Origin of the sequence: Paenibacillus camerounensis, assembly GCF_000723885.1 — a bacterium.
GTDB lineage: Bacteria > Bacillota > Bacilli > Paenibacillales > Paenibacillaceae > Paenibacillus_AQ > Paenibacillus_AQ camerounensis.
In genome coordinates this window covers 57,672-115,342 of the sequence record NZ_CCDG010000006.1, presented here as the reverse complement: position 1 = coordinate 115,342, position 57,671 = coordinate 57,672, and the positions used below count along the sequence as shown (strand labels likewise).

The 57,671-nt window shown below is 53.5% G+C and carries 53 protein-coding genes (2 of these 53 cut by a window edge); 31 read left to right on the top strand and 22 right to left on the bottom strand.

From position 1 onward, the window contains the following. From BN3772_RS02325 to BN3772_RS02305, 5 genes are all read right to left on the bottom strand, one after another. Positions 1–145, bottom strand: partial view of a EutN/CcmL family microcompartment protein gene (locus BN3772_RS02325; RefSeq protein WP_042196232.1) — the 5' portion only. Its footprint begins 137 nt before the window's first position; 145 of the gene's 282 nt are visible here — the first part of the coding sequence; it begins with the start codon at positions 143–145; its stop codon lies beyond the left edge, outside the window. 71 nt (positions 146–216) lie between these two features. Beyond that, positions 217–957 (bottom strand): hypothetical protein, encoded by a 741-nt coding sequence (locus BN3772_RS02320; protein WP_042196230.1) that lies wholly within the window; start codon positions 955–957, stop codon positions 217–219. Between the two features lie 8 nt (positions 958–965). Further along, positions 966–1,247 carry a BMC domain-containing protein gene (locus BN3772_RS02315; RefSeq protein WP_019908484.1) on the bottom strand — a complete coding sequence of 94 codons (282 nt, stop codon included), beginning with the start codon at positions 1,245–1,247 and terminating at the stop codon, positions 966–968. Between the two features lie 54 nt (positions 1,248–1,301). Continuing rightward, on the bottom strand, positions 1,302–1,736 hold the full coding sequence (locus tag BN3772_RS31675; RefSeq protein WP_086074356.1) for a BMC domain-containing protein: 435 nt from the start codon (positions 1,734–1,736) through the stop codon (positions 1,302–1,304). Positions 1,737–1,784: 48 nt separating this feature from the next. Further along, positions 1,785–2,768 carry a hypothetical protein gene (locus tag BN3772_RS02305; RefSeq protein WP_042196227.1) on the bottom strand — a complete coding sequence of 328 codons (984 nt, stop codon included), beginning with the start codon at positions 2,766–2,768 and terminating at the stop codon, positions 1,785–1,787. Here BN3772_RS02305 and BN3772_RS30490 point away from each other — a divergent pair. Beyond that, on the top strand, positions 2,767–2,997 hold the full coding sequence (locus BN3772_RS30490) for a hypothetical protein (RefSeq protein WP_052380340.1): 231 nt from the start codon (positions 2,767–2,769) through the stop codon (positions 2,995–2,997). The two genes, BN3772_RS02305 and BN3772_RS30490, sit on opposite strands and share 2 nt — an antisense overlap. A 105-nt stretch (positions 2,998–3,102) precedes the next feature. On the opposite strand, the gene BN3772_RS02300 is transcribed toward BN3772_RS30490, so the two are convergent. The 5 genes from BN3772_RS02300 to BN3772_RS02280 form a co-directional block, all read right to left on the bottom strand. Then, entirely contained in the window at positions 3,103–3,372 is a 270-nt protein-coding gene (locus tag BN3772_RS02300) for a BMC domain-containing protein (protein ID WP_197071538.1), read from the bottom strand. 1,205 nt (positions 3,373–4,577) lie between these two features. Next, the gene (locus BN3772_RS02295) at positions 4,578–5,921 is read right to left on the bottom strand and encodes a UbiD family decarboxylase (protein ID WP_042196226.1); all 1,344 of its coding nucleotides are present in this window, start codon (positions 5,919–5,921) and stop codon (positions 4,578–4,580) included. Further along, on the bottom strand, positions 5,921–6,475 hold the full coding sequence (locus BN3772_RS02290) for a UbiX family flavin prenyltransferase (protein ID WP_042196223.1): 555 nt from the start codon (positions 6,473–6,475) through the stop codon (positions 5,921–5,923). Before BN3772_RS02290 ends, BN3772_RS02295 begins: the two co-directional genes overlap by 1 nt. A 248-nt stretch (positions 6,476–6,723) precedes the next feature. Further along, positions 6,724–7,089: a Na-translocating system protein MpsC family protein gene (locus tag BN3772_RS02285; RefSeq protein WP_052380339.1), complete on the bottom strand. Its 366-nt coding sequence runs from the start codon at positions 7,087–7,089 to the stop codon at positions 6,724–6,726. A gap of 125 nt (positions 7,090–7,214) precedes the next feature. After that, positions 7,215–7,970: an AraC family transcriptional regulator gene (locus tag BN3772_RS02280; protein ID WP_042196218.1), complete on the bottom strand. Its 756-nt coding sequence runs from the start codon at positions 7,968–7,970 to the stop codon at positions 7,215–7,217. Between the two features lie 327 nt (positions 7,971–8,297). Between BN3772_RS02280 and BN3772_RS02275 the strand changes: the two genes are divergently transcribed. From BN3772_RS02275 to BN3772_RS02195, 17 genes are all read left to right on the top strand, one after another. Continuing rightward, positions 8,298–9,437, top strand: coding sequence for a BMP family ABC transporter substrate-binding protein (locus BN3772_RS02275; RefSeq protein ID WP_042196216.1), 1,140 nt, complete (start codon positions 8,298–8,300; stop codon positions 9,435–9,437). Positions 9,438–9,556: 119 nt separating this feature from the next. Continuing rightward, positions 9,557–11,119, top strand: coding sequence for an ABC transporter ATP-binding protein (locus tag BN3772_RS02270; RefSeq protein ID WP_086074354.1), 1,563 nt, complete (start codon positions 9,557–9,559; stop codon positions 11,117–11,119). After that, complete coding sequence (locus BN3772_RS02265) at positions 11,112–12,161, top strand: ABC transporter permease (RefSeq protein ID WP_042196214.1); 1,050 nt, start codon at positions 11,112–11,114, stop codon at positions 12,159–12,161. Before BN3772_RS02270 ends, BN3772_RS02265 begins: the two co-directional genes overlap by 8 nt. Then, entirely contained in the window at positions 12,158–13,096 is a 939-nt protein-coding gene (locus BN3772_RS02260; RefSeq protein WP_042180737.1) for an ABC transporter permease, read from the top strand. The genes BN3772_RS02265 and BN3772_RS02260 overlap by 4 nt, the downstream gene beginning before the upstream one ends. Before the next feature lie 59 nt (positions 13,097–13,155). After that, positions 13,156–14,115, top strand: a complete 960-nt coding sequence (locus tag BN3772_RS02255; RefSeq protein WP_042196212.1) for a nucleoside hydrolase — start codon at positions 13,156–13,158, stop codon at positions 14,113–14,115. Next, on the top strand, positions 14,115–15,509 hold the full coding sequence (locus BN3772_RS02250; RefSeq protein WP_042196210.1) for an ADP-ribosylglycohydrolase family protein: 1,395 nt from the start codon (positions 14,115–14,117) through the stop codon (positions 15,507–15,509). Before BN3772_RS02255 ends, BN3772_RS02250 begins: the two co-directional genes overlap by 1 nt. A gap of 234 nt (positions 15,510–15,743) precedes the next feature. After that, the gene (locus BN3772_RS02245; RefSeq protein ID WP_042196208.1) at positions 15,744–17,285 is read left to right on the top strand and encodes a response regulator; all 1,542 of its coding nucleotides are present in this window, start codon (positions 15,744–15,746) and stop codon (positions 17,283–17,285) included. A 20-nt stretch (positions 17,286–17,305) separates the two neighbouring features. Continuing rightward, a complete protein-coding gene (locus tag BN3772_RS02240) occupies positions 17,306–19,111 on the top strand; it encodes a sensor histidine kinase (protein WP_042196206.1) in 1,806 nt (601 codons plus the stop codon). A 5-nt stretch (positions 19,112–19,116) separates the two neighbouring features. Continuing rightward, on the top strand, positions 19,117–20,658 hold the full coding sequence (locus tag BN3772_RS02235; protein WP_052380338.1) for a response regulator transcription factor: 1,542 nt from the start codon (positions 19,117–19,119) through the stop codon (positions 20,656–20,658). Positions 20,659–20,771: 113 nt separating this feature from the next. Further along, positions 20,772–22,475, top strand: coding sequence for a type 2 periplasmic-binding domain-containing protein (locus BN3772_RS02230; protein ID WP_042196204.1), 1,704 nt, complete (start codon positions 20,772–20,774; stop codon positions 22,473–22,475). An 83-nt stretch (positions 22,476–22,558) separates the two neighbouring features. Beyond that, a complete protein-coding gene (locus BN3772_RS02225) occupies positions 22,559–23,533 on the top strand; it encodes an ABC transporter permease (RefSeq protein WP_042196202.1) in 975 nt (324 codons plus the stop codon). Between the two features lie 2 nt (positions 23,534–23,535). Next, entirely contained in the window at positions 23,536–24,495 is a 960-nt protein-coding gene (locus BN3772_RS02220; protein ID WP_086074364.1) for a carbohydrate ABC transporter permease, read from the top strand. A gap of 341 nt (positions 24,496–24,836) precedes the next feature. After that, complete coding sequence (locus tag BN3772_RS02215; RefSeq protein WP_042196200.1) at positions 24,837–26,492, top strand: glycoside hydrolase family 43 protein; 1,656 nt, start codon at positions 24,837–24,839, stop codon at positions 26,490–26,492. A gap of 82 nt (positions 26,493–26,574) precedes the next feature. Further along, positions 26,575–27,585, top strand: a complete 1,011-nt coding sequence (locus BN3772_RS02210) for an endo-1,4-beta-xylanase (RefSeq protein WP_042196198.1) — start codon at positions 26,575–26,577, stop codon at positions 27,583–27,585. 739 nt (positions 27,586–28,324) lie between these two features. Continuing rightward, positions 28,325–29,080 (top strand): methionine ABC transporter ATP-binding protein, encoded by a 756-nt coding sequence (locus BN3772_RS02205; RefSeq protein ID WP_086074353.1) that lies wholly within the window; start codon positions 28,325–28,327, stop codon positions 29,078–29,080. Next, a complete protein-coding gene (locus BN3772_RS02200) occupies positions 29,080–29,742 on the top strand; it encodes a methionine ABC transporter permease (RefSeq protein WP_042196195.1) in 663 nt (220 codons plus the stop codon). The genes BN3772_RS02205 and BN3772_RS02200 overlap by 1 nt, the downstream gene beginning before the upstream one ends. A gap of 82 nt (positions 29,743–29,824) precedes the next feature. Further along, on the top strand, positions 29,825–30,679 hold the full coding sequence (locus BN3772_RS02195) for a MetQ/NlpA family ABC transporter substrate-binding protein (RefSeq protein WP_042196193.1): 855 nt from the start codon (positions 29,825–29,827) through the stop codon (positions 30,677–30,679). Positions 30,680–30,731: 52 nt separating this feature from the next. Here the strand turns inward: BN3772_RS02195 and BN3772_RS02190 are convergent, their stop codons facing one another. After that, the gene (locus BN3772_RS02190) at positions 30,732–31,325 is read right to left on the bottom strand and encodes a TetR/AcrR family transcriptional regulator (protein WP_042196190.1); all 594 of its coding nucleotides are present in this window, start codon (positions 31,323–31,325) and stop codon (positions 30,732–30,734) included. Positions 31,326–31,569: 244 nt separating this feature from the next. Here BN3772_RS02190 and BN3772_RS02185 point away from each other — a divergent pair, with 244 nt between their 5' ends. Then, positions 31,570–32,661 (top strand): NADH:flavin oxidoreductase, encoded by a 1,092-nt coding sequence (locus BN3772_RS02185; RefSeq protein ID WP_425280406.1) that lies wholly within the window; start codon positions 31,570–31,572, stop codon positions 32,659–32,661. Positions 32,662–32,785: 124 nt separating this feature from the next. Here the strand turns inward: BN3772_RS02185 and BN3772_RS02180 are convergent, their stop codons facing one another. From BN3772_RS02180 to BN3772_RS02160, 5 genes are all read right to left on the bottom strand, one after another. Further along, positions 32,786–33,706: a metallophosphoesterase family protein gene (locus tag BN3772_RS02180; RefSeq protein ID WP_042196400.1), complete on the bottom strand. Its 921-nt coding sequence runs from the start codon at positions 33,704–33,706 to the stop codon at positions 32,786–32,788. A gap of 44 nt (positions 33,707–33,750) precedes the next feature. Next, entirely contained in the window at positions 33,751–34,554 is an 804-nt protein-coding gene (locus tag BN3772_RS02175) for an HAD family hydrolase (protein ID WP_042196187.1), read from the bottom strand. A gap of 103 nt (positions 34,555–34,657) precedes the next feature. Further along, positions 34,658–36,007, bottom strand: a complete 1,350-nt coding sequence (locus tag BN3772_RS02170) for an ABC transporter substrate-binding protein (protein WP_042196184.1) — start codon at positions 36,005–36,007, stop codon at positions 34,658–34,660. Positions 36,008–36,039: 32 nt separating this feature from the next. Next, on the bottom strand, positions 36,040–36,876 hold the full coding sequence (locus BN3772_RS02165; protein ID WP_042183272.1) for a carbohydrate ABC transporter permease: 837 nt from the start codon (positions 36,874–36,876) through the stop codon (positions 36,040–36,042). Between the two features lie 40 nt (positions 36,877–36,916). After that, positions 36,917–37,798 carry a carbohydrate ABC transporter permease gene (locus BN3772_RS02160; protein WP_042196398.1) on the bottom strand — a complete coding sequence of 294 codons (882 nt, stop codon included), beginning with the start codon at positions 37,796–37,798 and terminating at the stop codon, positions 36,917–36,919. A 222-nt stretch (positions 37,799–38,020) separates the two neighbouring features. On the opposite strand from BN3772_RS02160, the gene BN3772_RS02155 reads away from it, so the two are divergent. Beyond that, on the top strand, positions 38,021–38,584 hold the full coding sequence (locus BN3772_RS02155) for a GbsR/MarR family transcriptional regulator (protein WP_042196182.1): 564 nt from the start codon (positions 38,021–38,023) through the stop codon (positions 38,582–38,584). Positions 38,585–38,948: 364 nt separating this feature from the next. Continuing rightward, complete coding sequence (locus BN3772_RS02150; RefSeq protein WP_042196180.1) at positions 38,949–39,182, top strand: helix-turn-helix domain-containing protein; 234 nt, start codon at positions 38,949–38,951, stop codon at positions 39,180–39,182. Positions 39,183–39,283: 101 nt separating this feature from the next. Here the strand turns inward: BN3772_RS02150 and BN3772_RS02145 are convergent, their stop codons facing one another. The 6 genes from BN3772_RS02145 to BN3772_RS02120 all read right to left on the bottom strand — a co-directional run bounded on the left by BN3772_RS02145 (position 39,284) and on the right by BN3772_RS02120 (position 48,736). After that, positions 39,284–41,815, bottom strand: coding sequence for an ABC transporter permease (locus BN3772_RS02145; protein ID WP_042196178.1), 2,532 nt, complete (start codon positions 41,813–41,815; stop codon positions 39,284–39,286). Further along, a complete protein-coding gene (locus BN3772_RS02140; protein WP_042196175.1) occupies positions 41,812–42,513 on the bottom strand; it encodes an ABC transporter ATP-binding protein in 702 nt (233 codons plus the stop codon). Before BN3772_RS02140 ends, BN3772_RS02145 begins: the two co-directional genes overlap by 4 nt. A 91-nt stretch (positions 42,514–42,604) precedes the next feature. Then, on the bottom strand, positions 42,605–43,636 hold the full coding sequence (locus BN3772_RS02135; protein ID WP_052380336.1) for a sensor histidine kinase: 1,032 nt from the start codon (positions 43,634–43,636) through the stop codon (positions 42,605–42,607). Next, positions 43,633–44,319 carry a response regulator transcription factor gene (locus tag BN3772_RS02130; protein ID WP_042196173.1) on the bottom strand — a complete coding sequence of 229 codons (687 nt, stop codon included), beginning with the start codon at positions 44,317–44,319 and terminating at the stop codon, positions 43,633–43,635. Before BN3772_RS02130 ends, BN3772_RS02135 begins: the two co-directional genes overlap by 4 nt. Positions 44,320–44,537: 218 nt before the next feature. Then, positions 44,538–46,886 carry an exosporium glycoprotein BclB-related protein gene (locus BN3772_RS31475; RefSeq protein WP_086074352.1) on the bottom strand — a complete coding sequence of 783 codons (2,349 nt, stop codon included), beginning with the start codon at positions 46,884–46,886 and terminating at the stop codon, positions 44,538–44,540. Then, a complete protein-coding gene (locus BN3772_RS02120; RefSeq protein ID WP_086074351.1) occupies positions 46,883–48,736 on the bottom strand; it encodes a glycosyltransferase in 1,854 nt (617 codons plus the stop codon). The genes BN3772_RS31475 and BN3772_RS02120 overlap by 4 nt, the downstream gene beginning before the upstream one ends. 313 nt (positions 48,737–49,049) lie before the next feature. Between BN3772_RS02120 and BN3772_RS02115 the strand changes: the two genes are divergently transcribed. The 10 genes from BN3772_RS02115 to BN3772_RS02065 form a co-directional block, all read left to right on the top strand. Then, entirely contained in the window at positions 49,050–49,352 is a 303-nt protein-coding gene (locus BN3772_RS02115; RefSeq protein ID WP_042196171.1) for a LiaF transmembrane domain-containing protein, read from the top strand. Positions 49,353–49,405: 53 nt separating this feature from the next. Then, positions 49,406–50,083 (top strand): PspA/IM30 family protein, encoded by a 678-nt coding sequence (locus BN3772_RS02110; RefSeq protein WP_042196169.1) that lies wholly within the window; start codon positions 49,406–49,408, stop codon positions 50,081–50,083. Positions 50,084–50,087: 4 nt separating this feature from the next. Further along, entirely contained in the window at positions 50,088–50,570 is a 483-nt protein-coding gene (locus BN3772_RS02105; RefSeq protein ID WP_042196167.1) for a PspC domain-containing protein, read from the top strand. 2 nt (positions 50,571–50,572) lie between these two features. Further along, a complete protein-coding gene (locus BN3772_RS02100; RefSeq protein ID WP_042196165.1) occupies positions 50,573–51,277 on the top strand; it encodes a PspA/IM30 family protein in 705 nt (234 codons plus the stop codon). Positions 51,278–51,557: 280 nt separating this feature from the next. Next, positions 51,558–52,205 (top strand): cell wall-active antibiotics response protein LiaF, encoded by a 648-nt coding sequence (liaF, locus tag BN3772_RS02095; RefSeq protein ID WP_042196163.1) that lies wholly within the window; start codon positions 51,558–51,560, stop codon positions 52,203–52,205. Positions 52,206–52,266: 61 nt separating this feature from the next. Continuing rightward, positions 52,267–53,280, top strand: coding sequence for a sensor histidine kinase (locus BN3772_RS02090; protein WP_231576527.1), 1,014 nt, complete (start codon positions 52,267–52,269; stop codon positions 53,278–53,280). A gap of 15 nt (positions 53,281–53,295) precedes the next feature. Further along, entirely contained in the window at positions 53,296–53,946 is a 651-nt protein-coding gene (locus BN3772_RS02085) for a response regulator (RefSeq protein ID WP_042180683.1), read from the top strand. 403 nt (positions 53,947–54,349) lie between these two features. Beyond that, on the top strand, positions 54,350–55,249 hold the full coding sequence (locus BN3772_RS02075) for a YwmB family TATA-box binding protein (RefSeq protein ID WP_042196158.1): 900 nt from the start codon (positions 54,350–54,352) through the stop codon (positions 55,247–55,249). 326 nt (positions 55,250–55,575) lie between these two features. Further along, on the top strand, positions 55,576–57,126 hold the full coding sequence (zwf, locus tag BN3772_RS02070; protein WP_042180678.1) for a glucose-6-phosphate dehydrogenase: 1,551 nt from the start codon (positions 55,576–55,578) through the stop codon (positions 57,124–57,126). 207 nt (positions 57,127–57,333) lie between these two features. Then, positions 57,334–57,671, top strand: the 5' portion of a protein-coding gene (locus BN3772_RS02065) for an MFS transporter (RefSeq protein ID WP_042196156.1). Its footprint extends 895 nt past the window's final position; only the first 338 of its 1,233 coding nucleotides appear in the window; the start codon lies at positions 57,334–57,336; its stop codon lies beyond the right edge, outside the window.

The following is a 57,671-nucleotide window of genomic DNA, read 5'->3' as shown; positions in this document are numbered from 1 at the left end:
CGCCTACGGTATCGACGGCGATGATGGGTTGGCCAGCCTGTGTTAGATCCGGTAGTATCGGCTGAACGATCAGCAGCTTGGCGCCGATGAGATTGTCGTCTTTTCTCGTTGCAACGACATGCCCCGTAATGATTCCCAGCTTCATGTGCTTGTCACCTCGTATGCTTGATAAAGTCATAAATGAATTAGCCGTCTGCTGCCCGATTTCAAAGGGACTCAATAAATGATTTCTATACCGTATTGTCTGGCGAGATCAGCGGCAAGCGGAGTAACTACGGCCGGGGCGGACAGTCTGATCGACATTCGGCCAAGCTTTGCAGCGTCCTGGATGTCCTCGGCGGTAAGTACCTGCTTATGCAGCCGTGACTGGACAGAAGTTATCCAATGGTTCACCTGATCCGGCTCCAGCAGGGTTATGCCGAAGTCTTCGAGCGTTGCGAGCTTCCTCTTCAGTTCGTCCTTTAGCCGCGGAGGGGCATGCAGAAGACCCTGCTCTCCCCAGCGGTAATGTCCCGGATTAGCTCCAAGTGTTAGTGCGCCGACTGGCTTGCCGGCACACACGAAGCGGATAATCTGCTCCACATAGGGATCGCTTGCATCCAGCGCAGATAAGCGGGATATCAGAGGCAATGAGAGAACCGGAAGAAACAGAAGATCGGCAGCTTCCGGTGTGAGTAAGCGGAGGGCGGCTGGAACGGTGATATCATCAATCCCTGTTTTTGCCGCAAGCTGCTGAATGGAAATGTCCCGGAGCAGCGGTTCATCTGCGGCAAGCTTTAACCTCATCCTGAAATGGTCCAGCTGCCGGATGGCGGTATAGCCCTCCTCCATGCTGATGAAATGGCCGGTCAGCAGAATCAGGACACGGGGAAAGTCCCGATTCAGCTCCTGCTCCCTGGACCGGTATGCCAGGCTGAGCAGGGTATTGGCTGCAACCGTACTATGCCGGCTGTCCATAGCCTTGGTTATTCAATGCCCTTGGACAGAAGGGCGCGTTCAACCTCGCTGTGCGGGCGCGGAATGACATGCACCGACACTAGCTCCCCGACACGCTTGGCAGCGGCAGCGCCTGCATCGGTCGCGGCTTTTACTGCACCGACATCGCCCCGGACCATTACGGTTACGAGACCGAAGCCGATTTTTTCATAGCCGCAAATCTCGACGTTCGCCGCCTTAACCATTGCATCGGCTGCTTCAATTGCGCCTACCAGACCTTTTGTTTCGATCAAGCCAAGTGATTCTCCCATATGAATAACCTCCGTTAAATTTAATTTTGGGTTTAAGAGCTTTTAATTTAGACTCTAGTCCGGTGAGCCTGAAGAAAGATCTGCATCCAGCGCTGACTGATCCGGTGTAGCAGCTTCTTCAGCGGATGGCTGCGGTTGCGGGATGGCAGCAGATGCAGCTGGAGCGGGAGCACCGGCAGACGGGGCGCTATTATCATCAGGCAATAGGTAATTGCCAAGAATCCTGCCGGTCACATCACTGTGCGTCTTGGCAATGACATGGGCGGACACCACGGTGCCAACCCGCCGGCCCTCTGCTTTGCCGGCTTCAACAGATGCGGTTACAGCAGCAACATCGCCGCTGAAATGCAGGGTGACACCCAGTGATCCGCCGACTCCAATGATCTTCTCGACGGCTACGAGCCGCACATCTGCTGCTTTGAGTGCGGCATCTGCCGCTGAGACAGCGGTGGTATAACCCAGCGCTTCAATTAAACCAAGTGCTTGCATGAAAGGAGCCTCCTTGTTCATTGATCTGCCATGCGTCAGCGGCTAAGCTTATCCGCGCGGAGCAGACAAGCCGGCGAGTCCGCTGGCAGCTGCAGCCATCTGCCCGGCGGAACCGGTGAGAATGCAGCAGCCGCGCTCCATGCTCAGGCGTAAGCCTGAGTGCGGATTGCGCTGCAGCCACTGCTCCGCGATACCGATGCTGTTCCAGCGGGATGAGCCGGCCACTACGGCAACGGCTTCCTGCGGACCGCCGCCAAAGTAGCGGCGCAGCAGCTGGCCTGGTTCCCGGCTGATCCAGATCCGGACGGCTGAACCGGCATCGTGCTGCATCCGGGCGGTGAGCTGTTTAAGCTTATCCGCGACCCGTTCTTGATCCTGGCCGAACAGCTTAAGCTCAAAGCCGCCGCCGTCCGCACTCCAGCTGATATCGGCCTCCAGGCCGGAGTCCTGCGGGAGCAGCTCGTCGGCGGCGAACAGCTGGCCCGGCTGGCAGGAAGGAGCGCTGATAATCCCGGCTGTGCTGTAATCCCTTGCCGAGCTGCCAAGCAGCGGGCGGAGATCGTCGCGGATGCGGGGGAACAGCCAGACATCCATATCCGCGGCAGGGAGGCGGACAGGCTCCAGCGGGTCCTGTGCATCTGCCGGGGCGGAGGATCGTGCGGGCGCGCTGTCCGGCGAGCTGTTGTTCAGCTGCTCCGGACGGGTTAATGTGCGCTGAAGCAGCGGAGACAGGTACTGTTCTGCGAATTGGCGAGGCGGGGCCGCTTGCGCCGGGAGGGCCGGCGACCCTAATGCAGCTGCTGCCGGAAAGGCTAAGTCAGCTGCCGGCCGCGAAGGTCCCGCAGCTCCAGCGGCTCGGGCAATACTGGCGCCGCCCGCGGGCCGCTGCTGCACATTGCCGACAGCGGAAGCCGCATCGGCAGTAATGGAGGCCAGCCGTTTGGCCGCTTGCTCCTTCTGGTAATTGGTCCGTTTAAGCGGAAGTGTCAGCTCCGGCTTAGGGCAATTTCCTGGGGTGGAGCAGGTATGCATGCAGTTTTTTTTGCTGCCGGCAGTGCAGCCAGCAGCAGACGCATCAGGTGTAGCTGATGTAGCAGACGTAGCAGGTGTAGCTGATGTAGCAGGCGTGGCAGATGTAGCAGGTGTAGCTGATGTAGCAGACGTAGCAGGTGTAGCTGATGTGGCAGGCGTAGCAGGTGTAGCTGATGTGGCAGGCGTAGCAGACAAAGCAAATTTAGCAGATGTAGCAGAACTTGCTTGAGCGGGAGCCGGGGTACGGTTCCGCTGCAGTACTTCGGCCACAACATCTTTCATGAAACTGGACAAGGGTAATCACCTCCCTGATGACTTGAATACTGCTTGCAGGTTAAAGGAGCATTCTGGCGAGATCGGCATGCGGGCGGGGGATGACATTAGATGACACGAGCTGCCCGCCGGTTTTTGGGTAAGCAGCCAGGCCGGCCTCAACAGCGGCAGTTACCGCCGCGACATCCCCTTCGACGATAACGGTAATCAGGCCGGAGCCGACCCGCTTGAAGCCGGCCATCCGCACATTGGCGGTCTTGCACATGGCATCCAGCGCTTCCAGCGCCGGGGTCAGGCCTCGCGTTTCAATTAAGCCGATAGCTTGCATGATCCACCTCCTATAAGTATTGCAGGCGGTACTAACGCCTGAAGGTTAAGCCTGACAATTAGCCTGCTAGGATAAGAAGGAGGCGGAAGGTACGATGAGATGATCTAAGATTCTCCGGATCGGTGAGTACGCAGTATTTAGTTGGATTTCCGCCATGTAATTCTTCTGATTCCCAGAATTTCTAATGATTAGTTCGATAAAAGCAGTTTAATTTCGACTATAAGCCTCTAATAGGGGTAACACAGGATAATTAAGTGGAGTTTTTACTACTAATGCTGCCTATCCGGGATATTTCCAGGAAATAGGTGGAGTAATTCCACTTAATTCAACAGGTAATGCACTGTGGAGCTATTTTTGTAAAATGCAATTTAACGTTAGCTCGGGTACTCAGCGTCAAATCACCGTAACCAAGTAGCTCCTCAACATTCAGCATCAATTACCGTAACTAAGTAGCTCCTCAACGCTCGGCATCAACTACCGTAACCAAGTAGCTCCTCAACATTCAGCATCAATTACCGTAACTAAGTAGCTTCTCAACACTCAGCATCAATTACCGTAACTAAGTAGCTCCTCAACACTCAGCATCAATTACCGTAACTAAGTAGCTCCTCACCGCTGAGCAACCAATCACCGTAACCAAGTAGCTCCTCAACACTCAGCATCAATTACCGTAACTAAGTACCTCCCGACACTCAGCATCAAATCACCGCAACTAAGTAGCTCCTCACCGCTGAGCAACCAATCACCGTAACTAAGTAGCTCCCGACACTCAGCATCAAGTCATCGCAACTCAACAGTCCCTCACGGCTTAGCCATCAAACTTCAGCATAATTGCACTCCATACAACTAAAAGGCCGTTTTTTTCGCTCCACGCCGCTTTAAGTGTATTGCGTACAACTAAACTGGCGTGAAAGGCTTGTTTTAGCTAAATCGAGTACTTTTAGTTGTATGAAATACAGCTTCACTGCAGCTATTCCCGCAAAAGGAGAGGCTGCAAACAAGGTGTTAATTCTAGTAAGGAGTCACTGTCAACCAGGCGTCGATACTAAGAGTGTTGTTCGCTCCATGCAATCCCCAAAGTGGCAGATATCCAGCTGCCCGTAGTACAGGAGATCCAGCCTGATTCCTGCAAATCCCTGCTATACATCATTTGGTAAGCCGACATTCCATTCCTGTATAGTCCTATCGCACTCCCCCCGCCACACATGCTACAAATAATCCGCCAGCCGGATTTTATCCTGCCCCGGAATATAGGTTCTCCGGTACTGTTCCCGGTGGGCGAGGGGGCAGGTGGCGTCGATGCCCATTTTGGCCGATACGCCGCGCAGATTGTGCGAGGGCTCGAGCGGTGAGCCTTTGGCTCCCGGCACGATGAACAGGTCGAGGTCGGCCTGCACCCGGGTGGCGATGGCCCACTCGACATCGAGCGGGTCCAGCAGACTGACATCCTCGTCGACCACCACGGCATGCTTGAGATCCTTATCCCCGGCAAAAGCAGCCAGCAGTGCTGTCTTCCCGTCGCCCTCCTGAACCTTGCGGATCTGGATGACGGCGTGATAGCGTCCGACTCCGCCCATGGTGATGTGCACAGCCTGCACGCCCGGAACGACTTGGCGGACAGAGCCGAGCAGGGCGACTTCGCGGGCGATAGCCATCGGCAGCTTCTCCTCATAGCTGGCCGGCAGAATGGTCTGCCAGACGGAATCGCTGCGGTGGGTGACGGCCGAGATTTCGACCACCGGCTGCTCGGTCCGCGGGCCGTAATAGCCGCCGAGCTCGCCGAACGGGCCCTCCGGCTCGCGTATACCAGGCAAAATCCGGCCCTCGAACACAACCTCTGCTTCCGCCAGCACCTCCAGATCGACCGTCCGGCACCGGACGACCTCCAGCGGCTGGCCGAGCAGGGTAGAGGCCACCTCCAGCTTGTCGGTGTGGAACAGATGCGTGCTGATCTGCGAAGCCAGCACCACTGCCGGGACTACCCCGAACATAAAGGCACACTCCAGCGGCTCGCCGCGTGCCTCAAAATCCTTATACTGCTGAAACAGCTCCGGCGAAGAGATGAGAATGCCGGTCCGGTTCCCGTCCAGCAGCTGCATCCGCCGGATGGAGGTGTACCGCTTGCGGCCGTCCTCACCCTTGACGACCATGACGCCAGAGACGTAATAAGCGCCGCTGTCCTCCGCGTGATACGTACAGACCGGGAACAGCTCCTGCAGGCTGATCCTGCTGGTGATTACCTGCTCCTGCACCGGGGCCTGCTGCACCAGCCGGGTTGGCGTAGGCTGGACAATCGCAGCTATCAGCTTGGGCAGCAGCTCCTCCGGAGTCATATCCATGCTGTCAGCGATCAGCTCCTTGGAGCCGCCGAGGCCAACAGCCATCGGTCCGGTGTAGCCTTTGACCTTCTCGAACAGCAACGCCTGCTTACCCCGGGCAGCCTTCACCACAGCGCCAAGCTCGAAGCGCGGGTCAACCTCCCGGCGGATACGCAGCAATTCTCCGCCCGGCTCCCAGCGGTGAAGCAGTTGCCTGATATTGACGGCTGCCATTAGCTCTCCCCCCATCTTTTCATCAGCTGATGCTCAATGCCGAACGCATCCAGCACTCTGGCATTCATGAAGTTCACCAGCTCCCAGATCTCGGTCGGGTGATTATAGAAGCCGGGAGAGGCGGGCACAATGTCTGCACCCGCGCGGGCCAGCCGCAGCATATTCTCCAGATGGATCAGATGCAGGGGGGTCTCGCGCGGGACAATGACCAGCCGGCGGCGCTCCTTCAGTACAACGCTGGCGGCCCGGTTCAGCAGGGTATCGCCCATACCGTTAGCGATAGCGCCGAGTGTATTCATCGAGCAGGGGATGATGACCATCCCGTCCGTTTTGAATGAACCGCTGGCTACGGGGGCGAACAGGTCTGTGTTGGACAGCACGGTTCCGTACTGCTCCAGCTCCTGCAGCTGAATGCCGCATTCGTACCCGAGCACATTCTCCCCGGCGCCGGTAGCGATGATATAGGTTTCCACACCAAGCTGGTGCAGGCTGCGGATCAGGGAATAACCGTAGATGGAGCCGCTGGCTCCCGTGATAGATACTACAATTCGCATAAGCGGCAATCTCCTTTAGCAGAGAGCTTAAATGTCCATGTTCTCACTCGTGTATAACAAAAAGAAGCCGCTGAAATAGAGAGGGGTTCTCTAATCAACGGCTTCCGGCAATCTGTGAACAGATATAGGGCTAACCTTAGTATAAATGCGGCGCATCAGGATAAACCGAAATGCAGCCTGCTATTCAGATTATTCAACTTGCTTCATATAGATTCCGGCTGCTTGAATTCCGCAAGATAAATCCTGCTTCATTGTTCGGCACCGGTATCACAGATTACAACGGTACAGGCCCAGGCTGTCAGGGGATCATAGTCCCTGAGTACGCCCGCAACCGGCAGCTCCAGCTCCTCGGCCAGCTTCTTCTGGATGCGCCGCTTGAATTCCTGATGCAGCGCAGCATCCACGGACTGCTTGAGCTCCGGATAATGCTCCTCAAGGGCGCGCAGTGCAGCAACCCGCTGGTGCTTCACCAGAAACATGATCATGGTCTCATTGGCAGCCTCCAGACGGAGCTGGGTTACACCGACGCCGTAGAGCTCCTTGTGGACCTCGTTGTAGCAGCGGGACAGCTTCTTCTTGTATTCATTGGAGGAGAGCAGCAGAGAGACGTTCAAGAAGATCACTCCCCTGTAATGATATCTTACGTGAAACGGGTGATTCAGCACTTAAGTGCTGTTTTTTCAATAAGATAAACTTCATTATAGAGAAAATCCTGCCAAAGTAAATGACTTATGTTACATTATATAACTTTACTGCGGACACGGAAGGTACGGGGGGAGAAGCCGACCTCTCTTTTGAACATATTACAGAACTGGGCATCATTCACGAATCCGGCTGTGGCGGATACCTCCGAAATATGCATTTGGGTGTGCAGCAGGAGAGATTTGGCATAATTGATGCGTTTTAGTAAAAGATAACGGTGGGGCGATTCACCAAAGCGCTCCTTAAACAAATGACGGAACCGGTCATAGCTGTACCCGGACATTTCCGCCAGTGACTGGACGGACAGCTTTTGACGGTAATGCTCCTCCATATAGTTGAGCACATACTGCATCTGGTCCTGTACCGGGGACTGGAAGCCGGAGCCGCCCAGCAGCCGCTGCAGGTGTACTGTTATTTCGCTCATCTGCAAATTTAAAAGCTCGGAGAAGCCCTCACGCTTGCGCTTGAATTCCCCGTTCATCCGCACCAGCGTCTGCAGGACAGTATGCTCCTTGTCATCTTCAAATACGCCGGACAATGTACTGATTGCCGGGTTTTCACAATGAAAGCCGACGAACAGTACCTCGGAGCGGGGCTGGTGATTCTCATCATGCTTAAAATTAGGCGGGATCAGCGCAAAGGAGTGCGGCCGGAAGTGATAGCTGCGCGGTCCGATGCTGCAGGTGCCGAGCCCGTGAATGTAATAAACCAGCTCGAAGCATTCATGCTGATGGCGCGGGATATGGGTATCTGCTTCATGCTCCGCATTTACAATATATAGGACTCGATCCATGTTGATCCTCCTTCTCTTTTTCATTTAGCCGAATCGTGTAAAAAAATGACCGAATGTATATAAAAGTTTGTCTCTGTATTTGCTATGATCGTATCAATTAAACGAAAGATTCGCAACCTGACTGGCCATCTTGTTCGGGAATTGACCGTTTAGTTGACGAAAAACCACCTTTTTTATCACTGGATGTAAGCTATTCATAAAATTTCAGTCGTTTTATGAATTTGCATAAAATTGTTTGCCGCATAACAACAGAACAAAACGTGTAATTGGGGAAGTCAGACGTTTTACAAGGTCCATCAATATCAAACAGGGGTGTGAACAGACAAAATGAAAAAGAATGTTCTTACATTATTGCTGCTTATGGTAATGGTACTCGTCACTGCTTGCGGAAACAACACGGCTAACAATGGAAACGCGGCGGATACCGGCAACGATGCAGCAAATAGCGGAAACGCCGGATCGGGCGATAAGCTGAAGGTTATACTGCTGATTCCCGGAACGCTTGGAGATAAATCCTTCTTCGACGCTGCCAACAACGGCCTGCAGAAAGTGAAGACAGAGCTGGGCGCGGAGACTAAAGTCATCGAGATGGGCAATGACAAAACCAAATGGGAGCCTACCTTCAACGATATCGCTGCTGAAGACTGGGATGTTGTGATTTCCGGCGGATCGGAAATTACTGAAATGTTCAATATGACGGCAGAAGCGAATCCGGATAAAAAATTCATCAACTACGATACAGACATCGAAGAAGCACCGGCTAATATGTATAACATGTCTTACTCCACTAATGAAGTCTCCTTCCTGGCAGGCGCAACTGCGGCACTGGCTACACAGTCGGATATGCCGAATGCGAACCCGGATAATGTCATTGGTTTTGTCGGCGGTATGGATATCCCGGGTATCAACGCGTTCCTGGTCGGCTACATTCAAGGTGCGCAATACGTTGATCCTGATGTAAAAGTAGCTGTGTCTTATGCGGGCGATTTTGTTAACCCTGCCAAAGGCAAGGAATTGTCGCTGATCCAATACAACTCCGGTGTTGACGTGATCTTTAACGTAGCCGGCGGTACCGGTCTTGGTATCTTCGATGCTGCAAAGGAAAAGACACGTTATGCAATCGGCGTCGATTCTGACCAGGCCATGCTGCTTAAAGATACAGACAGCGAAAAAGCGGACCTGATCATCACCTCTGCAATCAAAAAAATCGACAGCGCCATTCTGGGCGCCGTAACTAAGCTTCAGGACGGTACACTTGAAATGGGCAAACGCGATGTACTGGGCTTCGTTGAAGACGGCGTAGGCATTGCTGAAAATGACATCTACACCAGTGTATTCCCTGCAGATCTGCAAGCCAAGGTTGAAGAAGTGAAGCAGAAGCTGATCAACAAGGAAATCACAGTAGACAACGCAATGGGCATGGAGACTTCAGAGGTTGAAGCGATCCGTAATGCTGTTAAGCCTTAATTAAATTTAATCATTAACCGGTACGCCGTATCTCCTGCAGTTGGGATTCCTTCCTTAAGAAGAATTCCAGCTGCCTATTTTTGCAGAAAAACAGTCTAGTTGAAAGGCGTTGATAACCCGTGGAACACGCGCTGCTGGAAATGCGGGGAATAACCAAGGTGTATCCCAATGGCGTCGTTGCCAACAAGGATGTCCACTTTAGCCTGCGCGAAGGAGAAATTCATGCCATAGCGGGAGAGAACGGGGCGGGCAAATCGACCCTGATGAAGATTATGTTCGGAATGGAGGAGCCGAGTGAAGGCGACATCAGCGTCCGCGGGGAAAAGGTGAAGCTGCAGTCCCCGCAGGATGCAATCGACCGGGGCATCGGCATGGTCCATCAGCATTTCATGCTGGTACCTTCCTTTACGGTAGCCGAGAATATGGTGCTGGGCATGGAGCCGCGCAAGGGTGTTGGCTTCAACTACAGTGAAGCGGTCCGCCTGACGGAAGAGACGGCGCGTAAATACAATCTGGCTGTAAATCCTAAGGCGAAGGTCGAGGATCTTACCGTCGGGATGAAGCAGAAGGTGGAAATCCTGAAGGCACTGGTACGGGGCGCCAAAATCCTGATCCTGGATGAGCCGACCGCTGTGCTGACTCCGCAGGAAACCGAGGAGCTGTTCGTTGAACTCCAGCATCTGAAGGAGCAGGGACATACGATTGTGTTCATCTCCCACAAGCTGAAGGAGGTCAAGGCTATCTGTGACAGGATTACCATCATGCGCGGGGGCCGGAGCGAAGGGGTCTTCGAGACCCGGGACGTCAGTGAACAGGAGATATCACGGCTGATGGTCGGCCGGGATGTCGTGCTGAAATACGAGAAGGATAATGTACCTTTCGGCAAGCCGGTATTGTCCGTAAGCAATCTGGCAGTCCACGACAGCCAGGGCAAGGCGCTGCTGGAGCAGGTCAGCTTTGCAGTCCGCGAAGGGCAGATCGTCGGGATTGCCGGAGTGGAAGGCAACGGCCAGAACCAGCTCGTTGAAGCGCTCACAGGCGGGCTGCATGCTGTATCCAGCAGCGGAACGGTAAAGGTCAACGAAACGGATATCCTGGCAGCCGATATTCTGCGCATCCGCAGCCTGGGCGTATCTTATATTCCCGAGGACCGGATGCGCCAGGGCGCTGCCGGGGATGCCAGCATTTCCGACAATCTGATCTCGACCCGTTACCGGTCGAAAGATATGAATAAGGGCCCGCTGCTGAACGGCAAACGGATCGCTGCACTTGCCGCAGCACTGGTGGATGAATTCAAAGTACGGTGCTCAGGCCCGCAGCAGCCGATCGGCATGCTCTCCGGAGGCAACATGCAGAAGGTCGTTGTTGCCCGGGAATGCTCTACCAGCCCGCAGCTGCTGATTGCCGAGCAGCCGACCCGGGGCGTCGATATCGGTGCAGCCCAGTTCATCCACCAGAAGCTGCTGGAGCTGCGCTCCGCCGGCAGCGGGATCGTGCTCTTATCGGCTGATCTGAACGAAATACTGGAGCTGAGCGACAGTCTCCTTGTCATGTATGAGGGAGAGATTGTAGCCTACTTTGAGAATCCGTCCAAGGTAAGCGAAGAAGAGCTGGGCTTATATATGCTGGGCATCAACCGTCAGGACAAGCAGCAGATCGGGAGGGCCGTGAACCATGTTTAAAGTCAAATATTTTGAGGTGATCCGGACGGCGGCGGTCATACTGATTGCGCTGGCCATCGCCTTTATCATTATTTCTCTGGTCAGCGACCAGCCGCTCAAGACGATCGGAATTTTTCTGTGGGAGCCCATTTCCACCAAGGGGCATATCGGCAACGTGATCGAAATGGCAATTCCGCTGATGTTCACCGGTCTTGCCGTGTCCCTGCTGTTCCGGGCCAATATGTTCAACCTCGGTGCAGAAGGTATCTTCTATTTCTCCGGTGTAGTGGCTTCAGTACTGGCGATTCATCTGAGCCTGAACAGCTGGTTTCATCCGGTTGTAGCGATTGCAGCGGGCTCCATTGTCGGAGCGCTGCTGTCGGCGATCCCCGGTATTCTCAAGGCCAAGTGGAACGCTAATGAGCTGGTTACTTCACTGATGTTCAACAACATTTTGTTCGGAATCGGACTCTATCTGCTTAACTATCATCTGCGTGATGCGAAGGCTTTTGCCAATGTATCCTATAAATTTCAAGAGACAGCCCGGCTGAGCAAAATCTTCACCGGCACACGCATCCACACCGGTCTGATTGTTGTGCTGGTGATGATCGTTCTGGCCCACCTGTTCCTGTACCGGACCAAATGGGGCTATGAGCTGCGGATGACCGGTGTGAACCGTGATTTTGCCCGTTACTCGGGGATGAAGACAGCAAAGGTAATCATTCTGGTCCATCTGATCGCCGGCTTTATTGCCGGAATGGGCGGCTCAGTCGAAGTGCTGGGAATGTACAACCGGTTCCAGTGGGCCTCTCTGCCCGGGTACGGTCTTGACGGTGCGCTGGTGGCGATGCTGGCTAAGAATAACCCGCTGTCCGTTATCGGCTCTGCCTTGTTCCTGGCTTATATCCGTATCGGCGCTGATATGATGGCCCGTCTGTCCGATGTGCCTTCCGAGATGATCTCGATCATCCAGGCGGTTATTATCCTGCTGATCTCCGCAGAGCAATTCCTGAAATTCTGGAAAAACCGGATGCTGCTGAAGGAGGCGAAAGCGAACGCATGAACAGTCTGCTGAATGTGATTTTAACGACGGACTTTGCCTTCTCGCTGCTGCGTGTAACCACACCTATTCTGTTTGCCGCACTGGGGGCGCTGATCTCCAACCGGGCCGGCATTATTAATATCGGGATGGAAGGGATCATGCTGGTCTCCGCCCTGGCCGGGGTCATTGTCAGTGCGTATACCCAGAGTGCCTGGGTAGGCCTGCTTGGCGCGGTATTATCGGGAACACTGATTGCCGGTGTACTGGCCTTTTTCACCCTGAAGTTTAAGACACATATTATTCTCGGCGGGGTAGCCATTAACATGTTCGCCTCAGGCGGTACAGTGTTCATCCTGTATCTGCTTAGCGGAGATAAAGGCTCCTCCACATCCCTTGCGAGTAAGGTGCTGCCGAGTGTTCAGCTTCCGCTGATACAGGATATTCCTGTACTTGGACCGATTCTGTCAGGCCACCATATTCTGACTTACATCTCCATTCTGGCTGTGGTGGTCGTGTATTATCTGCTGAACCGCACGCCTCTCGGGCTGCGTATCCGTTCAGTCGGCGAGAATCCGCATGCGGCCCAGTCGGTCGGGGTCAGTGTGGTCCGGATTCAATATACGGCGCTGCTGCTCAGCGGGTTTTTTGCCAGCCTGGGCGGAGCCTACATGTCGATGGGCTATCTGTCACTGTTCACGCGTGATATGATCGCCGGCCGGGGCTGGATCGCGATTGCCGCAGAATCCATGGGCCGCAGCACGACGATCGGGACGGCGCTGACTTCGCTGCTGTTCGGGGCGGCTGATGCACTGTCCAATGCGCTTCAGGTGCTGAAAATTCCGGCCGAGCTGATTGCTACGCTGCCTTATGTGGCAACTGTGATCGGTCTGGTCATCTATGCGGTCTCCGAGACCCGGAAGAAGAACAAGAAGGTTAAAGGACCTGTGGTGAAGTAGCGGGGAGCCGCTTCAGACAAGGATTAACTGCTGAGAAAGACATAAGGGGGAGAACAACGATGCCAAGACCTATAATTATTGACTGCGATCCCGGGCATGATGACGCGATTGCAATTCTGCTGGCGCTGGCCCACCCGGAAGAGCTGGAGATCCGGGGCATTACAACGGTAGGCGGAAACCAGATTCTTGATAAAATAACGGACAACGCCCTCAAGGTGCTGAGCTTCGTTAATGCGGACATCCCTGTTGCCAAAGGGGCAGCAGGACCGTTGTTCGGCAAGCTGGTGACGGGGGAGGAAGCGCACGGGGAATCCGGGATGGACGGCCCGGTGCTTCCGGCCAGCAAGTTCAAGCCGGTGGAGCAGGGCGCGGTTGAATTCATGCTCGGGCTTATCCGCGCTTCGGAGGAACCGGTCACTCTGGTGCCGCTGGCGCCGTTAACCAATATTGCGCTGCTAATTACTGCTTACCCGGAAGTAAAGAACAAGATTAAGGAAATCTCGCTGATGGGCGGGGGGCTGGCTTACGGGAATGTGACCAGCACCGCTGAATTCAATATCTTTGTTGATCCGGAAGCCGCGCGTATTGTCTATGAATCGGGCATTCCGATTGTGATGAGCGGGCTTGATGTGACGGATAAGGCGGCGATTTTTGAGGAGGAGATCCTTGAGCTGAAGCAGAAGGGCCCGGTGTCCGTTATGGTCGGTGAGCTGCTGGATTTCTACTCGATCTATGGCAAAAAAATGGGCTATGTCGGCAATGCGCTGCATGATCCATGCGCCGTTGCCTGGCTGGTACACCCGGAGCTGTTCCAGTCGGAGCATCTCTATGTGACGGTAGAAACCGAGGGCAAGCTGACCCGCGGCATGACCGTGGCTGACCGCAGAAAGAAGCCGGACCGCCAGCCGAATGTGCAGGTGCTGACCGGTGTTGACCGTGAAGCCTTTATGAAGCTGCTGTTCGATTCACTGGAACGGCTGGACCGGAAGCTGAGCGCGGCAGCCGGGGTAAATAACTGATGGCTGGCTGGGAGAATTTGCAGGAGACGGTGAAGTTCGAACTGCAGCAGCGGAACGAGGAAGGCTGCCGGACGGACGGAATCGCTGAGAAGCTTGCTGCTGCCGGAACAGATGATAGCAAGCTGATGGAGATCTACCGCGAGCTGATGCAGCTTCAGGTGGCTGAGGATTTCCCGTATCAGGAGCCTTCCGGGCTTAAGGAAATTCGCGCCTTGCGTCCGGAGGGACCGCGAAGGCTGGACCCTTCATGGACGCCGGAACAGTGGAGAGACAAGTTCCACGGGGCGTGGCTCGGCAGAAGCATCGGCTGTGCGCTCGGCAAGCCGCTGGAGCATTGGGATTATCTGTACGGCAAGGACGGGCGTCCGGGCTGGGAGAATATCGAGCTCTGGTTCCAGGGCGCGGATGCCTGGCCGATTAAGGGGTATACGCCGGACAATTCCAGAGCGGAAGCGGAGTATGGCCTTGGTCTTAGCGCCTGGTCCTTCACCAGTACCCGGGATAAGATCAGCTACATGGAGAGTGACGACGATCTCCGTTACACGGTCCTCGGGCTGCTGCTGCTGGAGCAGAAGGGGCTTGACTGGGACGCCTGGGATATCGGCAAGCTGTGGCACGGAAATTTGACCTACGCCCAGGTTTGCACGGCAGAGACGCAGACTTACATGAATTTCGCCGCTGAAACCTCCCATATGCATAAGGAGAAGCCGGCTGACTGGGCACAGCGGCTGGAGCGGGTGCGGATGCATCTTAATCCGTACCGTGAATGGATCGGCGCGGCGATCCGGGCAGACGGACTGGCATACGGAGCTGCCGGCCATCCGGAGCTGGCCGCCGAGCTGGGCTGGCGCGATGCATCCTTCTCCCATGTGAAGAACGGAATCTACGGCGAGATGTTCAATGCGGCCATGATCTCGGCAGCCTTCGCTGAACAGGATAACGAGCGGATTCTGGAGATTGGCCTCAGCGAGGTTCCGGCCAAGAGCCGGCTTGCCGAGGCGGTGCTCCAGGGGATTGATATTGCCGGGTCAGCCAAAAGTGAACGCGAGCTGGTCAGCCGTATCTGGGACAAGTTCAGCCATTATGATCCGGTACATACGGTCAATAATGCTGCGCTTGTTGCTGCGTCACTGGTCTATGGCGGTAATGATTTTGAGAAGGCGGTAGTCACCTCGGTCTACGGCGGAATGGACACGGATTGTAACGGAGCTACGGTTGGCTCGATCATGGGGGCGAAGCTGGGGGCAAGCCAGCTGCCGGTGAGCTGGACGGCACCGTTGAACGATACGCTGTATGCGGACCTTCCCGGCTTCCATCCGATTGCCATTACGGCCTGTGCGGAGCGGAGCTATCAGGTGTTTCTGAAGCTGCGCGCAGAGCTTGAACAGAGATAAGCTGCTTATAGAACATATATGAAACGCTCTTTGCAAGAAGCGGACGCTATAATGTCCCTTCCGGCAAAGAGCGTTTTTTATGATGGGTCCGGCAGGCTGGCGGCAGCTCCTAATGAAATCAAAACAGAAATATGTCACAGAAATAATGAACTATGTTAGCATAATCTATAGTTATTTGGTTGAGCAGTTAACTGATAAGATGCATACAGAATCAATAGGAGAGGAGTGCGGTTCATGCTGAAGGCGCTGATTGTGGATGATGAGCCCTGGGTACTGGAGGGGCTGCGGACTATGGTGGACTGGGAGAAATCCGGCTTTGAGCTGTGCGGAGAGGCATTGAACGGGCCGGAGGCGCTGCGGCTGATTGAGCTGCATCAGCCGGACCTTGTACTGACGGATATTAATATACCCGTATTTAACGGCCTGGAGCTGATCACCCGGCTGAATCAATCGATGGACCGGCCGCCCCGGTTTGTAATTCTGAGCGGCTATGATGATTTCCAGTATGCCCGGACAGCCCTGCGCCAGCGGGTGGAGCAGTATCTGCTGAAGCCGGTTGATGAGGAAGAGCTGGAGGACCTGCTTAGCAGGCTCTATAGTATAATCACTAATGAAATCGCTTCCATTAATAAGCAGCAGCAGAAGCAGGCAGGAATCATCGGCAGCATGCTGAACCGTCTGATTCAGGGTGAGGATGAGGAGGAATTCCGTCTGATGGCATCCAGCCTGATCAGGCTTCCCGCAGATGCCGAGCTGCTCGGTATTCTGGTCGATCCGCCGTCAGCGGCAGGGCATCTGCGGCAGCTGGTGAACCGCTATTTTCCCGCTGAGCTGACGTGCAGCTTTCAGGACAGTGCTGAACGGGCGGGCCTGCTGCTGCAATCGGGAGGGGTCTCCCGGGAGAGCCTGAAGGCCGCTATCACAGGCCTGCAGCAGGAACTCGAGAAGCTGTCGCAGCAGCCGGTGGCGGTGATGGTCAGCGACCGAATGAACGGCATCGAATCCGTTAAGGAGATTTACCTGCAGATGCTGGAAATGCAGAAGCTGAGGTACAGTGCAGAGCAGGGAGGCGTGTATTTACACAGTGAGTTCAGGCGCAGCAGCAGAGATGGAGGCAGGGAGCAGGTCACCTTTACAGAGCTGCTGGACAAAGTCAAAGCAGGTGAGCTGCAGGAGATTGAACCGTGTGTAAGGGAGATCTTCCGGCTGTACTCGCAGCAGCAGCATGCTGTGGAAGCTGTACAGGCCGGTATTGCCCATCTGGAGATGAACCTGTGCAGGCTGGCGGCTGAGCATAGCGGAGATCCGGCAGCGATGATGAGAGGGCATCAGGAAGCCTGGGGCAGTCTGGGGGAGCTCAGTGATTATTCGCGGCTCGGAGCTTATGTAAGCGGTCTCTGCAGAACGGCGGCACTATATCTGGCTCAGCTGCAGGAGGCAAATGAGGGGAACACCATCTATAATGTCATCCGGTATGTGGATCAGGAATTCCGCAACAAGCTGCAGCTTCAGGAGCTGGCCCGAGAGTTTCATATGAACCCGGCCTACCTCGGACAGCTGTTCCGCAAAGAGACCGGACGCAGCTTCAGCGAATATCTGAACGTCAAGCGGATTGAAGCAGCCAAGGCGCTGCTCAAGCGGACAGAGCTGAAAATTTCCGATGTGGCGGCCCAGGTCGGGTTCAGCAACACAGATTATTTTATCGACAAATTCAAGGGAATCACAGGCGTTCTGCCTTCTGTATACAAGAACGCTGATCACAGCAAGCAGCTCTAGGAAAGCCGGGTGCATAATCCATGCTCAAAAAAAAGCTCCGCTTCAACAATATCGTCAATGACATTCCGCTGAATTATAAGTTTATTCTGATCTACATCGTGGGTGTGCTGCTGCCTATTATGGTCATTAACCTGGTATTTCTCGGCCGGATTACAGACCTTATCAAGTCGAGGGAGGAGCAGAATCTGGAGATTTCCCTGGAGCGGGCAAGAAAGGATATTCATGATTTTATTGAGGGCGGGGTCGCCGTCAGCTATACCCTGTCCACAGACAAGAACCTGTATGAAATGCTGGACCGTCCCTATAAGGATTCCATTGAATTTTATGACGCCTATGATGAGGAGCTGCGCGACCGGCTGTACAGTTTCATGCCTGTTAACAATCAGATTGAGCGGATTACGGTATACACTGCCAACCAGTCTATTGTATCCGGCGGCAATTATCAGGCCATGAACGCAAAAATCCGGACAAGCGGCTGGTACAGGCAAGCCGAGTCTTCCAGCAATCAGGTGGTTGTAGCCGCCTACCGGATAAGTGAGAACAGTAACTCTTCCACACCGATGCTGAGCATCGTGGACTGGATGGATCACTACAACTCGTTCGGCACTTATGAGAAGCTGTCGCGGATTGATCTCGACCTCAGTGAGGTGTATGACATCATTGTCCGGGAAAAGGATTATCTCAGCCTTTATCTGGTCAATGAGCAGAATCAGATCGTCATGTCAGAGGCGAGCGGCTACCAGCATGTAACGGATGAGCCTTACCCGCTGTTTGTGCAGCCTGAGAGCGGAGACCAGGAGGTGCATATTCTGCCTATCGGTACGGCCAATTATCTCAAAGGCTGGCGGATAATCGGCATTACGCAGGGCGAGCGGATTGCAGAGGCCGTTCTGGATATCCGGGTGTATGCGGCGGTGCTGGCGACCACGGTCACGCTGCTGACTTCAGCTTTTATCTATGTGATGCTGCGCTCCTATAATTACCGGGTGAAGCGGCTGGCCCGGCATATGCAGAAGGTGAGCAACGAGAAGTTCGAGCTGATCATGATTGACGAGGGCCGGGATGAGATCGGCGGGCTGATTCATAATTTCAACCGGATGACCTCACGGATCAATTCGCTGATTAACGACGTATACAAGCTGGAGATCCAGAGTAAGAACCTGGAGATGGAGCGGGTGAGGGCAGAGCTGAATTTTCTGCAGAGCCAGATGAATCCGCATTTTCTGTTCAATACACTGAACGCTATTCTCGTTGTCTGTACCAAGAACAAATATGATGATGTGACGGATATTATCAAAAGCCTCTCCAAGCTGCTGCGCAGGCTGCTCAGATGGAAGGAGGATCTGGTGTCCCTTCAGGAGGAAATGCAGTTTATCGAAATGTACCTGAAGATTGAGAAATTCAGATTCCGCGACAAGTTCGATTACCAGTTCGAAATTGAAGAGCAGGCGCTTGCTTACAAAATACCTAAGCTGAGCATGCAGCCGCTTGTTGAGAACTCCTGCAAGCACGGCCTGCAGACCATAGAGGGCCTTGGGGTGATCCGAATCAGGGCGGCTGCGCGGGAGGAACGTCTGCAGATTACCGTATCAGATAACGGAAAAGGGATGGACGCTGCCAAGCTGAAGGAGCTGCTGCATAATATCCGCACCGAGGATTCCTCCGGGCTGAATATCGGAATGCGCAATGTATACCGCAGGCTGGAGCTGTATTATGCGGATCAGGTTACTTTTGAAATCATCAGCGCACCGGATGAAGGGACATCCGTGTCGTTTGGTATCCCGCTGAGGCTGCTGGAGCGGATTCATCCGCCGGGAGGAGAGTGAAGGCTGTGACAACGTATAAAGTGCTGCTGATTGATGATGAGCCAAGCGCTCTGGAGGCAATGGAGCTGTGGATTGACTGGCAGGCATTAGGTTTTGAAATTGTCGGGACCTGCGCGAACGGCCAGGCGGGACTGCAGATGATCCGGGAGCTTGCACCGGATCTTGTCATTACAGATGTGAACATGCCGCTGCTCAGCGGCCTGGAGATGGTTGCTGCCTGGCAGCGTGCAGGAGGACGGGAGACCAAGTTCGCTATTCTCAGCGGCTACAGCGAGTTTGAATATGCCCAGACGGCAATCCGGTACGGCATCCATCACTATCTGCTGAAGCCGGTATTTCCGGAGGAGGCCGGGGAAGAGCTGCGTCAAATCCGCCTGGAGCTGGAGCAGGAGGCACACAGCCGCAAATGCCGCCAGCTGGCCGCTTCGGAGGAGACAGCAGCGGTAATCAAAGGGCTGCTCCTCGGACAGCCTTCTGTGCAGGCCACACCGGAGCTTCCTGCCGGGCTGCAGGCAGACCCCGGCAGCTGGAGTGTATGCCTGATCCAGACGGAACAGCAGCATTATGCCGAGGTCAGAGTCCGGGCTGCCGGGCTGCTCACGGGTATTACGGGGGCGGTTCTGGCAGATATGGAAGCAGGCAGCTGTGCGATTGTGTTCGGGAGTGCTTCAACTGAGGAGGGCCGCAAGACGGTTATGAGAATAGCGGATGCACTCCGGCAGGGATGCCCGGATATTCCGTTATTTATTGCAACCGGTGACAACGCGGCTGTACTTAACAGCATTAATCACTGCTACCAGACAGCTAAAGAGACGATGCAGCATTTTTTTTACAGAGCTCCAGCAGCCGGATTGCTGATGTATGAGGAGATCCGAAATATCCCTTTCAGCAGCGATTATGATCATCTCAAGCTGGCTGATGAACTGGCCGGGTTCGTCAATACGCTGGACCTGCCCGGCTTCCGGAAGGCAGCGGCCAGCGCGGCCGTCAGCTTCCGTGCGAAGCATGTGTCCCCCGGTACTGTGAAGAAATTCATCATCCATCTGGTCTACCGGATACTTGAGCTGGCTCCGCTCCCTGAGGAGGATACGCCCCGGGAGAATTACCGGGAGGACCGTCTATCCGGGCTTACCAGTCAGCTGCTTACGCTGGACAGGCTGATGAAGCATCTGCTTACCGCTGCTGAGACAGGGATCGGACTGCTGCTGCAGGAGCGGGACAGACGCTCGCATGATGTTGTAAGAGATATCAACCTCTACATCCGGGAGCATTACCGTGAGAGCCTGACCATTCAGCGGCTGGCGGAAATCTTTTATCTGCACCCTGTATACCTGGGCCAGCTTCTGATCAAAAAGAACGGAATGGGCTTCAATGTGCTTCTGCATAACCTGCGGATTGAAGAGGCCGTGAAGCTGCTGGAGGAGCCGGGGCTCAAGCTGTCGGAGATTGCCGAGAAGGTGGGTTATGCCAATTACGGACAGTTCCTGAAGCAGTTTGAGAGAAAAATGCATCTGTCCCCGAATGAATACCGGCAGGCAAAGTTCTAAAGTTTTTGGGGTTATACCTTTAATTCAGCTGTATTTTACGCCTGGAATCACCTCTATAATTTATGAATGTAAGTGCTTACAAAAAAGCGTAACCAAAAATATGGAGGTGCTTTATGGGGGGCAAGTCAAAACGGACGTTCAAGTTATCCCTGATCACGCTGTTATCCCTGAGCTTTGCACTCGCCGGCTGCGGCGGCAATAACAACGGTAATACCAAGGATAATGCCAAGGGTGAAGAGACCGGTGCGGCCCAAACCGCCGGAGCTGCGGATACGGGCGACAAAATTGAGCCGTTCAACATCAGTGTGTTTCTGGGCGAAGCCGGCCAGCAGCCGACACCGGACAATAAAATTTATAAGAAAATTAAAGATGAGACGGGTGCCAGCTTCAATTTTGAATTTTTGGCAGGCGACATTAACCAGAAGCTGGGCGTTATGATCGCCGGCCAGGATTATCCCGACATGATGACAGGAAATACGAAGCTGACTGCAGCGGGGGCATATATTCCGCTCGAGGATCTGATCGAAGAGCATGCTCCGAATCTAAAAGCGCATTATGCAGAGTACTGGAACATGATGAAGGACCCTAATGACGGACATATCTATATCCTGCCTAACTACGGGGTATACAACGGCAAAGTAAACAGCGCCTGGTATTCAGGCCCGGCCTTCTGGATTCAAAAGGCAGTGCTTAAGGAATTCGGCTATCCGCAGGTCAAGACACTGGATGAGTACTTTGATCTGATTGAGAAATACAAAGAGAAATATCCGAAAATTGACGGCAGTCCGACGATTGGCTTCGAAATTCTGAATTATGACTGGAAAAACTGGGGACTGTTCAATGCGCCTCAGCATCTGATCGGACATCCGAACGATGGCGGGGTCGTGGTCAAAGACGGTGTGGCCGAGATTTTTGCAGACAAGGATTATGCCAAGCAGTACTACCAGAAGCTTAATGAACTCAATCAAAAGGGTCTGATCGATAAAGAGACCTTTGTGCAGAACTACGACCAGTATATGGCGAAGCTGTCCAGCGGAACCGTTCTGGGGATGTTTGACCAGCACTGGAACTTCAACGCTGCCGAAGATTCCCTGACCACCCAGGGCAAAATCGAACGTACCTACGTCGGGCTTCCGCTCGTATACGACAAGGCTACCAAAGACTATTACCGTGACCTTGCGGTCCTGAACCTTAATAACGGCTTCGGGATCAGTATCAACGCCAAGGATCCGGTGAAAATTATCAAGCTGCTCGACACCCTGATTCAGGAAGAATGGCAGAAGACCTTCTCCTGGGGCGTTGAGGGCGAAGATTACATCGTAGAGAACGGCAGATTCATGAGAACACAGGAACAGCGCGACAATGCAGCCGATGCTACCTGGCAGCTGGCCAATAAAGCCAAGTCACTCTTTAGCTACCTGCCTAAGATGGAGGGAAGCTTCAGCGACGGTAACTCTACCGATGCAGCAGCACAGCCGGAAGAGTATAAGGCAGGGCTGAAGCCATTTGATAAGGAAGTCCTTGATGCTTACGGCTACGATACTTATGTGGACTTCTTCAGTGAGCCGCCTGCCAACCCGGTCTATTACCCGGCCTGGTCGATTGACCTGGTTGAAGGATCCGATGCCAAAATAGCCAACACCAAATTAAATGAATTACAGACCAAATTCCTTCCTAAGGCGATCCTTGCGAATCCGGAAGAATTCGATGCTGTATGGACCGATTATGTCGGACAGATCCAGAAAGCCAACGTGAAGGCTTATGAAGACAAGATTAATGAGCAGATCAAATGGAGAATTGATACCTGGAGCAAGTAATGAATACGCAGTAAAACAGCAGGCGGAGGGCCGTTGCGGCCTTCCGCCTGCTCCAATAAACGAGGAGCGGGGAGACAATTACTATGGCTGAGACCTTAGAAACAGAAATAGCCGTCCGGCATTCCAACCGCCGCAAAAAGAAAAAGCGGCCGGTTACCTGGTCGCTGATCAAAAGCCAGAATCAGCTGATCTGGATGTCAGTGCCTTTAATGCTCTACATTATCCTTTTTGCCTATGTGCCCGTCTGGGGCTGGACGATGGCCTTCCAGAATTACCGGCCTGCCAAGTCTTTCAGCGAACAGGAATGGGTCGGCTTCAAGCAGTTCAAATTTCTGTTTACCGACGATAATTTTCTGCGTGTCCTGCGCAACACCTTGTCCATGGGGATCATTAACCTGGTGCTCGGATTTGTAACGGCGATTGTGCTGGCACTGCTGCTGAATGAAATTAAAAATGTGCTGTGGAAAAGAACGGTCCAGACCATCTCCTATCTGCCGCATTTCCTGTCCTGGATTATCGTTACCGGCATTGTAGCGACCTCACTGTCGATCAATGACGGGATTGTAAATATTGTACTAATGAAGCTGCATCTGATTAAAGAGCCGATTCTGTGGCTCAGTGAAGGCAAGTACTTCTGGGGCATTGTAGGTGCCTCGCATGTGTGGAAGGAAGTCGGCTGGAATACGATTATTTATCTGGCAGCTATTGCCTCGATTGACCCGGCGCTGTATGAGGCTGCGGAAATCGACGGGGCGAGCCGCTACAAAAAAATGCAGTTTGTCACGCTGCCCGGCATCAAAGCAACCATTGTCATCCTGATGATCATGTCCATCGGACACGTGCTTGAGGCAGGCTTTGAAGTTCAGTATCTGCTCGGCAACGGGCTGGTTGTGGACTGGGCGGAAACGATTGATATTTTTGTCCTAAAATACGGGCTGGCACAAGGCAACTATTCACTCGCAACCGCAGGCGGTATCTTCAAAACGGTGGTCAGCGTAACCTTGCTGCTGATGGCTAACGGTATTTCCAAGCGGCTTGGGGAAGAGAGGTTGTTATAATGATGGATAACCGGCAGATTAGCCCCGGGCACAACACAGGCATGAGAGTGAGAAGAAGCATCGGCAAAGGGAAGCTGGAGCCTGTGCTGTTCACCACCTTTAATACAGTATTTATGATTTGTCTCGTGATTGTTACGTTATATCCGTTCTTGAATACCATTGCCGTTTCGTTTAACGCGGGGAATGACACAATCCGCGGCGGCATTTACTTATGGCCGAGAGCCTGGACCATCCAGAATTACAAGGCGATCTTTGCCTCCGGCACGATTTATGATGCTTTTCTGGTTTCTGTAGCGCGGACGGTGCTGTCGACAGTGCTGAATATCTTTCTGACGACCATGCTGGCCTATACGCTGAGCCGGCGGGAATATGTCTTCCGCCAGCCGATCACCGTAATCTTCGTGCTGACGATGTATTTCAGCGCCGGTCTGATCCCGAGCTATTTTCTGATCAAGGACTTGAACCTGATTAACAGCTTCTGGGTGTATATTTTCCCGTCGATGATCAGTGCCTTCAATATGATCGTTATCCGGACTTACATCGGTACCATACCTGAAAGCCTGATGGAGTCAGCGAGAATTGACGGAGCCGGAGATTTCAAAATCTTCATGAGGGTGGTCTTCCCGCTGTGCAAGCCGGTGCTTGCCACCATTGCCCTGTTTGTTGCGGTAGGGGCCTGGAACTCCTGGTTCGATGCGTTTATCTACACCTCCTCCCGGCAGCACCTGAGCACGCTGCAGTACGAGCTGATGAAGCTCTTATCCTCGACGATGAACTCCAACAGCAACCCGAACGTTGCCGCCGGGGTAGGGATGGACCAGGAATCCGCGCGGGCGCTGGTGACACCGCTGTCGATCCGGGCCGCGATTACAGTAGTCGCTTCGGTTCCGATCCTGCTCGTGTATCCGTTCATGCAGAAGTATTTTGTGGTTGGTCTGAATGTGGGGAGTGTTAAGGAGTAGGATCTTAAGAAAGCAGCCGGACTCCAAATTCAAAGTATACTCTGGAGTCGCTTTAATCCAAGTTTACAGCGTGCTGAGTGATCCGATTTAAGTGGAAATTGGCGACCTATTTTGCGGCTACAGGCTAGAATTTGAGTATTAGGGGGAAAAAGGTCATCTAAATCTGCTGTTTTCGCCACTATTAGGGCTTACGGGCTGAAGTAGGTGGAGGTTTTCCGACTAATTCGCAAGAGACTCGGATTCAGTGAAATTAGGTGGCAAAAATCCAATTAAAGTGTAGGCCCGGCCCGTAATCTCCGGCAGATATAAGTGCCTTTATCGACTAAAAGGAAGGTTATTACATGGAGATGAAGCAATCATTCATAAAGTATACGAACCCGGTGCTGCCGGGTTTTTATCCTGATCCGAGCATTACCCGGGCAGGAGAGGATTATTATCTGGTCTGCAGCACCTTTGAATATTTTCCCGGCGTTCCGCTGTTTCACAGCCGTGATCTGATTCACTGGAAGCAAATCGGCCATGTGCTGGACCGGATCAGCCAGCTCGACATCCGTAATTGCGGCAGCTCTGACGGGATTTATGCGCCGACGCTCCGTTATCACGACGGGGTTTTCTATATGATTACAACAGATGTGAGGGGCAGGGGCAATTTCTTCGTAACCGCTGCTGACCCCAAAGGCCAATGGTCTGACCCTATCTCCGTCCCTTATGGCGGTATTGATCCATCGCTTATGTTCGATGAGGACGGCAGAGTCTATGTAACTGCTCAGCAGGGTGCAGGCTATGACTCGCACATCATCCAGTATGAGATTGATATTGCCACCGGAGCAGCGCTGACTGAACCTGTGGTGATCTGGAACGGGGACGGCGGGCCGTGGCTGGAGGGTCCGCATCTGTACAAGATTAACGGGATGTACTATATCATGGCGGCTTCCGGCGGAACGGCCAAGGAGCACCGCGAGATCATCGGCCGCAGCAGCTCGCCGTACGGTCCGTTTGAGGAATGGGCCAAGCCGATTCTGACCCACAGGGAGCTTGAGCATCCGATCCAGTATCTGGGTCATGCCGATCTGATCGAAGGACCGGACGGCGGATGGTGGGCGGTCTTTCTTGGTGTACGTCTTGGGGAGGACGGCTACGGTGTGCTTGGCCGGGAGACCTATCTGGCCCCGGTGAGCTGGAGTGAGGACGGCTGGCCGCTGATTGATAACAATGAGGGTACGGTCGGGCTGGAGATGTGTGTGGAGCGGCCTTGTTACAGTGACGGGGAAGAGGAAGAGGCAGCCGGGAGCGGCTGCAGGCTACCTAAGCTGGAGGCTGCGGGTGAGCTTGATAAGTTAAGTGAAGCTGGGATCAGCCTGGATGAAAAGGTGCGGAGGAGCGTTCTTTATAGCGGGCGGTATGAGTTTGACGATCGTTTGCTGCCCCATGATTTGGTCTTCCTGCGCAACCCGGCTGAGCACAGCTGGTCGCTGGAGGAGCGTCCGGGCTGGCTGGCGCTGAAGGGGCAGCCGGCCGGACTTAGCGATACCGGCCAGACAGCCTTTGTCGGCCGCAGACAGCAGCAGTTTAATGCAGAGTGGAGCACGCTGCTTGAGCTGGAAACTCAGGAGGACGGTGCGGAAGCCGGATTGTGCGTCAGAATGAATGAGCGGGCCCATTATGAAGCAGGGATGATTGTCAGGGACAGTCAACTGCTGGTGTTTGCACGGCTAACGGTGAGAGGGCAGACGGAGCTGGCAGCGGAGGTTCCGGTAAACGAATCTGAAGGCAGGGTTTTTCTGAAGATTACCGCAGATTACCGCGAGTACCGTCTGCTTTATTCCATGGACGGTAAGGAGTGGACCCGGCTTGCAGCAGGTGCAGCATATGAGCTGTCACCGCAGGCAGCGGAAGGAAATGCTTTTACCGGAGTAGTGGTTGGCATGTACGCGACGGGTAACGGCCGGGAGATGCCGGGCATTGCTTATTTCGACTGGCTGGAATGGCAGGCTTGAGCGGCTGCGGTTACATCTGCATGGCTCATGGCAGTGAAGGCTGACTATACTTGCGGAAATTTTATTGCGGGAGGGTATTAGGATGGGAGATAACAGCTTTAGCGGGCTTTCGTTAAAGGACTTGTTCACTGATGATTGGAAGATCGGCGCAGCGGTGAATCCGCTCACGATCCGCTCGCAGGAGCAGCTGCTCGCCTATCATTTCAATAGTATCACTGCCGAGAATGAGATGAAGTTTGAAAGTGTGCATCCGCAGGAGGCGGTATACACCTTTGAACAGGCGGACGAGCTGGCGGCATTTGCCCGGAAGCACGGATTGTCGATGCGCGGTCATACCCTGGTGTGGCATAACCAGACGAGCGATTGGCTCTTTACAGACGGAGCAGGCGCGGCAGTAAGCAAGGAGCTTCTGCTGTCACGCCTAAAGTCACATATTGATACAGTAGCCGGGCGTTACCGGGGGCAGATTTATGCCTGGGATGTCGTCAACGAGGTAATCGCTGATGAAGGTCCGGAGCTGCTGCGGCCCTCCAAATGGCTGGAAATCGCCGGACCTGAGTTCATTGCTCGGGCATTCAAATATGCCCACGCGGCTGATCCGCAGGCGCTGCTGTTCTACAATGACTACAATGAGAGTCATCCGCAGAAGCGCGACAAAATCTATACACTATTGAAGTCGCTGCTGGAGCAGGGAGTGCCGGTCCACGGTGTCGGCCTGCAGGCCCACTGGAATCTGTACGACCCCGCGCTGGATGACATCCGGGCAGCGATCGAGAAGTACGCCTCGCTCGGGCTGCAGCTGCAGCTTACCGAGCTGGATATGTCCCTGTTCCGCTTTGACGATAAGCGGACGGACCTGTCAAGCCCGCCGCCGGAGCTGCTTGAGCTCCAGGCGGAGCGGTATGACGCGGTATTCCGGCTGCTCCGGGAATACCGTGAGGTCATCTCGTCCGTCACCTTCTGGGGGGCGGCGGACGACTACACGTGGCTGGACAACTTCCCTGTCCGCGGACGCAAAAACTGGCCGTTCCTGTTCGACGAACAGCACCGGCCAAAGCCTGCGTTCGATCGGCTTGCTGCGCGCAGCCGCTAAGCTGTAATAGAATAAGAGAGCGGAGTTAGCTTAGCTCCGCTTTCTCTGGTTGAATAAGAGCTGGTTTGTTAAAGTCACCGGTTAGAGTTTATCGACTTACTGACTAGAGGCAATCCAGATTTGTTAACAAACGTATAGGTTCAATCTAATTATGCTTATGCTCTGAGTGAGGCTTATTGGATGCAGTTAAAGTAACAGTAACTATACAAGTTAGATAGCGGTCTCCCGTTTATGGAGGCCGCTATTTTGTTTATGTAGTTAAGTAACCTAAACTGGCCTGTGGGACTAAATGAGAGGCAAAATGCGTTTGACTGAAGTCAAACTCCAGGTTAAGGCCGCCGGCTGAAAGCCGGGCCTCGAGCCCGCCATTAAAGGGAAAAATCCCTTTAATGCGCCGAAAGCCGGGCGGCACACTGAGGTTTGCCCCGCCGGCTGGGGCTTCCGGACCGCGCACCGGGAGGCGTATGCGGTGCGAAACCCCTGAGCCGCGCTGTATTTTCTACATAACAGCCCCTTCTTCCGGAGGAGCAGGATAATTTTAACTCCGGCCGCGCATCCTTAGAGGAAGGGAAGCCTTCCATAGGTCTGATATATCATTTTAAAAATAAATGATGACACAGTGAAGGTTATGCCTTATTATTTAAAGAGATTTTTAATAAAACAGTTTTAAAATAGTTGTAGTACACTTCACGGGGGAACAAGCTTTATTATCAACAGGTCCGGAGAGGGGCGGAATACGATTTTAGCGCTGAACGGAGTTAGTAAAAGCTTCGAACTGAGGGAAGGCAGCCATCACGCGGTCCGGGATGTATCACTCTCAGTGCAACCGGCTTCAATCCACGGCATAATCGGGGCAAGCGGAGCCGGCAAATCAACGCTGCTGCGTCTGATGAATCTGCTGGAGCGTCCTGACAAAGGCACTGTGCATGCAGGCGGCAAGGAGCTGACGGCATTAACAGAGAAAGAGCTGCGCCGGGAGCGGCAGAAGATCGGAATGATCTTTCAGCATTTTAACCTGGTCGCCAATGCAACCGTCAGCCGTAATGTGGCTATTCCGCTGGAGCTGGCGCGTGTGCCGAAGGGGGAGCGACAGAAGCGGGTGGCTGAGGTGCTTGAGTTCGTCGGCCTGACCGACAAAGCGGAGCAGTATCCCGCCCGGCTCAGCGGCGGCCAGCGGCAAAGGGTAGCGATTGCCCGCGCCCTGGCCAATAGCCCGCAGCTGCTGCTGTGCGATGAGCCGACCTCCGCGCTGGACCCGGTGACTACGGCGGACATCCTTAGCGTGCTGAAGCATATTAACACTGCGCTCGGCGTAACGATCGTGATCGTGACCCATGAGCTGGATGTGGTGCGCAGCATCTGCGCTGAGGTATCTGTCATGCGGGACGGGATTATCGTGGATGCGTTCTCACGCGAGGAGAACGGGTTCCTTCCCCCATCGGGGCATTCCGGCTCCTACCGCGAGCAGATTACCGGCAAGGCAGGTGGGCGATAATGTGGGAAAGCATGCTGAAATACCAGGATCTGATGTGGCAGTCAATCGGAGAGACCTTTGTTATGGTCGGAATCTCCATCCTGGCAGCGCTGCTGGTCGGGCTTCCGCTGGGCACACTGTTGTACTTTTGCCGCAAGGGCCAGCTTTATGAGAACCGGAGCCTGTCACTGACGCTGAACAGCATCGTTAACGTGGTCCGCTCCTTTCCGTTCCTGCTGCTGGTGGTGGCTCTTATTCCAGTGACCCGGTTTCTGGTGGGAACGGCGATCGGGACATTAGCCTCAACAGTGCCGCTGTCGGTTGTCGCCATAGCTTATTATGCCCGTCTGGTGGAGCAATCCCTGCTGGAGGTTCCCAAAGGTACAATTGAGGCTGCTCTGTCCATGGGAGCTTCGAAGGTGGAGCTGATTTTTAAGTTCCTGTATGTGGAGGCGCGGTCGGGGCTGGTGCTCGGACTCACGGCTTCCACGATCAGCTTTATTTCTTTTTCAACGGTGATGGGTGTTGTTGGGGGCGGGGGTGTCGGCGATTTTGCCATCCGTTACGGGTATCAGCGGTTTGAGACCGAAGTGATGGCCTACGCCATCGTCGTCATGATTGCGCTCGTGCAGCTGATTCAGTTCACCGGAAGCACGGCGGCAAGACTGCTGGATAAACGCTGATTAAAGGGAAGACTGAGCAATGAATGTACAGGCTGTACTATTTTGAAATCCAAATATAAATATCGGGGGTTAATGAAAAACAATGAAAAAGTCCATGATTGCAATGCTGATGCTGTTCGTTCTGGTTGCTGCAGGCTGCGGTAACAACACTAACAATGCTCAAAATGCCGCAGAAGCTACGGAAGCGCCGGCAGCAACTGCAGCAAGTACAGAACCCGTAAAAATCAAGGTAGCAACACTGATTCCTCCAATGACCGATATTCTTGATATTGTGAAGCCGCTGCTGCTTGAGGACGGGGTGGATATGGAAATCGTTGTGTTGTCCGACAATGTGCAGCCGAACGAGGCGCTGGCGAACAAGGAAGTGGACGCGAACTTCTTCCAGCATGTGCCTTACATGACGCAGTTCAATGACAGCAAGGGCTCGAACCTCGTTCCGGTACAGCCTGTGTATGACGCGATCTACGGCGGTTATTCCAAAACGGTCAAATCCATCGAGGAGCTGCCGGAAGGCGCGAAGCTGGTAATGGCCAATGACCCGTCCAATATCGGACGTTCACTGCAGATGTTTGCCGATGCCGGTCTGATTAAGCTGAAGGATGGAGTAGGCATCACAGCAACCCAGGCGGATATTACGGAAAATCCGAAGAACTTCAAGATCGAGGAAGTTGACCTGCTGATGCTGGCCCGGATGCTGGATGACGGCGACCTGGTGGCAATGACTCCTGCATATGCCAGCCCGCTTGGCCTGACTCCGAGGAAGGATGCGCTGATTACCGAACGTGAGGATTCCGAATTTACAATTACGCTCGTAGCGCGGGAAGACAATCAGGATTCTGATGCAATCCAGAAGCTGGCAAAGCGCATCAGCGGTCCCGAAGTGAAGAAGTTCCTGGAAGATAATTATGCAGAGATTGCTCTGCCGGCTTTTAAATAACAGTTATGCAAAGAGGTTGTCCCTGTGAATGATTACGGGGGCGCCTCTTTTTTTATGTGATACTATGCAAATGAGAGATTCCGCCCATAATCAACGGACTGACACGCTTGGAAAGCTCGGCGGGAGCTTCGGTCCGGCCATCCTGATTCCAGCGGTAGGTTACACCATAGATGGACCAGCTTAGCAGCGTTGCGGCGGAGCCTAACGCTTTTGAATGATCAGGTGTGCCCGAAGTTTTTCCAAGCAGCCTGAGAATGAGCTGTTCGAGCTGAAGCTTAATATTTTCTTCGATCATCAGGGCCACGGAATCATATTTTTTGACACAATGCTGGCTGGATTCGTGGTAAGCGCACAGGGCCTCAATCAGCTCCAGAAGAGTCTGTTCCGTCAGCGGGGCTTCGGTATCAAGCTTTTGGACGACCAGAGTTGTAAAAGCACTGGACAGCATGTCTTCAAGCAGCGCATATTTATCGGCAAAATGGGCATAAAACGTAGCCCTGTTAACTGTTGCGTTACTGGTAATATCACTGATCGTGATCTGGTTGAAATCCTTGGTATTCAGCAGCCGGAGGAAGGCGTCCAGAATCAGCTGCCGTGTCCGGATTACACGCGGATCGTTCGGGTTAGGGGATAGCACATTAGCCATTAATGAACATCCTTTCAGGTGTCAAAAGATTCTTCTAATTATAATCATGCGCCCGTGCGACAACAAATGTTTTCTTCCTCCCCGACAATGATCCGGGGCCTTCGCTTAAGCAACAATCCGGCGGGATTGTCGGTTGTAGGGGGAGCGTCTGCCTGATAAGCTAGCCTACATATCCCGCCGTAAACGGCTAGGATAACAGGACCGGGCGAAAATCCGGAAGTTCAGGGAGGCGTTACATTTGAGTATTGAGCAGCAGACACAAGCACTGGAAGCCTTGTTTGAGCCGTATAAGGTTCGGCAATTGACCATATCCAACCGGATTGTTATGTCACCGATGGCACGGGCCTTTTCCCCGGACGGTGTACCGGGAGAGGATGTAGCCGCATACTATAGCCGCCGCGCGGAGAATGAAGTCGGACTTGTTATTACAGAGGGTGCGGTAATCGGCCATCCGGCAGCAGCAAGTGAGTCCAGACTGCCGGATATGTCCGGTGAAGCGGCTTTGGCAGGCTGGAGCAGTGTGGTGCGGCAGGTGCATGAAGCAGGGGGGATGATTTTTCCGCAGCTGGTGCATATGGGCATGATCCGTCCCGAAGGCACCGGGCCTAATCCGCAGGCAAAGTCACTGGGCCCCTCAGGGCTGGACCTTGAAGGCAACTATGCGGGCGAGCCGATGACGGAACAGGATATTGATGAAGTCATTCAGGCTTATGCGGACGCAGCGGCGAATGCCCGGCGGATCGGCTTTGACGGAATCGAGCTTCACGGGGCACACGGTTTTCTGATTGATCAGTTCTTCTGGGCAAAAACAAACCGGCGCACAGACCGTTACGGCGGTGATGATCTGCAGCGTACCACATTTGCGGCGGAAGTAGTGCGTGCTGTACGCGCTGCGGTCGGGCCGGATTATCCAATTTCGATGCGGCTGTCCCAGTGGAAAATGGCGGATTATACAGCGAAGCTGTGGGATACACCAGAACAGCTGGAGCAGTTCCTGAGCGTATTGGTTGAAGCGGGAGTGGACATTTTCCACGTCTCGACACGCCGCTTCAATGAGCCGGGGTTTGCTGGATCTGAGCTTAGCCTGGCCGGCTGGGTGAAGAAGCTCAGCGGCAAGACCACGATTGCTGTCGGCTCCGTCGGTATGGCAGATGACGGGGAGACCGGCGTACCGGGTTATCAGGAACTAATGAGCCGGCTGGAGCAGCAGGAATTTGATCTGGTGGCTGTAGGCCGTGCGCTGCTCGGTGATCCGGCATGGGCGAAGAAGGTGCATGAAGGCAGACTGGATGACATTAAGCCGTTTACACCGGAAGCAGCGGCTGTTTTGTATTGAATCAAGCTGACCGTCATTGCAGGCGGATACAGGTCGCAACGCAAAAAGCAGCGGTTCCTCCTTGTGGAGGGCCGCTGCTTTTTCTTTTATCGAATATCGGAATGGCTGGCAAATATCTGCCCTGTTACTTATGCGTTTTAAGCAGCATAGGAACCTCAAAGATTGCCGGTTCAATCCACGTTCCAGTGGTGAAATCGCGCCCGCGCACCAGCACTTTATCGCTGAATACTTCAACATAGAATCCCTGGCTGCCGTCTACATGCACATCCTCATTGTTCCACAGATACGCAACCGAGGCTGCATTGAACATCGTGGCCGTCTCCCCGTTACCCGGGAACATGGTATGCTCGGATTCCAGCTCCCAGTGGGTATGGCCGGTAAACAGCAGGGTCTGCGGGAATTTGTCCAGAATCGCACGCAGCTCCTTGTCTTGTGTAACACCGTACCATTCCTGTTCTTCAAGAGAGCCGGCCACGGTGTTCATCAGCGGCTGATGCAGGAAGAGGAAGACGGGCTGATCCGCTGCAGCCGGTTCGCCGTCAGGCCGCTCGCTAAGCTTCAACTCCAGCCACTGGAGCTGTTCAGCCGACAGGCTGCAGAATATCGGTAATCCCTCCTCAGTTCCCAGGAATATAAAATGATATCCGCCGATCCAATGGTCATGATAAGGCCCCGGCGAACCCATGCGGGAGGTGTACATACCGAGGCGTGACTCCCAGTCGCCCAGACCGATTTCCGCCAATTGCGGCTGCCAGTGGCCGATGCCGACATCGTGATTGCCCAGCGTATAACGGATTTCCGGCAGCACCGTCCGGTATTGGCCGAGAATCCGCTGAACCTCGGCATATTCCTCCGGGAAGCCGTGATCGGTAATATCGCCAATATGCATGATCCCGCTGCTGCCCCGGGCATGGACGGCCAGATCCTGCAGGGCACGTTCGAAGTTCCGGTTATACTCATGGGCCGGGTCTGCGGTGACATGGGTGTCGGTAATAATCTGGAAGGTGAGCAGCGGTATTTCTCCGCCTGTTAACTTGGTCTCCATCTGCAAAGACTCGCCTCCTTGAGTATGATTGTATGATTCTATGCTTATTGAAAAGAGAGCTCCTCATAAGACTGTACAACGGTATCAGCATCGGGCAGCACATGAGCGAGTGGCATTTTGGCCGAAGAACCCCCCGGCACAGCAGCTCCGGCATCCGCTGCAATGGAAATGGCAGCCCCTGCGCCTGCAGCTTTGGCCATGCGCATATCACCGTTCGTATCGCCGATTACGGCTGCAGCGGAGGGGTGGACCCCAAGCTGTCTGCAGGCCAGCAGGGCCATATCGGGGAACGGCTTGCCGCGCTCGACCTGATCGGTACCAATCACGGCCGAGAAATAGCGGCGGATGCCGAGCCAGCGGAGATGCTTCTCCGCGGCTTCGGTTTCATCCGCTGTCACTACGGCCATCTTTATGCCTCCGGCAGCACATTCATCCAGGAAGCGGAGCAGGCCAGGCAGCGGAAGAACGGGACGGCTATGCTCCAGCATGGCGTCGGCCTCCCGGCGGCAGGCTTCCACCAGCTCCATTGACTCTGCCCAGGAGAGGCCCAGCAGGTAGCCCTGCCAGCCAAGGATGGCATACAGATCGTTCATCGTGCCCATGGCGAGCGGACCGTTGCGGTCATAGCCGGTAATCCGGCCTTCGCTGTTATGGACGGTTCCCAGCAGACTGTTCAGGTAAGGCACGGGAAATGTAAGGCCGCGCAGCTCCAACTGCCGGGTGAAATGCATCAGCAGGCATTCGCTCCAGCTCCCCCAAAGAGAGACAAAGTCGAGCAGGGTGCCGTCCTTGTCAAACAGGATGGCGGATATGTCGTAATTCCCCTGCGGGGTAATCAGCTCAGGCACGGCTGCGGCCTCCTTTATTCTAAATTCACGTCATTGATGATTTACATCATTGTATATTTACGGGATTAATCTGTGAGTCAGGCGAGTCCGCCATTCCCCCGGATTACTTGACCTTATCCAGCGCTGCCTGTGCAGTTGCCTGTGCTTCTTTGAGCGCTTCAGCCGCCGGGATGTTCTCGATCTGTACTTTATCCGCAGCAATTTTCAGTGCATCATTGATTTTGCCGCCCGTAGGGTCCTGGAACGGAGCGGAGGCATGAGAGGCCTGCTGCAGCGGAATTTTGATCTGCGGATTAGTCTCGCTGAACGAGATGAACGCAGGATCTTCCAGAGCAGACTGGCGGACCGCAATGTATCCGGTGTTGATCGACCAGAAGGCGGTATTCTCCGAATTTGTAAAGTAAGCCAGCCATTTCAGCGCGGCCTGCTTCTCTTCATCGCTTGCTTTTGCGGGGATACCGGCCTGAATAGCTTCAGCTACCGGTTTGCCTTCGCCGATCCCGGCCCAGCCCGGCTGTTCCATTGCCGCTACGATGCTGAAGTCCAGATCGCCCTGGTCACCGCTGGAGCCGGTATAGCCGGCCGCCTGGCCTTTCATTACGTCATCAATCGTTTTGTACCAGTACTCCCAGCCCTGTCCGCCGGAATGAATGCGCATAATCTGGTCCTCGTGAATCCATGTGCGGAACAGATCCCACGTTTCAGTCCACTCAGCAGAGTCAATAGTAACGGTTTTGCCGTCTTCACTCAGAATGCTGCCGCCTTTACTCAGCACCGCGTCGATCATATTGCCGGAGCCCCACATCGGCTCCCAGCCGTAGACGCTTGTTTTGCCGCCTTCTTTAACCGTCATTTTCTCAGCTGCGGCAGCGAGATCCTCCCAGGTCTTGATCTGGCTGGCATCTATTCCGCTCTTCGCAAAAGCATCCTGGCGGTAATACATCACCTGTGTTGTGCCATACATCGGCAGGAAATACTGTTTGCCGTCAACCTTGCCCTGGTTCAGGAAGGTCTGTACGAAATCATCCGGGTTGAAATCGGGCTGTGCCGCAATCAGCTGATCCAATTCTGCAAAATACCCCTTGCGCGCCCAGTCCACATTCGAGGACAACACGGCCGCCGGAACCTGCCCGGTAGCAATCGCCGCCTGGAGCTTCTGCTGGGTTTCTGTGTAATCTGCCTGCACGATGCCTTTTACGGTAACCTCTTGCTGGGAGGCGTTGAATTTTTGAATGAGTGCTTCCATATTTTCGCCGAGCTTGCCGCCCAGGCCATACCAGAATTCAATCGTTACCGGCTCACTTTGGGCAGCAGGGGCTGCTGCGGAGGGAGCTGATGATGCACTGCTTGCCTCTGTAACCTGATTGGCGGCGCCGTTTGCACCGCAAGCTGTAAGGACGGTCATTCCGGCAATTACGGATAGTGCGGACAATCTTTTCAATGAGACGTTCATCATCATTCTCCTCTTTATTAGAAAATAGTATTTTAGCCTTTACTGGAGCCTGCAGTCATATTGACACTTTGCATAATCGTTTTCTGTGCCAGCACAAAAACAAGCAGCAGGGGGGCGATGGTGAAGGCGCTGGCGGCCATGATCAGCGGCCATTTCAATCCGTATGCACCTCCTTCCACGAAGAAGCTGCGCAGACCGGCTGAGACCAGCTGCAGTGCAGGGTCCTTGGTAATCAGCATCGGCCAGAAATAATTGTTGTAATGATCGATGAAGGTGATCAGTGCCATTACGGCAAAAGAGGATCTTGTCACCGGCACCAGCACTGTCCAGAGAATCCGCATATGCGATGCCCCGTCCATCTCGCCGGCTTCGACCAGCTCATGGGATACCTGCAGGAAGGCCTGCCGGATCAGGAAAATCGCAAATACGCTGACGCAGTTGGAGAGAATCAGCCCGCCGTAGCTGTTGAGCAGATTCAGTTCAGACAGTACAAGATAGCTGGGCAGATAGACTGCCGTAGCAGGTACCATATAACCGAATAGAATGACTCCGGCGAAAATGCCCTTCAGGCGGAATTTCATATGAGTCAGCGCATAGGCCATCATGCCGGAATTGATAATCTGCAGGATGACAATGCATCCGGCGACCAGAATGCTGTTGCCCATATATCTGGCGAACGGTGCCTCATTCCAGGCTTCGGCGAAATTCCCCCAGAGCGGAGCCGCAGGCCAGAGTGTCGGCGGGGAGGCCCAGATTTCATCATTGGTTTTGAGGGCGCTGGTGACCATCCAGTAGAAGGGGAAGGCCATCAGCAGCGCCAGTACGGCGAAGAAAGCATGGCGGGCCGGTCCGCCCAGCCGTGAGAGCATACTCGTGCGCAAGTGGAAAGACCTCCTTAGATGTAACGATTTATTGATAATGCGTCGTCCGTTTACTGATGCTGAGCGACAGCACCGACAGCAGCATACAGATGAACACCAGTACTACAGCCACACTGGAAGCCTCGCCGATCTGGAAGGACTCAAAAGCAGACTGGTAATACAGGTACAGCAGCGTACGGGTTGAGCCGGACGGACCGCCTTGTGTCAGCACATTAATCTGATCGTAGGCCTGCAGCGCCTGAACCATCTGCACCACGAACAGGAACAGCGTGGTCGGTGAGATCAGCGGCAGCGTAATCCGGACAAATTTTTGCACAGCCCCGGCCCCGTCAAGCTCGCCTGCCTCCAGCAGATCGGAAGGAACATTACGCAGAGCTACGAGATAGAAGATCATCGCCCAGCCCGCCGATTTCCAGACCGTTACGAGCAGCACGCCGAAGAGTGCCCACTTGGGGTCCTGCAGCCAGCCGATCGGTTCAAGGCCGAGAGTATTCAGCACCGTGTTGGCCAGCCCGACTTCAGGCTCGTAAATCCAGGACCAGACGATGGATACAGCCACAGTCGGTGTAACCCAAGGCGAGAAGAGCAGCGCCTGATAGAAGCCGGAGCCCTTCAGCTTACGGTTCATCAGCAGAGCCAGCCCCAGGCCGAGGGCTATAACCGGAAGCACACTGCCGATGCAGAACAGCACCGTGACCCGCAATGCTTTGTAAAAAGCCGGATTGCCAAAGAGGTCGATATAATTCTGCAGCCCGACGAAGGTTTTGGTTGGACTCATGAAATCCCACTCAGTGAAGCTGAGATACAGCACATAGATCAGCGGTGCCAGCCAGAACAGTACAAAGGGTATCATCGCCGGCAGCGTAAAGAGCACGGGCTTTAAACCGCTTATTACCTTATTTCGTGTCATTTTCGTTCCGATACCCCATTCCGTCAGCTTAGTTTTGCGGTATAATGCAGGTGAATACATTCTCTGTTCAAAAAAAATTGTACACTGGACAAGTCAGCGTGTGGTCAACCGGAAGTAAAGCAGGCTCGGAAATTGTGTAAAATTTGTTGAAATACACCCCGCTTATTCCCGTTTTATGTAATGCTAAGGCAACAAGACTAATGAAAAGTGAAGGTGCAGCGAATGAAGCAGGCCGCATTTGGTGAAGACAACAGGCAGCTATCTCCACGGGAGCAGCTGCTGCGCAGGGTGATTGATGCAATCGCGCAGACGATGGATTTGTACGGGGCTAATTATTCCTTTGGACAGCTGTACGGGATTATGTTCTTTGAGGACAAGCCGATGACGCTGGAGGAAATGAAGCAGGTGATGAATATGAGTAAAAGCAATATGAGCTACGGCGTCCGCTCCCTGATGTCCTCGCAGATGGTGACCAAGCTTGAGGAGAAACGGGCGCGGAAGGACCTGTATGTGGCGGAGACGGATTTTTTCCAGGCGTTCCGGAACTTCTTCACACTGAAGCTTCAGCGGGAGATTGATGTGATGCAGGAGGCGATGGGGGCGGTAATTCCGCAGCTGGAGATGCTGGCGCAGGCGGGAGATACGCCTGAAGAGGAGCGGCTGTCCTGCAGCCGGGACCTGGAGAAGCTGCGTCATGCAGCGGAGTATTACCGCTGGCTGCAGCAGTTTGTCGATGGCCTGAAGAACGGGGAGATGTTCGGCGGGCCGGGTGCGGAGCAGCATTGAGCCACGGCATGCTGTGCCAGTTTTTTGCGGGAAATGGAACCTTACTTTAACCAGTCTGCTTTTGCAGGGTAGCTGCACTTTATACAACTATATCGCCCTTTTTTCTTCCTATCTCCGGTTTAAGTGTATTCCGTACAACTATATGGGCTTAAATCTTCTGTTTCGGCCGTTTCGGGCAATTTTAGTTGCACGAAATGCAGTTATACGTTCCGATTACAGCTCGTAGCTGCTTTTAATTGCACCAAATACACTTATTCAGCGTATGGGCTTGTGATTAAGACAACAATTCAAGTAACGATACATTTTATGGGTGCTCCACTACACTAAGGTCACTGCAAGCGAAAGGGTGGAAGCCACGTTCGATATGATCAGGGTAGGGCGTAACAATGCAAGGCTGAGAGGGCAGGCGGGGATCACGCAGATGGAACTGGCGGACAAGCTGGACATCAGCTATCAGGCGGCCAGTAATTGGGAGCGCGGCAACAGCATGCCGGATAATGCGAAGCTGCCGGAGCTGCCGGAAAAGCGACATGAATCATATCCAGTCTGCTGGAAAACAAGTCCGGAGAATACCTGCAGCAGCATGAGGGTTCCGTGAGGCTATTTCCGGCATTCCGCCACTCTAGTGTATACCGGCTAATCAGCAACAACAGCAGGCAGACCCGTAACCATGCGGATCTGCCTGTTCCATTATTCCCGCTATTCCCCCTGCCGCAGCCGTTCAATCAGCGTAGCCTTACTCAGCATCCTGTACGAGCTCAGGGTTACCGTGTAAGCAATGATAGCCAGCACCGGGACGACCAGCACAAAGGGCAGCCAGCTCATGCGGAATACGGTAAAAGCCGTGTTGCCCGCAATGCTCTTGGCAATGCTATAAGTGAGAAACACACCAAGGGTTGAGGTAATGGCTGTCGTCAGAAGGACATTATATATCCCCTCATAGACCAGCATTTTTTTGAGCTGGCGTTTGGTCATGCCGATGCTCTCCAGCAGGGCGAATTCATTCCTCCGCATAATAACGCCCGTAACGACTGTATTGATGTAATTAAGGACACCGATCAGCGCAATGACAAAGCTCAGGCCGTAGCCGATAATCTGGAAAACCCCGATAAATCCGTCCAGCTCCTCACGGTAATCCTCTCTCGATTTAACCACCAGCTCATCGCTGGAAGCGGCCAGAGATTTGGCGGCCTGTGTTGCACTGTCCAGCTTGTCCGGGTCAATATGCAGCGTTGCTGACAGCGGCCATGGCGGGTTGGTCTCCGCAGGCAGCTCTCCGGTCAATTCCGATGACGGGAAGAACGCATTAAACCCGTACGTTGAGAAGGACTGCGTCGTGGCAGCATAGAGCGCATCGTAATTCATCACAGCCATGACCTCATAGCTTTTGCCCAGATTTTTGAACTCCATAATATCTCCAGGATGATAGTAAGAGGTATAAGTATCTTCCTCCCACATGAGTGATTGAGCCACCAGCACATAGTCACCCGAAGCGAATTTCTGCGGGTCGAAATGTCCTTCAATCACATCCTTCTGCACCAGGTCATACCATCCGGGATCGATGCCGTACAATTGCAGATAAACGGAGTTCCGCTCCAGCAGGCTTGTAAGATAAGGCTGCGGCGGCTCTGTCTCCGACAAAGGCTGCAATACAGCACGTATTTTCTCATCCATATCATGAATGTCATAATAGTAGTAAACCTTCTCCACACTCTTCACGCCGTCGATCCGCTCCAAATCACTGCTGAATGCTTCCGACAGCTTATAAGGATCACCCGGGCGCTCACCCTCATGTGTTTCAATTTTCTCATTGCGGATCACCATATCGCCGGAAAGAAACGTGCTAAGGTATTTATTCACATCCAGCGAACCTATTACCGTGAAAATAATGCTGAACAGCACAATGCTCAAGGAGAGGGAGGTCAGCATGAGGGAGAGCTTCTTTTTGCTGCGGAACAGGTTCGTGAAGGCCATGACATGCAGCCGGCCTCCGCGCTTCGAGCGTTTGTTCCTCCGCCGTGTTGTCTGCACTCCCGTATACCTGACCGCTTCGACAGGCGCAATCCGCGCGGCCATCCGGCCAGGCTTGCCGGCGGCAAGCCATACCGTCAGATAGGCGAACAAGGCGGCTCCAATGAAAATCCACGGGCTGGCGGAATAAGCGGCTTCCATCGGCTCACTGGAGAAGGTATTCATCATCGGCGTGAGCAGCCGTCCGATTACATAGCCTGCAGCAAGCCCGAAAGGCAGCCCGATTAGATACAAGATCTGTGATTGTATTCTGATCATCCGTTTGAGCTGCCTTGGTGTCGTCCCGATCGCTTTGAGCAGACCGTAAAACTTCACATCACGCACAACCGATATGTAAAAAATATTATAAATCAGCAAATACCCGCTCAGCATAATAATGAAGATGACCGCTACATAAGGCACAAACTCAATAAGGTTGTCAGACAGGGAAGAGGTCGTATAAGCCCAGTTGACTCCAGTTGGCCTATTTACACCTGTATCGGCGAGTACTTTATCCAGCTTTTTTTCAATATCGACGGCATTCTTGAACATTACGCTCATCTCTTGGGTGTTTACATAGGAGCCGCTGGCTTCAGACTCTGCCGGATCGATCCCTGATATGTTTTGTTGCACCCATGCATCGGAGACGAAGGCCAGCCCTGCGATCGCCAGATTTTTATCCGCTTCATAATAGCCTGACACGACAAACTCCTGCTTGAGAACACGCTCAGTAATATCTATGTCCAGCTGTACCCGCTCACCAAGTGCATGCTGTATACCGAACTTATCCAGCACCCAGGTGCTCAGCACAACCTCGTTCCCAGCTTCCGGCAGGCCCCCTTCAATGAGATGAATAAAGCTATGTCTGGCGGAAGCCTCATCAATCCGTTTAACCTCTACCGGACTGTCCCGGAACACCTCATTGCGCAAAAGCCCGGCATGCAGCATAACACCATATTCCTTAACGCTTGGATGCTGCTGTAATATCTCTATCTGCTCAGGACTCACCCGTTTGAAGCTGCCGTGAAAATCTGTCCCGACGGACTTCATCATCGTTAATTCCATTGACTTGTTGAGGTTGAGCGACATCGTAAAAATCGAGGTAATCAGCAGAGTCGTCAGCACCACAGCGGAGATGACAGCCAGGTTGCGCAGCGGACTTACCCGCAGGCTCCGGAGTGAGAGGCGGGTTACGATCTTACGGTTGTTGTTGGCAATCATAGTATCCTGGCTCCAGATGGTGTTGCATTTCCGGATACAATGCGCCCGTCCTCGATGCGGATTATCCGGTCAGCCATCTGGGCAATAGATTCGTTATGCGTAATCATGACAATGGTCTGGTTGAACTTTTCGCTCATTTGCTTCAGCAGGATCAGCACTTCCTGGCTTGTTTTGCTGTCGAGATTGCCTGTCGGCTCGTCCGCCAGAATGATCGACGGCTTGGTAGCGAGCGCTCTGGCAATAGCGACCCGCTGCTGCTGTCCGCCAGAGAGACTTCCGGGGAGGGAATGAATTTTGGACTGCAGGCCCAGCGCCTGAATGACCTCATCCAGATACGTCCGGTCGATTCTGCCGCCGTCGAGCTCGATGGGAAGCGTAATATTTTCGAGTACACTCAGGATCGGCACCAGATTATAGCTCTGGAAGACGAACCCGACCGACCGGCGCCGGAAAATCGTCAGCTTCTCATCGCTCATCGCAAAAAGCTCGTTCCCGTCCACCGTTACCTTACCCTCCGTAGGCCGGTCCAGACCGCCCAGCATATGCAGCAGTGTGCTTTTTCCGCTGCCGCTGGTGCCGACAATGGCGACAAATTCACCTTTTTCCACCGTCAGGGATATATCATCCAGAGCTTTTACCGTAGTCTGCGGATCTTTGCCGTAATATTTCTTCAGGTTCACGATGTTTAGAATCGGCATTTGATTATCTCCTCCATCATTTGTGATTATCCTCTAAGATAGCAGACCATTCTAACCGGGCAGTGTCTGAAATCTGACGGAACTGACACATTCAGAGCTGGGGGAGATAAAGGGTAAGCCTGCTTCCCTGACCTGGCTGCGATGCTGCTGTGATGTAACCGCCTTGGATACTGATGATTTTTTGCGCCAAAAAAAGCCCGATTCCGATCCCCTCAACCTCCCTGGCGTTATGTCCTCTATAGAAGCGCCTGAAAATATGCTCCAGCTCGTCCTCCGGAATTCCGATTCCCGTATCAGCAACCTCGATCCTGGTGAACATTTCATTGCCCTCCGCTGTAATCCGGATACTGCCGCCCGGCTCCGTATATTTCACAGCATTCTCCAGCAGGTTGAACAGCGCTTCACTGGTCCATTTGTAATCGTGGCGGGCTGACGTAAGCGGATCGCAGTCTATGTTAATGATGATGTTTTTGTTGCCGGCGCGTGTATACAGGTGGGAGAGGGCGCTGGTAATGGTTGCGGCAACCGGCCTTACTTCACTTTGCAGATGGATCATGCCTGTCTCCAGCCTGGATAATTTGATTAGTGAGGTAATCAGCCAATCCAGCTTTTCCGATTGGATCCCGATCTGCTCCACCAGCTGCCGGGTGTCCGGGCTTAGATCAGGTGTTTCGGCAAGCAGCTGGCTGTAGAGCAGAACGCTTGCGAGGGGCGTTTTGGTCTGATGGGAGATGTCGGAGATCAGCTCCTTGATCATGTTCTTTTCCGCAGCCAGGTTATGCTCGTTGGCCTTGCCCATTTCAATATAGCGCAGCAGCTTATGCTCAAGGGAGGACAGCCGGGTCTCGTCAAAAAGGGTTAGCTGCTCCCGTCCGTGAATCGCCCGGTCCACCATTTCCTCCACCGTATCCATGAAGCCTGTAAGCTGCCGCTGCAGCACACGGTTATATAGAGCACCCGTACCGAGCACGGCAATCAGGAAGAGCAGGGTAAGCTGCAGAAGTGCCGGACTGAACCCTTCCAGATAAAGAATCGTACCCGAATAGCCGATTAATAGAAGCAGAAATACCGCAGAGAAAAGATAACGGAGCCGGCGGGGATGCGGGACAGTGCTGTTAATCATAAGTGTGGCCTTTCCGCCCAGGTGTACCCCAGGCCATAGACGGTTTTGATGTATTTGGGTGAGGCAGGATCGTCCTCAAGCTTGGCACGCAGCCGTTTTACGGCAACAGTCAGGGCATTCTCATCCACAAACTCCGCGTCCTGCAGCCAGATTTTATCGATTAACTGCTCTCTGCTTAAAATGCTGCCGGGATTCGAGACCAGGATGTTCAGCAGCTTAAGCTCTGTTTTGCTAAAAGCCAATGGCTCCCTGTGCTTATAAAATTCCAGCTTTCCGAAATCAAGGCTCAGCGCACCGAACGTGAGCACCTCGTCAGCCTGCGGGGCAGTCCGTTTGAGTACAGCCATTACCCGGGCCCGCAGCACCATCAGGCTGAACGGCTTCGTAATGTAATCATCCCCGCCAAGAGCAAATCCGGTAACAATATCAGGCTCCATGTCGTTCGCAGTCAGAAAAATAACCGGTACCTGCGAGCTTCTCCTCAGCTTCTCGCAATAGTCCAGGCCGCTTCCGTCGGGCAGGTTAATATCCAGCAGAACCAAATCAATTCTGGTAGTATCGAAAATCTGCTCAGCCATAGCCAGTGTATAGGCTTGTTCGATTTGCAGACCGGTCTGGGCAAGGGAGAGGGCGATGCCTTTGTTCAGGCTGCGGTCGTCTTCGACGATTAATAGGGTTTTCAAGAGGAGGCCTCCTTACAGCTTCATTCTGATGAACGCTGTTTCATTACCATATTATGTGGGGTTGACTCCGGATTCTGCAAGCTGTTCCGGCACACCGGACGGCGCTTCAGCAGCATAAATAGGCTGCCGCACCGCAGATATCCTGCGGCATGACAGCCTTAAAGCTTAAAGATGAATGTTATAAGAGTAGGACGGATTAAACTGCCGGATTACCGCTATTAAGGAGTCTGCTGGATATTAATTGCAAGGCCGCCGCTGATATAACCGTTAATGGTTGTTGCGGTGTCTAAACCGGCGACTACTGTGGCTGTATAGACCATCATCAGCCGGGTTTGGGCTGTGACTGGAATACTGAGCCCGGTGGTGATGCCGTTCATTGTTGTACCGACCGAGAGAATTCCTGTCATTGAAGGTGCAAGTGTTACAATGGCTCCAGGAATAGGAGTGAATTCATTATTAGGTGTTGTACTGGCGTATAGCTGTCCTGTAATGGTGATCGTGCTGCCGATCAATGACATGGCGTTAGTCAGCGATAAATATCCGCTAAGGGATGTAATGGTTCCGTTAGCCGGTGCTGAGAATGCGTAGTTGATATTTGTGCCGGAGCCGCCGGTAAGATCGATGGTTGATCCGGAAAGGTTAATAGTTTGAGCGCTGCCGAAGCCAATCAGGGCTACATCTTTCTGCACGCCACCCAGGTAAGTCTTCATTGTAGCCGGGCTGCCGGAAGAGAATGGGATAAAGGAGGTGGAAGCAGCCCCGGTAGCGCCAGTCGTTCCAGTCGTTCCAGTCGCCCCGGTAGCCCCAGTCGCCCCGGTCACGCCTGTATCTCCGGTCGCGCCAGTGGCCCCGGTAGCACCTGTATCTCCGATCGAACCGGTAGCCCCGGTATCTCCAGTGGCCCCAGTCGCTCCAGTAACTCCCGTAGCCCCAGTCGCCCCGGTATCTCCAGTAGCACCAGTGGCGCCAGTATCTCCAGTGGCTCCAGTAACTCCCGTAGCCCCGGTATCTCCAGTAGCACCAGTAACACCAGTCGCCCCAGTGGCGCCAGTATCTCCAGTGGCTCCAGTAACTCCCGTAGCCCCGGTATCTCCAGTAGCACCAGTAACACCAGTCGCCCCAGTCGCGCCAGTCGCGCCGGTATCTCCAGTGGCTCCAGTAACTCCCGTAGCGCCAGTCGCGCCGGTATCTCCAGTCGCTCCGGTAACTCCCGTAGCGCCAGTCGCGCCAGTCGCCCCAGTGACTCCAGTAACTCCCGTAGCGCCAGTCGCGCCAGTCGCGCCGGTATCTCCAGTGGCTCCAGTAACTCCTGTAGCGCCAGTCGCGCCGGTATCTCCAGTGGCTCCAGTAACTCCCGTAGCCCCGGTAACACCAGTTGCACCAACTTCGCCCGCAGGTCCGGTAGCCCCCGTTGCTCCAGTCGCGCCAACTTCTCCGGCAGGTCCCGGAGTTCCGGCGGTTCCTGTTGCGCCTACTGCACCTTGCCCGCCGGAAGACCCTGCACTGCCCGTTGCTCCAGTCGCGCCAGTAGCCCCCGTTGCACCCGTAGCCCCAGTGGCACCCATTGCCCCGGCAGCCCCGGTGGCTCCTTTTGGCAGCGTAATTTCCGCTTTACTGATATCAGCAATTTCAACATAAGAAGCAATACCGTTGCTGTAAACAGCTGTAATAGGCTGGCCGACAGCCAAAGCGGATGCCGTTTCTCCGTTTGTTCCAAATATAAGGGTCGTGCCGTCAACAGTCAGATTGACTGTCTGGTTAGCCTCTGTCAGTACACCGACCTTGCCGCCAGTCACACTGATGATTTTACCGCGGGCCACATTGTCTGATTCAACCGGGGCATACCGCTCTGCCAGACTGAAAATAGCTGCAGCCTGCGCACGGGTTACATCGGCGGAAGGCCTGAAGGTCTTGTCCTCAAAGCCCTGCACCAGCTTTAATTGGGAAGCGGCATTGATATAGCCGGTTGCCCATGCTGCAATCTGGTTCTCATCGTTGAAGGGAAGAGCTTCGCTGGTTAAGGCAAGGGCTTCATTCTCCTTGTCAATCAGCCGGACAACAAGCCGCGTAAGCCACTCGCGGCTGGCATTCTGGGTACCCCAGCCTGCTGCCATTTCCTCTTCAGGCTTAATTAATCCTTCATTAATAGCAGTTTGCACCCAGGCATTCGCCCAGTCACTTACTTCTAGTGAAGAAGCGGAAGCAGCCGGGGCAGGAGCATCAACGCCAAGGAAACGGAGTGCCATAATGGCTGCCTCCTGATGTGTCAACGGAGCTTTCGGGTTGAAATTACCGGTGGTATCCCCTTCGGCAAAGCCCAGTGCAGCAATTTTCATGACATACTTGTACATCCAAGAGCTGCTGCTTACATCGTTAAATCCTTTGTTCTCTGCAGCTGAGGCAACACCTGTGCTGCCGAGTCCGAAGCTTGGCAGCAAGCCTGCTGTTTGGCTGAGCACCATGACCGCCATTGATGTTTTCATAAGTACAGGCTTGATATCCCTTTTGGCGTTCACCTGATCCATGCGGATCTCAGTGTACTGGATATCCGGTTGCTTTTTGCTCATTTATTGCTTCCCCCTAAAGTATATGTTTGTCTTGCAACGCCCAAGGATTCAAAATACGCCCTGTTCGCCAGCACTTTGCTGTCAGTTGGGATAAATTCCGCCGCTGCCTCGTTATGGGCGCAGGCCCGTTCGTACTGGCCGATCCGGTCATAACAGACCGCAAGCTGCAGATGAGGCAGCCAGCTCCAGCAGGCATGCTGAAGTATGGCATAGCTATCCAAAGGCTTAGCCAGCTCACTTGCCGTCTTGTACCAGTAAATGGCCTTGGCATAATCGTTCTCCAGCATGTAGAGGCTCCCGATCCGGCAGCAGTTCTCTGCACGCGGCAGATCGAAGGAGAAGGAATGAAGAGCTTTGGCTTTGGCCTGCTGGAGGCTGTTAAGCTCGCGGAAGCAGTCAGAAAGGCTGCCGCAGGCATTAATCTTGTCCTCCACCCAGCCGTCGACCTGCTGCAGGAACATTTCATAGAAGGAAATCGCTTTTTCCCATTGCTTATGCTCTCTCAGCTCATTGGCGAAGTAGTAAATATCACGGGTAGAGAAAATCTCGCCCGCAGTGTAGCGCTTTTCATATATTTGCAGATTCCGGTCAGAATTCCCGTGAACTCTGCCGTGGGTAACGGAGATATCCGAGCGGTGAATCTTTCCGCTTACCTCCAGATATTCATGTACAACGCCGAACCAGCGGAACCCGTTCTCCCGCTTGACCAGACGGTTGCGGGTGAGGCTGGAGGTCACGTTGCCGTGTTCGTCGAATGCGAGATTATAGTTCATGGAGACCGCATCTGTGTCCCAGTCCAAGGCGTTCTTAAGCGCAACGAATTTTTCCCTGTCAGCAGGCAGAAACTCGTCGTCCGCATCCAGCCATAACAGATATTCCTGTGTTCCGAGGCTGAAGGCATAGTTCCGCGCTTTGGCGAAGTCGTCTACCCAGGTGAAGTCCACAACCTTATCTGTATAACGGCTGGCAATTTCCTTTGTGCGGTCGGTAGAGCCTGTATCTACAATAATGATTTCGTCTGCCAGACCAAGTACACTGTCCAGGCAGCGTTCAAGGGTGGCTTCTTCATTTTTGACGATCATGCATAAGCTTACTGTAATCCTGCGTTTCATTTCATATAGAGTGTTTGTGAGGTCGAATCCCCATTTTTGATAGGCTTTTTCCCTGTTGACAGCCAGTTGAGTACTGTACCATGCAGGGTTATCCGGAAAGAGCGGGGGAGGCTGAATGTAACGGACAAAACAATCCAGAGCAATATGCAGACTATAACCGGCCTGAATTGCGCGGTAACAGAGGTCATCATCCTCGTAGGATTCCAGCCCGAACTGTTCATCGAATCTGCCGAGCTCCCGGAAGGCTTCGCTGCGTACAAGCAGCAGTTGGCTGAGCAGCCGTGTGGTTGATTTGGCTTGTCCTGCTTTGGAGAGGGCGAAGGATCTGGCGATATGATCGAGCTGATCCATTACGGTGCATACAACCGGCAGCTTTTGCGGACCGCTCACATCATTGCTGACCGGACCAATCATTGCAGCCGAAGGATACCTGCGTGCACAGCCGAGCAGACTTTCCAGCCAATCCTCAGAGACGATCATGTGATCGCGTATGAAGATAAGATAATCCCCCTGAGCCATAGAGGCGCCCAAGTTGAAGCCGGCGGCTACACCAACGCGTTCATTGGTTGCGAAGGAGCGGGCTTTTTTGAAGAGAGTCAGGTAGCTGCTAATTTCTTGGTCCCCGCCGTCATTGATAATAATCAGCTCATAGGGGGAAGCAGTGAACAGGTCAATGCTGGCAAGGCATGACTTAAGCAGCGGGAGCTGCTGGGCCAGAACAATTATCGAGGTCTGCATCAAATTCCTCCGGACTCTATTGTGTATGACATTTATCACAATATATCACAGACCTCTGAACAAACGCTTGACAATTATCGACTTGTTTCACTGGAAAAGCAGAATCTTTTTGAAAAATATTATCTATCTGCGCAATTATCTGCATATCAAACAGATTTCAGGCTGAAAAGGCATTTATCCGGCATCGCTGGTCCGGCACCCTCCCCGACTAAGGTCCAGTTAGTAAAACCGTCCGCGGTCTGTTTTGAAAGTCTGCAGATTACCCTAGAATAAAGCTATAAGAACGAGGTCAACGAAAGGCGGTGAGAAAAAAATGCAGAATAGAAAAGGTAACGGACTTGCTATTGCGCTGATTGTGATTGGAGCGGTTATGCTGCTCGGGGTATTGCCCCACCTGATCCATGGAATATTCGGAATCCTGTTCCCGGTACTGCTCGTGGCTCTCGGATACTACGGAATTAAAAGCGGGCGCAAAATTATCGGCTGGATCGTATTGTTCATCGGTGTCATTGCTTTAATCTCGAAGCTGTCCTGGATCATCGGGCCACTGCTCGGGGTTGCGCTGGTTGTCTGGGGCATCTCGGTGCTCAAAGGCAGAAGAGGCAGAACATACTAAGAATACAGGCTGTAAAGTTTACTTAATGAGAAGCAGGGAGGGAGCAGGAAATCATGAGTGTTTTTCGCCGCATGAGGGATATTACCGTAGCTAATCTAAATGAACGACTTGAACAAAGCCAGGACCCGGTGAAGCTGATTGATCAGTTCTTACATTCGACCCGTGAGGAGATCGCTGAAGCAGAGCGGCTGTACCAGCAGTATGCTGCGCATACCAAGCAGCTGCAGGTACAGGTTAATCAGGCAACAGCTATGAGAAACAAACGTGAGGAGCAGGCGCTGCTGGCGCTCAAGGCCGGTGAGGACCATCTGGCAAAGATGGCTTTGCAGGAAAAAATTATTCACGAAGAGAAGCTGGAGCAGTACAGCGGGCTGCTGGAACAGAGCCAGGGATCGCTGTATGATCTGGAAAGCCAGCTGAACGAGCTTAAGGTTGAATATCAGACAGTATATAACAAGCGCCAGTATTATGCGGCACGGATGGAGTCATTGAGACTTCAGCAGCGCATGAACCAGAGGGCAACTGCCTACGGCAGCGGCAGCGATGTTCCCAAAATGTTCGGACGGCTTGAAGACCGGATGAATGACTGGGAACTGGAAGCCAAGAGTCTGCGGGATTTGCGCCGCATGGGCCAGGAATACGCGGTGCAGGCCGGCGAGACAGTAGCAACTGTGCTGGAAAGAGAAATGGCTAAGCTCAAGGAGAAGCTTAACAATGGCGGAAAGGAGTAGTGCTATGACCCGTTTGTATCGTTCAAGCCGCGACAAGGTAATGACAGGGCTGGCAGGAGGATTGTCCGAGACACTCGGCATTGACTCTACCCTGTTCCGGATTCTGCTGCTCGTCAGCATTCCCTTTACCGGAGGCGCGACAATACTTGTATATTTCATTGCAGCATTGATCATTCCAAAGGAGCCGACGCAGTATAATCCGTTCGGCCCCGGACCCGGAGCACCCGGAGGCCACTATGGCGGTCCCTATGCCGGCGGCCCCGGATACGGACGCGGCCCGCAGGGACAGGGAGGCTACGGCGCCCCTGGAGGACACGGCGGACAGCCGGGCTATAACCCGAACCCGGGCTATGACAAAGCAAACAGCTATCCCGGCCAGGATTCCGGCCTGGATGCCATGATGAAGGATATTGAGAAGAAGGCACTGCAGAAAGAAGTCGAAGAGCTCAAACAAAAACTTGCTAAATACGAGAAGGGAGAAGTTTAATCATGGGAGTATTTCAACGGATTAAGGATATGACAAAGGCGTCGGTTAACGACCTGCTGGATAAAGTAGAGGACCCGATCGTAATGCTGAACCAGTATCTGCGCGATATGGAGGCAGAGATCCACGAAGCAGAGGTTACAGTTGCCAAACAGATGGCGAACGAGCGCCGCATGAAGCAGCGTGTTGAGGAAGCAGCTAAAATGTCCGGACAGCGCGGAGCCCAGGCTGAGCTGGCACTGAAGAACAGTCAGGAGGAGGTTGCCCGCAAGCTGCTGGAGGAGAAAATCTACTTCGACCAGAAGCAAGTGGAATACGGCGATCTTCACGCCCAGGCAGAAGTGCAGGCCAAGGAGCTGGTGCAGCAGCTGCACGATATGAAGGATGAGTTCTACAAGCTGCGCAACAAACGCAATGAGCTGGTATCCCGCGCCCAGATGGCTAAGGCCAAGAAGCAGATGTCCCAGATCAGCAGCGTGCATTCCATTGAAAGCGGCAGCGCATCTCTCGGCTTCCACCGTATGGAAGAGAAAATCATGCAGCTTGAAGCAGAAGCAGACGTTATGCGTGCCCCTTACAGCCCGTCTGCCGGCCTGTACAACAAGCCGGTTGATGCTGAGAAGCAGCTAAAGGTGGAAGAACAGCTTGCCGCATTGAAGAACAAATTGAATCCCCCATCTGCACCGTCTCTGGACAAAAAAGAAGATTAATCCCTGTTCCTAAAAAGCAGGCGGATATGATATGCTGAACAAGGTAAAAGCCATACGGTATGGGTCACCATACCGGTATGGCTTTTATAGCGGGATGCGCTTATATAATGAACTTACGGTTTGCGGATTAAATTTATTCTAAAGCTGAAAATAAAGCAGAGGATCTGATTCCCCTGTTATTCCTATATAGTTTAGACTTACGAAGATAGTTTTGCTCCGCAAAACGTAGAAAATGCTTACGAAGATAGTTTTGCTCCGCAAAACTTTAAGGAGGTGCGCTATGGATAAACGGAACCGTCTGATTGCCATCGGACTGATTGGCGTGGGCTGCTTGATGATATTTGGCAAATGGATCGGATTTTTCTCCGTTGTTGCACTCCTGTTCCTGCTCATGGGGATATACCGTACAACCTCGGGCAAGGTGAAGCAGGGCTATAAGCTGCTGGGAATTGGCGCAGTGCTGCTGCTTCTGGATCATCTGCTGCTGGTACTGGGCATCTGTCTGATCTCACTCGGCGCGTTTTACGTCAAATCGAAACGGCTGCAGCAGGGAAAAAGATTTATGCAGAAGCAGGGCTTCTCTTCACGGTTCGACTGGGATTTGTCGCCCTGGGTGATGCGCAGTCTCAGTGCATGGCATGTGCTTGGCGAGGTTGATGTTGACCTTTCACTGGCAATGGCTGAGGAGAAGGAGACCATCATGCTGTTTCAGGGAATCTTCAGTGACGCAGATATTCATCTGTCCGAGGACTATGGCGTAGAGATTGAGGCATTCGTGCTGTTCGGCTCGATTGAATTCGGCAGCCACCGCGATACAGGGATGATGAACCGGCTGAACTGGAAGTCTGCCAACTACGATACCAGCGAGCAAAAGGTAAAATTCAGCATTTCCTATCTGATGGGGGATCTGGATGTAAGAATATCCTGAATGCAGCATGGCATTTTATGAGAAAGGGAGGCTCCTGTACGTGGATAAAAAGAACAGCAGCATGGTGACGCGCAGCATGGGTGAAGGGGCGTTGTTCTCCTTTGTCATGCTGCTGGTTTTCTTGTACATTATGTATACATACGGTTATTTGCAGCCTTTTGAGAATTGGGAGATTGGAATCCGCACCGGAGTAACGCTGATCCTGCTGCCGGTCGTTTTCGGAGTCTGCTTCGGCTTCTATCAGAGCTTCCGCTTCAAGCACAGGCTGGAGCGGCTTCGCGGAACCTTGGTCGCGTGGGAAAAGGGCAATCTTACCCCGGCAATGCCGGTGTTAGGCAGCGATGAGCTTGGCCGTCTGGGCGAACAGCTTGGCCGGATCAGCGGCAAGTGGGAGAACCAGGTGAATACCCTGCAGCGGCTCTCCACCAACAATGCGAAGCTGGCCGAGCAGGCGCGGGTATCGGCGATTATCGAGGAGCGGCAGCGCTTGGCCCGGGAGCTGCATGATGCTGTGTCCCAGCAGCTGTTCGCCATTTCCATGACTGCGACGGCTGTGGGCAGAACGCTGGAGAAGGATTTTGACAAGGCCCAGCGCCAGATCGCGCTGATCGAAGAGATGGCTGCGGTCGCCCAGTCTGAGATGCGGGCGCTGCTGCTGCATCTGCGGCCGGTGTATCTGGAAGGCAAAGGGCTGGAGCAGGGACTTCAGGAGCTGATTAAGGAACTGCAGATCAAGGTGCCGATGGAGATTATTTTCGAGATGGATCCGGATGTACAGCTGCTTAAAGGGGTTGAAAACCATCTGTTCCGTATTGTGCAGGAAGCGATATCGAACACCCTGCGCCACGCCAAGGCGGAGAAGATGGAGATCCGGCTGCACCGCAGGGGCGATGCCGTCCGTCTGACGCTGCGTGATGACGGCATCGGATTTGAGATGGATGACAGCAAACAGACCTCATACGGGCTGTCGAATATGCAGGAGCGGATTGCGGAAACCGGCGGATCAATACAATTCATTACAGCGCCCGGTAAAGGGATGCGAATTGAAATTACTGTACCGCTGGTCAATGAATAGGAGGCAAGAGCAGCCATGGAAACAGAAGAAATCAAAGTTCTGCTGGTGGACGATCATGAAATGGTGCGGATCGGACTTGCCGCAGTGCTTGGAACAGAAGAGGGTATAGAAGTAGTAGGCGAAGCCGGAAGCGGAGAGGAAGGCATCCGGCTGGCCCAGGAGTATAATCCGGATGTGGTGCTGATGGATCTGGTCATGGAAGGTATGGACGGCATTGAAACAACCAAACGGCTGCTCAAGCTGTACCCGGACTGCAAGGTTATCGTGCTGACGAGCTATCTGGATGACGAGAAAATGTACCCTGTGATTGAAGCTGGAGCCTTCAGCTATCTGCTGAAGACCTCCCGGGCGAGTGAGGTGGCAGATGCCATCCGTGCTGCAGCCAGAGGGCAATCTGTGCTGGAATCTCAGGTTGCATCCAAGATGATGAACCGCTTCCGCAATAACGCCAAAGCAGAGGCTCCGGCCTACAAGGAGCTCACGGAACGTGAGATGGAAGTGCTGAAGCTGCTGGCCCAGGGCAAATCCAATCAGGATATCGCCGATCAGCTGATCATCGGGATCAAGACTGTGAAGTTTCACGTCACCAACGTGCTTGCCAAGCTGGGCGTCGAGGACCGGACCCAGGCGGCTATTTATGCATATAAGAACGGACTTGCGGAGTGAACTCGCCTGGCAGGCCTCGTACGGGATGGAGTATTTCTGCTTGGCACGGCTGGGAGGCGAAATGAGAGGCAGAAATGCCCTTGATTCCGGCTCCGATGGGCGAATGTACGAAAAGAGAGGCAAAAATGCCTTTGATTTCAGCTCGGATGGGCAAATGGGCGAAAAGAGAGGCAGAAATGCCCTTCACTTAGTCTTCCGGTGCTTGTATAGCCAACACAAGAGGATACTCTCCTGTGTTGGCTATTTGTGTGCGGAGATTGCAAGTTTCTGTCTCGTGAGCGCGGTGGACAAATGGCAGGCTCCGGATTGTTTGCATACATTCTTTTAATTAAGTATAACTCCTCCCGAATCGGGCTATCCTTTCTAGTAGATTGCTAGATTGGATGAGAGAGGGAGATGCGGAATGCAGCCGGGGAGATATGGACAAGGGACGGGGAAGTTAACGCTGGTCATCATTGGCCTCAGCCTGCTGGTGGTGCTGCTTGCGGGATTCGCAAGCGGGGCCAGCCGCACGAATACCGAGGAAGCTGGAGCAGACACCACGCTGTCTGCGTCCAGCCCGGAGCAGCTGGTTCACTCACTGGACCTTCTGATCTCGGCCGGCCGCGAGGTAACCGCGGACGGTTCTCCGCTGCGGCTGGTTGTGAAATGGCAGGGGGAATACAGCGTTATAGCGGCAGCTGCCCCTGAGGCTATTGCCGCGAATCAGGCAGCTGTACCTGCGGCAGTACAAAACGGGTCTCAATCAGATGTTAATGATGCAGTTGCAGCAGCCCGGCTGGCCGAACAGCTCGGACTCGGCACGCCGGAGGCCACTGAGGAAGACGGTCACGTAACCTATAGGGCTTCCCGTCCGCTGGATTCACATAGCAGCATGTCATTGTTCTGGAGTGAGCTGGGCGAAGGCGTAAGCTATGTAATTGTGACGGTGGAAACACGGGAGCTGCTGCAGGCAGCTGCATTTCAGACTGTAGCAGCAGATGCCGGAGTACAGCTGCTGGCCGCCGGCATCACACCGGAGTGGAATGCTTCGCTGCAAGGCACATCGCCGGCAGGGGAATCATCCGGTGAAGCGCTTGAGCGGGTAGAGGGGACAATGGCTGAGCGTCTGGATGGACTAGAGGCATTGGAAAGCTACGAGGATGACGTCACCAGCAGCCGTTCGTACGGCATCACTGGTGCACAGAGATATGTGAACAGCGGTGAGCACAGATTAGCCCTGCAGGCTGCCGTACACAAGAACAGCAATGACAACAGTAACCGTGTGACCATCGGGCTGCCGCTCATAACGATCGAATATTAAGGAGCGGCTCAATATTATCGTCATAAACCCGTCCGTTTCAGTACATGCTAATACAAAGCTCCGCAAACCGGGCTCCGCGTTTGCGGAGCTTTTTGCCGGAAGGTATAATATGCAAGTATTGAAGAAATAGCCTCTGCTGCCGGAATATAAGCTGCTGTATGAAAATGAATAAGAAAGAGTAATGGAAAATTACGAAATCCCGAGAAAAACTGTCAGGAATGTGATAGCATCCTTACTGCGAATATGATAAAATGACATCACGCCGTTATGCGGCTTGTTGAGAATGATTGTCAATAACTATATTACATACAGAGAGATGAGGAGCCATGGCTGAAAATCAAACCCTTGATGCACTGCACACACCCGGTGCTGTATTCTTTATTTTTGGGGCAACCGGAGATCTGGCCCGCCGTAAGCTTTTCCCGGCGATATACAGCTTGTACCGTGAAGGCAAGCTGACTCATGATTTTGCGGTAATTGGCGTGGCTCGGCGTCCCCGTACCCAGGAGGAATTCCGTGAGGATGTGAAAGAATCCATCCGTGAATTCTGCCGTTATCAGGTAGCCGATGCTGCTGAATGGAACGAATTTGTTCAGCATTTCGAATATAAATCGCTGGACATCAATAATGTTGACGGCTTCCGTGAGCTGAGTGCGCAGACGGAGCAGCTTGAAGAGAAATTCCAGATTCCGGGTAACCGGATGTTCTACCTGGCGCTTGCTCCCGAGCTGTTCGGCAGCGTGTCGTTCAACCTTAAAGCCGGAGGCATGCTGCAGGGCGCAGGCTGGAACCGTCTGGTTATCGAGAAGCCGTTCGGCTACAATCTGGAATCTGCTGAGCAGCTGAATGAGCAGATCCGCCAGGTGTTCAAGGAAGAAGAGATTTACCGGATCGACCACTATCTCGGCAAGGAAATGGTCCAGAACATTGAGGTTATCCGGTTTGCGAATGCGTTCTTTGAACCGCTGTGGAACAATAAGCATATTGCCAACATTCAGATTACCCTCGGTGAAACGGTCGGGGTAGAAGAGCGCGGCGGATATTATGATCATGCGGGAGCCCTGCGTGATATGGGACAGAACCATATTTTGCAGCTGCTGACGATGATTGCAATGGAGCCGCCAAGCCGTCTGCTGGCTGAAGATATCCGCGATGAGAAGGTTAAGGTACTACGTTCGCTGCGTCCTTACTCTTCCTCTGAAGAAGTCCGCGAGAACGTGGTGCGCGGGCAATACACTCAAGGTCTCTACAAAGGCAAGAGCCTGCCGGCTTACCGCCAGGAGGATAAGGTAGATCCTGAATCCAATACCGAGACGTATTTTGCGGCCCGTATCTTTGTAGACAACTTCCGCTGGGCGGGCGTTCCGTTCTACATCCGTACCGGCAAACGCCTGCCTGTGAAGACGACAGAAGTGGTTGTGGAGTTCAAAGGTATGCCGACTAACGTATACCTGGGCCAGAAGCATAAGCTTGAGCCGAACCTGCTCGTTATCCGCGTTAATCCGATGGAAGGCATTTACGTGAAGATCAATGCCAAGAAGCCGGGTTCAGAGTCGGAAATTCAGCCGCTGGCGATGGACTTCTGCCAGAGCTGCATGGTCGGCATCAACTCGCCTGAGGCCTACGAGCGCCTGCTGCATGATGCGGCACGCGGTGACTCGACCTACTTTACCCGCTGGGATGAAGTATCCTCGGCCTGGTCGTTTGTAGACCGGATTGCGAAAGCGTGGAAGGAAGAGAACAATGATCTGGCGTCCTATCCTGCAGGCTCGTGGGGCCCGGTAGAAGCAGATCAGCTGCTGGATCAGGACGGCTTCCACTGGTGGCCGGTGAACGGACAGGATGAGGATAATGTGGTATGGCGTGTGAACAGCTAGTACCAGCGCTATAGATTTCAGAACGGCGGTTCCCCGATGAAGGGGGGACCGCTGTTTTTGTATTTTTTATGAAAGTTACAATAAAAGGATTCCAATTCACTTAACTTGCTATATAATCCCATTAAATGTAGAGAGAGGCATTCTGGAGAAGCACAGCAAGCCGCCGAAGGCCTACATAATTTTGTTGCAGGAATGGGGCATTCTTTGATGAAGAGGACAGGGCAGGCTCACAAGCAGTACAGTTTTTTTCTCGGAACGATGCTTTGCGGCTATAGTCTGGCTGATAAGATGTATGGAGCGGTTTTTATCGTATTGATGAGCATGAGGGGGATTGATCCGCTGCAGATCAGTATTATTTTTGCGGTATCCTCGCTGTCTCTTGCGATATTTGATTACCCAAGCGGCAATCTGTCCGACTTATACGGAAGGAAGCGACTGACGGCTATCGGATTTATAATCTGGGGCGGCGGTCTGACTGTATTTGCATTTGCCGGCAATCTGGCGGTCTACATCGTTTCTGCGGTTGTGATGTCTTTGGGGGTTGC

Excerpts from the sequence above, each read along its gene's own strand:
- BN3772_RS02320 (WP_042196230.1), bottom strand. The coding sequence starts at position 957 with ATGGACAGCCGGCATAGTACGGTTGCAGCCAATACCCTGCTCAGCCTG.
- BN3772_RS02315 (WP_019908484.1), bottom strand. The coding sequence starts at position 1,247 with ATGGGAGAATCACTTGGCTTGATCGAAACAAAAGGTCTGGTAGGCGCA.
- BN3772_RS31675 (WP_086074356.1), bottom strand. The coding sequence starts at position 1,736 with ATGCAAGCACTTGGTTTAATTGAAGCGCTGGGTTATACCACCGCTGTC.
- BN3772_RS30490 (WP_052380340.1), top strand. The coding sequence starts at position 2,767 with ATGCAGTTTTTTTTGCTGCCGGCAGTGCAGCCAGCAGCAGACGCATCA.
- BN3772_RS02305 (WP_042196227.1), bottom strand. The coding sequence starts at position 2,768 with ATGCATACCTGCTCCACCCCAGGAAATTGCCCTAAGCCGGAGCTGACA.
- BN3772_RS02295 (WP_042196226.1), bottom strand. The coding sequence starts at position 5,921 with ATGGCAGCCGTCAATATCAGGCAACTGCTTCACCGCTGGGAGCCGGGC.
- BN3772_RS02290 (WP_042196223.1), bottom strand. The coding sequence starts at position 6,475 with ATGCGAATTGTAGTATCTATCACGGGAGCCAGCGGCTCCATCTACGGT.
- BN3772_RS02280 (WP_042196218.1), bottom strand. The coding sequence starts at position 7,970 with ATGGATCGAGTCCTATATATTGTAAATGCGGAGCATGAAGCAGATACC.
- BN3772_RS02275 (WP_042196216.1), top strand. The coding sequence starts at position 8,298 with ATGAAAAAGAATGTTCTTACATTATTGCTGCTTATGGTAATGGTACTC.
- BN3772_RS02265 (WP_042196214.1), top strand. The coding sequence starts at position 11,112 with ATGTTTAAAGTCAAATATTTTGAGGTGATCCGGACGGCGGCGGTCATA.
- BN3772_RS02260 (WP_042180737.1), top strand. The coding sequence starts at position 12,158 with ATGAACAGTCTGCTGAATGTGATTTTAACGACGGACTTTGCCTTCTCG.
- BN3772_RS02255 (WP_042196212.1), top strand. The coding sequence starts at position 13,156 with ATGCCAAGACCTATAATTATTGACTGCGATCCCGGGCATGATGACGCG.
- BN3772_RS02250 (WP_042196210.1), top strand. The coding sequence starts at position 14,115 with ATGGCTGGCTGGGAGAATTTGCAGGAGACGGTGAAGTTCGAACTGCAG.
- BN3772_RS02245 (WP_042196208.1), top strand. The coding sequence starts at position 15,744 with ATGCTGAAGGCGCTGATTGTGGATGATGAGCCCTGGGTACTGGAGGGG.
- BN3772_RS02240 (WP_042196206.1), top strand. The coding sequence starts at position 17,306 with ATGCTCAAAAAAAAGCTCCGCTTCAACAATATCGTCAATGACATTCCG.
- BN3772_RS02230 (WP_042196204.1), top strand. The coding sequence starts at position 20,772 with ATGGGGGGCAAGTCAAAACGGACGTTCAAGTTATCCCTGATCACGCTG.
- BN3772_RS02225 (WP_042196202.1), top strand. The coding sequence starts at position 22,559 with ATGGCTGAGACCTTAGAAACAGAAATAGCCGTCCGGCATTCCAACCGC.
- BN3772_RS02220 (WP_086074364.1), top strand. The coding sequence starts at position 23,536 with ATGGATAACCGGCAGATTAGCCCCGGGCACAACACAGGCATGAGAGTG.
- BN3772_RS02215 (WP_042196200.1), top strand. The coding sequence starts at position 24,837 with ATGGAGATGAAGCAATCATTCATAAAGTATACGAACCCGGTGCTGCCG.
- BN3772_RS02210 (WP_042196198.1), top strand. The coding sequence starts at position 26,575 with ATGGGAGATAACAGCTTTAGCGGGCTTTCGTTAAAGGACTTGTTCACT.
- BN3772_RS02200 (WP_042196195.1), top strand. The coding sequence starts at position 29,080 with ATGTGGGAAAGCATGCTGAAATACCAGGATCTGATGTGGCAGTCAATC.
- BN3772_RS02195 (WP_042196193.1), top strand. The coding sequence starts at position 29,825 with ATGAAAAAGTCCATGATTGCAATGCTGATGCTGTTCGTTCTGGTTGCT.
- BN3772_RS02190 (WP_042196190.1), bottom strand. The coding sequence starts at position 31,325 with ATGGCTAATGTGCTATCCCCTAACCCGAACGATCCGCGTGTAATCCGG.
- BN3772_RS02180 (WP_042196400.1), bottom strand. The coding sequence starts at position 33,706 with ATGGAGACCAAGTTAACAGGCGGAGAAATACCGCTGCTCACCTTCCAG.
- BN3772_RS02170 (WP_042196184.1), bottom strand. The coding sequence starts at position 36,007 with ATGAACGTCTCATTGAAAAGATTGTCCGCACTATCCGTAATTGCCGGA.
- BN3772_RS02165 (WP_042183272.1), bottom strand. The coding sequence starts at position 36,876 with ATGCTCTCACGGCTGGGCGGACCGGCCCGCCATGCTTTCTTCGCCGTA.
- BN3772_RS02160 (WP_042196398.1), bottom strand. The coding sequence starts at position 37,798 with ATGACACGAAATAAGGTAATAAGCGGTTTAAAGCCCGTGCTCTTTACG.
- BN3772_RS02155 (WP_042196182.1), top strand. The coding sequence starts at position 38,021 with ATGAAGCAGGCCGCATTTGGTGAAGACAACAGGCAGCTATCTCCACGG.
- BN3772_RS02150 (WP_042196180.1), top strand. The coding sequence starts at position 38,949 with ATGATCAGGGTAGGGCGTAACAATGCAAGGCTGAGAGGGCAGGCGGGG.
- BN3772_RS02145 (WP_042196178.1), bottom strand. The coding sequence starts at position 41,815 with ATGATTGCCAACAACAACCGTAAGATCGTAACCCGCCTCTCACTCCGG.
- BN3772_RS02140 (WP_042196175.1), bottom strand. The coding sequence starts at position 42,513 with ATGCCGATTCTAAACATCGTGAACCTGAAGAAATATTACGGCAAAGAT.
- BN3772_RS02135 (WP_052380336.1), bottom strand. The coding sequence starts at position 43,636 with ATGATTAACAGCACTGTCCCGCATCCCCGCCGGCTCCGTTATCTTTTC.
- BN3772_RS31475 (WP_086074352.1), bottom strand. The coding sequence starts at position 46,886 with ATGAGCAAAAAGCAACCGGATATCCAGTACACTGAGATCCGCATGGAT.
- BN3772_RS02120 (WP_086074351.1), bottom strand. The coding sequence starts at position 48,736 with ATGCAGACCTCGATAATTGTTCTGGCCCAGCAGCTCCCGCTGCTTAAG.
- BN3772_RS02115 (WP_042196171.1), top strand. The coding sequence starts at position 49,050 with ATGCAGAATAGAAAAGGTAACGGACTTGCTATTGCGCTGATTGTGATT.
- BN3772_RS02110 (WP_042196169.1), top strand. The coding sequence starts at position 49,406 with ATGAGTGTTTTTCGCCGCATGAGGGATATTACCGTAGCTAATCTAAAT.
- BN3772_RS02105 (WP_042196167.1), top strand. The coding sequence starts at position 50,088 with ATGACCCGTTTGTATCGTTCAAGCCGCGACAAGGTAATGACAGGGCTG.
- BN3772_RS02100 (WP_042196165.1), top strand. The coding sequence starts at position 50,573 with ATGGGAGTATTTCAACGGATTAAGGATATGACAAAGGCGTCGGTTAAC.
- liaF (WP_042196163.1), top strand. The coding sequence starts at position 51,558 with ATGGATAAACGGAACCGTCTGATTGCCATCGGACTGATTGGCGTGGGC.
- BN3772_RS02090 (WP_231576527.1), top strand. The coding sequence starts at position 52,267 with ATGGTGACGCGCAGCATGGGTGAAGGGGCGTTGTTCTCCTTTGTCATG.
- BN3772_RS02085 (WP_042180683.1), top strand. The coding sequence starts at position 53,296 with ATGGAAACAGAAGAAATCAAAGTTCTGCTGGTGGACGATCATGAAATG.
- BN3772_RS02075 (WP_042196158.1), top strand. The coding sequence starts at position 54,350 with ATGCAGCCGGGGAGATATGGACAAGGGACGGGGAAGTTAACGCTGGTC.
- zwf (WP_042180678.1), top strand. The coding sequence starts at position 55,576 with ATGGCTGAAAATCAAACCCTTGATGCACTGCACACACCCGGTGCTGTA.